56 protein-coding genes (2 of these 56 only partly in view) are annotated in these 54,766 nt (G+C 68.6%); 40 read left to right on the forward strand and 16 right to left on the reverse strand.

The genetic code is table 11. The features are described 5' to 3' along the window. A protein-coding gene (locus tag Q0581_RS12235) for a TRIC cation channel family protein (RefSeq protein ID WP_298700656.1) crosses the window boundary here: on the reverse strand, window positions 1-96 show its start. The gene continues 552 nt to the left of window position 1, outside the view; 96 of the gene's 648 nt are visible here — the first part of the coding sequence; its start codon is at window positions 94-96; the stop codon falls past the left edge of the window. Beyond that, window positions 93-743: a DNA-3-methyladenine glycosylase 2 family protein gene (locus Q0581_RS12240; RefSeq protein ID WP_298700657.1), complete on the reverse strand. Its 651-nt coding sequence runs from the start codon at window positions 741-743 to the stop codon at window positions 93-95. Before Q0581_RS12240 ends, Q0581_RS12235 begins: the two co-directional genes overlap by 4 nt. A 64-nt stretch (window positions 744-807) precedes the next feature. Here Q0581_RS12240 and Q0581_RS12245 point away from each other — a divergent pair, with 64 nt between their 5' ends. The 3 genes from Q0581_RS12245 to Q0581_RS12255 all read left to right on the forward strand — a co-directional run bounded on the left by Q0581_RS12245 (window position 808) and on the right by Q0581_RS12255 (window position 3,879). Next, window positions 808-1,950: a cupin domain-containing protein gene (locus tag Q0581_RS12245; RefSeq protein WP_298700659.1), complete on the forward strand. Its 1,143-nt coding sequence runs from the start codon at window positions 808-810 to the stop codon at window positions 1,948-1,950. Window positions 1,951-1,968: 18 nt separating this feature from the next. Continuing rightward, entirely contained in the window at window positions 1,969-2,811 is an 843-nt protein-coding gene (gluQRS, locus tag Q0581_RS12250) for a tRNA glutamyl-Q(34) synthetase GluQRS (RefSeq protein WP_298700661.1), read from the forward strand. Window positions 2,812-2,973: 162 nt separating this feature from the next. Further along, the gene (locus Q0581_RS12255; RefSeq protein WP_298700663.1) at window positions 2,974-3,879 is read left to right on the forward strand and encodes a DMT family transporter; all 906 of its coding nucleotides are present in this window, start codon (window positions 2,974-2,976) and stop codon (window positions 3,877-3,879) included. Window positions 3,880-3,990: 111 nt separating this feature from the next. Here the strand turns inward: Q0581_RS12255 and Q0581_RS12260 are convergent, their stop codons facing one another. Both Q0581_RS12260 and Q0581_RS12265 read right to left on the reverse strand, forming a co-directional pair. Further along, complete coding sequence (locus tag Q0581_RS12260; protein WP_292259930.1) at window positions 3,991-4,197, reverse strand: cold-shock protein; 207 nt, start codon at window positions 4,195-4,197, stop codon at window positions 3,991-3,993. A gap of 206 nt (window positions 4,198-4,403) precedes the next feature. Continuing rightward, complete coding sequence (locus Q0581_RS12265) at window positions 4,404-5,165, reverse strand: extensin family protein (RefSeq protein WP_298700666.1); 762 nt, start codon at window positions 5,163-5,165, stop codon at window positions 4,404-4,406. 80 nt (window positions 5,166-5,245) lie between these two features. Here Q0581_RS12265 and ppk2 point away from each other — a divergent pair, with 80 nt between their 5' ends. The 4 genes from ppk2 (at window position 5,246) to Q0581_RS12285 (ending at window position 8,521) form a co-directional block, all read left to right on the forward strand. After that, a complete protein-coding gene (gene ppk2 / locus Q0581_RS12270) occupies window positions 5,246-5,992 on the forward strand; it encodes a polyphosphate kinase 2 (RefSeq protein ID WP_298700668.1) in 747 nt (248 codons plus the stop codon). Further along, a complete protein-coding gene (ubiA, locus tag Q0581_RS12275; RefSeq protein WP_298700670.1) occupies window positions 5,989-6,987 on the forward strand; it encodes a 4-hydroxybenzoate octaprenyltransferase in 999 nt (332 codons plus the stop codon). The genes ppk2 and ubiA overlap by 4 nt, the downstream gene beginning before the upstream one ends. 26 nt (window positions 6,988-7,013) lie before the next feature. Further along, window positions 7,014-7,856, forward strand: coding sequence for a DUF3298 and DUF4163 domain-containing protein (locus Q0581_RS12280; RefSeq protein WP_298700671.1), 843 nt, complete (start codon window positions 7,014-7,016; stop codon window positions 7,854-7,856). Window positions 7,857-7,927: 71 nt separating this feature from the next. Continuing rightward, window positions 7,928-8,521, forward strand: a complete 594-nt coding sequence (locus Q0581_RS12285; RefSeq protein ID WP_298700672.1) for a type 1 glutamine amidotransferase domain-containing protein — start codon at window positions 7,928-7,930, stop codon at window positions 8,519-8,521. Here Q0581_RS12285 and Q0581_RS12290 read toward each other — a convergent pair. Together Q0581_RS12290 and Q0581_RS12295 are read right to left on the reverse strand one after the other, a co-directional pair. After that, window positions 8,518-9,165, reverse strand: a complete 648-nt coding sequence (locus tag Q0581_RS12290; RefSeq protein WP_298700673.1) for a methyltransferase — start codon at window positions 9,163-9,165, stop codon at window positions 8,518-8,520. The two genes, Q0581_RS12285 and Q0581_RS12290, sit on opposite strands and share 4 nt — an antisense overlap. Beyond that, window positions 9,162-10,145 carry a fatty acid desaturase gene (locus Q0581_RS12295; protein ID WP_324523760.1) on the reverse strand — a complete coding sequence of 328 codons (984 nt, stop codon included), beginning with the start codon at window positions 10,143-10,145 and terminating at the stop codon, window positions 9,162-9,164. The genes Q0581_RS12290 and Q0581_RS12295 overlap by 4 nt, the downstream gene beginning before the upstream one ends. Window positions 10,146-10,223: 78 nt before the next feature. On the opposite strand from Q0581_RS12295, the gene Q0581_RS12300 reads away from it, so the two are divergent. From Q0581_RS12300 to Q0581_RS12310, 3 genes are read left to right on the forward strand one after another with little or no spacing between them, the layout of a single operon-like run. Then, window positions 10,224-10,625, forward strand: coding sequence for a hypothetical protein (locus Q0581_RS12300; protein ID WP_298700674.1), 402 nt, complete (start codon window positions 10,224-10,226; stop codon window positions 10,623-10,625). Beyond that, window positions 10,625-10,822: a helix-turn-helix transcriptional regulator gene (locus Q0581_RS12305; RefSeq protein ID WP_298700676.1), complete on the forward strand. Its 198-nt coding sequence runs from the start codon at window positions 10,625-10,627 to the stop codon at window positions 10,820-10,822. The genes Q0581_RS12300 and Q0581_RS12305 overlap by 1 nt, the downstream gene beginning before the upstream one ends. Window positions 10,823-10,856: 34 nt before the next feature. Further along, window positions 10,857-11,792: an alpha/beta hydrolase gene (locus Q0581_RS12310; protein WP_298700678.1), complete on the forward strand. Its 936-nt coding sequence runs from the start codon at window positions 10,857-10,859 to the stop codon at window positions 11,790-11,792. Between the two features lie 49 nt (window positions 11,793-11,841). On the opposite strand, the gene Q0581_RS12315 is transcribed toward Q0581_RS12310, so the two are convergent. Then, window positions 11,842-12,414: an OmpA family protein gene (locus Q0581_RS12315; protein WP_298700680.1), complete on the reverse strand. Its 573-nt coding sequence runs from the start codon at window positions 12,412-12,414 to the stop codon at window positions 11,842-11,844. 200 nt (window positions 12,415-12,614) lie between these two features. Between Q0581_RS12315 and Q0581_RS12320 the strand changes: the two genes are divergently transcribed. Continuing rightward, a complete protein-coding gene (locus Q0581_RS12320) occupies window positions 12,615-13,412 on the forward strand; it encodes a hypothetical protein (RefSeq protein ID WP_298700682.1) in 798 nt (265 codons plus the stop codon). A 24-nt stretch (window positions 13,413-13,436) separates the two neighbouring features. On the opposite strand, the gene lepA is transcribed toward Q0581_RS12320, so the two are convergent. Continuing rightward, window positions 13,437-15,245, reverse strand: a complete 1,809-nt coding sequence (lepA, locus tag Q0581_RS12325) for a translation elongation factor 4 (RefSeq protein ID WP_298700684.1) — start codon at window positions 15,243-15,245, stop codon at window positions 13,437-13,439. Window positions 15,246-15,462: 217 nt separating this feature from the next. Between lepA and Q0581_RS12330 the strand changes: the two genes are divergently transcribed. Beyond that, entirely contained in the window at window positions 15,463-16,584 is a 1,122-nt protein-coding gene (locus Q0581_RS12330; RefSeq protein WP_298700685.1) for an efflux RND transporter periplasmic adaptor subunit, read from the forward strand. 9 nt (window positions 16,585-16,593) lie between these two features. Then, the gene (locus Q0581_RS12335) at window positions 16,594-19,788 is read left to right on the forward strand and encodes an efflux RND transporter permease subunit (protein ID WP_298700687.1); all 3,195 of its coding nucleotides are present in this window, start codon (window positions 16,594-16,596) and stop codon (window positions 19,786-19,788) included. A 370-nt stretch (window positions 19,789-20,158) separates the two neighbouring features. Here Q0581_RS12335 and Q0581_RS12340 read toward each other — a convergent pair whose 3' ends face one another. Together Q0581_RS12340 and nhaA are read right to left on the reverse strand one after the other, a co-directional pair. Next, the gene (locus tag Q0581_RS12340) at window positions 20,159-22,756 is read right to left on the reverse strand and encodes a TonB-dependent receptor (protein WP_298700689.1); all 2,598 of its coding nucleotides are present in this window, start codon (window positions 22,754-22,756) and stop codon (window positions 20,159-20,161) included. 239 nt (window positions 22,757-22,995) lie between these two features. Further along, on the reverse strand, window positions 22,996-24,201 hold the full coding sequence (nhaA, locus tag Q0581_RS12345) for a Na+/H+ antiporter NhaA (RefSeq protein ID WP_298700691.1): 1,206 nt from the start codon (window positions 24,199-24,201) through the stop codon (window positions 22,996-22,998). Window positions 24,202-24,398: 197 nt separating this feature from the next. On the opposite strand from nhaA, the gene Q0581_RS12350 reads away from it, so the two are divergent. The 12 genes from Q0581_RS12350 (at window position 24,399) to Q0581_RS12405 (ending at window position 34,690) form a co-directional block, all read left to right on the forward strand. Then, complete coding sequence (locus tag Q0581_RS12350; RefSeq protein ID WP_298700692.1) at window positions 24,399-25,802, forward strand: protein adenylyltransferase SelO family protein; 1,404 nt, start codon at window positions 24,399-24,401, stop codon at window positions 25,800-25,802. Between the two features lie 133 nt (window positions 25,803-25,935). Continuing rightward, window positions 25,936-26,367 carry a DoxX family protein gene (locus Q0581_RS12355; RefSeq protein WP_298700695.1) on the forward strand — a complete coding sequence of 144 codons (432 nt, stop codon included), beginning with the start codon at window positions 25,936-25,938 and terminating at the stop codon, window positions 26,365-26,367. Between the two features lie 58 nt (window positions 26,368-26,425). Next, window positions 26,426-26,908, forward strand: coding sequence for a MerR family DNA-binding transcriptional regulator (locus Q0581_RS12360; protein ID WP_298700697.1), 483 nt, complete (start codon window positions 26,426-26,428; stop codon window positions 26,906-26,908). A gap of 2 nt (window positions 26,909-26,910) precedes the next feature. Then, window positions 26,911-28,695, forward strand: coding sequence for an acyl-CoA dehydrogenase C-terminal domain-containing protein (locus Q0581_RS12365; RefSeq protein WP_298700699.1), 1,785 nt, complete (start codon window positions 26,911-26,913; stop codon window positions 28,693-28,695). 7 nt (window positions 28,696-28,702) lie between these two features. Further along, window positions 28,703-29,053: a hypothetical protein gene (locus Q0581_RS12370; protein WP_298700701.1), complete on the forward strand. Its 351-nt coding sequence runs from the start codon at window positions 28,703-28,705 to the stop codon at window positions 29,051-29,053. Beyond that, entirely contained in the window at window positions 29,050-30,213 is a 1,164-nt protein-coding gene (locus Q0581_RS12375; protein ID WP_298700702.1) for an acyl-CoA dehydrogenase family protein, read from the forward strand. The genes Q0581_RS12370 and Q0581_RS12375 overlap by 4 nt, the downstream gene beginning before the upstream one ends. A 47-nt stretch (window positions 30,214-30,260) precedes the next feature. Further along, entirely contained in the window at window positions 30,261-30,506 is a 246-nt protein-coding gene (locus tag Q0581_RS12380; protein ID WP_298700704.1) for a type II toxin-antitoxin system prevent-host-death family antitoxin, read from the forward strand. Further along, a complete protein-coding gene (locus Q0581_RS12385) occupies window positions 30,503-30,763 on the forward strand; it encodes a Txe/YoeB family addiction module toxin (RefSeq protein ID WP_298700706.1) in 261 nt (86 codons plus the stop codon). The genes Q0581_RS12380 and Q0581_RS12385 overlap by 4 nt, the downstream gene beginning before the upstream one ends. Then, a complete protein-coding gene (locus tag Q0581_RS12390) occupies window positions 30,760-31,605 on the forward strand; it encodes a 16S rRNA (uracil(1498)-N(3))-methyltransferase (protein ID WP_298700707.1) in 846 nt (281 codons plus the stop codon). Before Q0581_RS12385 ends, Q0581_RS12390 begins: the two co-directional genes overlap by 4 nt. A 50-nt stretch (window positions 31,606-31,655) precedes the next feature. After that, on the forward strand, window positions 31,656-33,014 hold the full coding sequence (locus Q0581_RS12395) for a glutamate--cysteine ligase (RefSeq protein WP_298700709.1): 1,359 nt from the start codon (window positions 31,656-31,658) through the stop codon (window positions 33,012-33,014). Between the two features lie 57 nt (window positions 33,015-33,071). Next, a complete protein-coding gene (locus Q0581_RS12400; RefSeq protein WP_298700711.1) occupies window positions 33,072-33,875 on the forward strand; it encodes a DUF1295 domain-containing protein in 804 nt (267 codons plus the stop codon). Window positions 33,876-33,937: 62 nt separating this feature from the next. After that, window positions 33,938-34,690, forward strand: a complete 753-nt coding sequence (locus tag Q0581_RS12405; protein ID WP_298700712.1) for a DUF72 domain-containing protein — start codon at window positions 33,938-33,940, stop codon at window positions 34,688-34,690. Here Q0581_RS12405 and Q0581_RS12410 read toward each other — a convergent pair. Further along, a complete protein-coding gene (locus Q0581_RS12410) occupies window positions 34,687-35,091 on the reverse strand; it encodes a cupin domain-containing protein (RefSeq protein WP_298700713.1) in 405 nt (134 codons plus the stop codon). The genes Q0581_RS12405 and Q0581_RS12410 overlap by 4 nt on opposite strands. 66 nt (window positions 35,092-35,157) lie before the next feature. On the opposite strand from Q0581_RS12410, the gene Q0581_RS12415 reads away from it, so the two are divergent. From Q0581_RS12415 to Q0581_RS12425, 3 genes are all read left to right on the forward strand, one after another. Beyond that, the gene (locus Q0581_RS12415) at window positions 35,158-36,216 is read left to right on the forward strand and encodes an NAD(P)-dependent alcohol dehydrogenase (RefSeq protein WP_298700715.1); all 1,059 of its coding nucleotides are present in this window, start codon (window positions 35,158-35,160) and stop codon (window positions 36,214-36,216) included. A gap of 86 nt (window positions 36,217-36,302) precedes the next feature. Then, complete coding sequence (gene phbB / locus Q0581_RS12420; RefSeq protein ID WP_298700716.1) at window positions 36,303-37,028, forward strand: acetoacetyl-CoA reductase; 726 nt, start codon at window positions 36,303-36,305, stop codon at window positions 37,026-37,028. Between the two features lie 48 nt (window positions 37,029-37,076). After that, window positions 37,077-37,859 carry a DUF4908 domain-containing protein gene (locus tag Q0581_RS12425; RefSeq protein ID WP_298700717.1) on the forward strand — a complete coding sequence of 261 codons (783 nt, stop codon included), beginning with the start codon at window positions 37,077-37,079 and terminating at the stop codon, window positions 37,857-37,859. Between the two features lie 4 nt (window positions 37,860-37,863). Here the strand turns inward: Q0581_RS12425 and Q0581_RS12430 are convergent, their stop codons facing one another. Then, the gene (locus Q0581_RS12430) at window positions 37,864-38,811 is read right to left on the reverse strand and encodes a 2-oxoglutarate and iron-dependent oxygenase domain-containing protein (RefSeq protein ID WP_298700719.1); all 948 of its coding nucleotides are present in this window, start codon (window positions 38,809-38,811) and stop codon (window positions 37,864-37,866) included. Between the two features lie 161 nt (window positions 38,812-38,972). On the opposite strand from Q0581_RS12430, the gene Q0581_RS12435 reads away from it, so the two are divergent. Both Q0581_RS12435 and Q0581_RS12440 read left to right on the forward strand, forming a co-directional pair. Continuing rightward, the gene (locus Q0581_RS12435; protein WP_298700720.1) at window positions 38,973-39,647 is read left to right on the forward strand and encodes an OmpA family protein; all 675 of its coding nucleotides are present in this window, start codon (window positions 38,973-38,975) and stop codon (window positions 39,645-39,647) included. A gap of 134 nt (window positions 39,648-39,781) precedes the next feature. Further along, window positions 39,782-39,949 (forward strand): hypothetical protein, encoded by a 168-nt coding sequence (locus Q0581_RS12440; protein ID WP_298700722.1) that lies wholly within the window; start codon window positions 39,782-39,784, stop codon window positions 39,947-39,949. A gap of 13 nt (window positions 39,950-39,962) precedes the next feature. On the opposite strand, the gene Q0581_RS12445 is transcribed toward Q0581_RS12440, so the two are convergent. Continuing rightward, entirely contained in the window at window positions 39,963-41,267 is a 1,305-nt protein-coding gene (locus Q0581_RS12445; protein ID WP_298700724.1) for a UDP-glucose/GDP-mannose dehydrogenase family protein, read from the reverse strand. 96 nt (window positions 41,268-41,363) lie between these two features. Here Q0581_RS12445 and cysD point away from each other — a divergent pair, with 96 nt between their 5' ends. Then, entirely contained in the window at window positions 41,364-42,287 is a 924-nt protein-coding gene (gene cysD, locus Q0581_RS12450; protein WP_298700726.1) for a sulfate adenylyltransferase subunit CysD, read from the forward strand. Continuing rightward, a complete protein-coding gene (cysC, locus tag Q0581_RS12455; protein WP_298700728.1) occupies window positions 42,287-44,119 on the forward strand; it encodes an adenylyl-sulfate kinase in 1,833 nt (610 codons plus the stop codon). Before cysD ends, cysC begins: the two co-directional genes overlap by 1 nt. Before the next feature lie 442 nt (window positions 44,120-44,561). Here the strand turns inward: cysC and Q0581_RS12460 are convergent, their stop codons facing one another. After that, window positions 44,562-45,716: an outer membrane beta-barrel protein gene (locus tag Q0581_RS12460; protein ID WP_298700730.1), complete on the reverse strand. Its 1,155-nt coding sequence runs from the start codon at window positions 45,714-45,716 to the stop codon at window positions 44,562-44,564. Window positions 45,717-45,950: 234 nt separating this feature from the next. On the opposite strand from Q0581_RS12460, the gene Q0581_RS12465 reads away from it, so the two are divergent. Both Q0581_RS12465 and neuC read left to right on the forward strand, forming a co-directional pair. Continuing rightward, window positions 45,951-47,045 carry an N-acetylneuraminate synthase family protein gene (locus tag Q0581_RS12465; RefSeq protein WP_298700731.1) on the forward strand — a complete coding sequence of 365 codons (1,095 nt, stop codon included), beginning with the start codon at window positions 45,951-45,953 and terminating at the stop codon, window positions 47,043-47,045. Beyond that, the gene (gene neuC / locus Q0581_RS12470) at window positions 47,042-48,202 is read left to right on the forward strand and encodes a UDP-N-acetylglucosamine 2-epimerase (protein WP_298700733.1); all 1,161 of its coding nucleotides are present in this window, start codon (window positions 47,042-47,044) and stop codon (window positions 48,200-48,202) included. The genes Q0581_RS12465 and neuC overlap by 4 nt, the downstream gene beginning before the upstream one ends. Window positions 48,203-48,218: 16 nt before the next feature. Here neuC and Q0581_RS12475 read toward each other — a convergent pair whose 3' ends face one another. Next, window positions 48,219-48,884 (reverse strand): acylneuraminate cytidylyltransferase family protein, encoded by a 666-nt coding sequence (locus Q0581_RS12475; RefSeq protein WP_298700734.1) that lies wholly within the window; start codon window positions 48,882-48,884, stop codon window positions 48,219-48,221. Between the two features lie 110 nt (window positions 48,885-48,994). Between Q0581_RS12475 and Q0581_RS12480 the strand changes: the two genes are divergently transcribed. The 6 genes from Q0581_RS12480 to Q0581_RS12505 all read left to right on the forward strand — a co-directional run bounded on the left by Q0581_RS12480 (window position 48,995) and on the right by Q0581_RS12505 (window position 54,724). Further along, window positions 48,995-49,957 carry a GDP-mannose 4,6-dehydratase gene (locus Q0581_RS12480; RefSeq protein ID WP_298700735.1) on the forward strand — a complete coding sequence of 321 codons (963 nt, stop codon included), beginning with the start codon at window positions 48,995-48,997 and terminating at the stop codon, window positions 49,955-49,957. Next, entirely contained in the window at window positions 49,954-51,009 is a 1,056-nt protein-coding gene (locus Q0581_RS12485; RefSeq protein ID WP_298700737.1) for a nucleotidyltransferase family protein, read from the forward strand. Before Q0581_RS12480 ends, Q0581_RS12485 begins: the two co-directional genes overlap by 4 nt. Window positions 51,010-51,156: 147 nt before the next feature. Next, complete coding sequence (locus Q0581_RS12490) at window positions 51,157-51,948, forward strand: ABC transporter permease (RefSeq protein WP_298700739.1); 792 nt, start codon at window positions 51,157-51,159, stop codon at window positions 51,946-51,948. 54 nt (window positions 51,949-52,002) lie between these two features. Then, a complete protein-coding gene (locus tag Q0581_RS12495) occupies window positions 52,003-53,166 on the forward strand; it encodes a chain-length determining protein (protein ID WP_298700740.1) in 1,164 nt (387 codons plus the stop codon). Next, the gene (locus Q0581_RS12500; protein ID WP_298700742.1) at window positions 53,166-53,843 is read left to right on the forward strand and encodes an ABC transporter ATP-binding protein; all 678 of its coding nucleotides are present in this window, start codon (window positions 53,166-53,168) and stop codon (window positions 53,841-53,843) included. The genes Q0581_RS12495 and Q0581_RS12500 overlap by 1 nt, the downstream gene beginning before the upstream one ends. Continuing rightward, a complete protein-coding gene (locus Q0581_RS12505; protein WP_298700744.1) occupies window positions 53,840-54,724 on the forward strand; it encodes a hypothetical protein in 885 nt (294 codons plus the stop codon). Before Q0581_RS12500 ends, Q0581_RS12505 begins: the two co-directional genes overlap by 4 nt. On the opposite strand, the gene rfbB is transcribed toward Q0581_RS12505, so the two are convergent. Next, window positions 54,721-54,766, reverse strand: partial view of a dTDP-glucose 4,6-dehydratase gene (gene rfbB / locus Q0581_RS12510; protein WP_298700746.1) — the 3' end only. It continues 1,013 nt past the right edge of the window; the window shows 46 of its 1,059 coding nt (coding positions 1,014-1,059); its start codon lies off the right edge, out of view — the gene reads right to left on this strand; the stop codon is at window positions 54,721-54,723. The two genes, Q0581_RS12505 and rfbB, sit on opposite strands and share 4 nt — an antisense overlap.

Raw genomic sequence — 54,766 nt, forward strand, 5'->3', positions numbered from 1 at the left:
GCCCGTGGCGGCGAACACCGCCACCCCGGCGAAGTCCAGGGCGCCCAGCACCGTCTGCGGATTGGCGATGGCCGGATCGACCAGGGGCGTCGTCATGCCGGGTTGTCTAGCACGATCTCGCCCCGCTTCACCCCGCCATACCAGCCCCAAAGCAGATGCGCCGCCACCCCGCGGTGCGGGCGCCACGGTTCGGCGCGGACATAGGCCTGTTTCTCATTGGGGCGCAGTTCGGCCCGGTCGGCCCAGCGCATCGCTTCCTGCAAGGCCACGTCGCCGCCGGGAAAGACGTCGGTGCGGCCTTCGCAGAACATCAGATAGGTCTCGGCCGTCCATTTGCCGACGCCCTTGATGGCCGTCAGGGCGGCGATGGCGGCCGCGTCGTCCAGGGTCTGCATATGCGCCAGATCGATGCGCCCCTCGACCTGGGCCAGGGCGATCTCGCGGCCGTATTTGGCCTTCTGTCCCGACAGGCCGAAGCTGCGCAGCGTCTCGCCATCGCGCGCCAGCAGCGCCTGGGGCGTCATTTCGCCCAGGCCGTCGCAGACCCGTTTCCAGATCGAGGCGGCGGCGGCGACCGACACCTGCTGTTCCACGATCATGCGGAACAAACCCTCGAACCCGCCTGGCCGCAGCCGCCACTCGAACACCGGCGTCTGTTCGTGCGCCCGCGCCAGGGCCGGATCGGCGGCGGCCAGAGCATCGCGCGCGGCGGCCAGGGTCGAAGCATCAGGGGCGACAGGCATGAACGGCCCGATTAGTTGCAGGTTTGAATCAATCCGCACGCAAAAATGGTCTAGCGTCACGCGCATGAGCACCCTGGACCAAATCCTGGCGCCGATCACCCCGGACCAGTTCTTCGCCGACTATCACGACCGGAAACCGCTGCATGTGCCCGCCGCCGCCGACGGATCACCCGCGCGGCGCGTGCTGGACTGGGCGCGGCTGAACGCCCTTCTGGATCAGACCTCGGTCTGGGACAGCCGCAATCTGCGCCTGTACAAGGATGTGACGGCCATCCCCGAGGCGGACTACTGCAACCGCACGCCCCGCCCGGACGGACGGATCGAGTGGCGTCCGGCGCCCGCCAAGGTGCAGATCTGCCTGGCCGACGGCGCCAGCCTAGTGGCCAACGACATCCAGGCGCTGAACCCCGCCATGGCGGGCGTGGCCGATGCGCTGTCCCGCCGGTTCGGGGCGCTGGTGGGGGCCAACGCCTATTGCTCGTTCAGCGGAGTGCGGGCCTTCGGAACCCATTTCGACAACCATGATGTCTGGGCCCTGCATCTGGAGGGCGAAAAGGTCTGGCGCCTGTATCAGAACCGGGCCGACAACCCCCACGTCTTCCCGCCGGACTCGCCCGAGACGCGCCGCTGGGTCGAGGCGACGCGCGGGCCGGTGATGGCCGAGATCCGCATGAAGCCCGGCGATCTGCTGTATCTGCCGCGCGGCTGGTATCACGACGCCCTGGCCGATGGCGGCGCCTCGCTGCACCTGACCTATTCGGTGGCGCCGCTGGACGGGCGGGCCATCGTGACGCAACTGGCCCAGACGGCGGTGCAGGATTCGGCCTTCCGCGCCTTCCTGCCGCCCGCGCATCAGGACGGGGGCCGCGCCCTGGCCGAGCATCTGGCCGATCTGGCCCGGCGCATCACCGACCATATGGCCAGCCCCGCCTTCGTCGAAGAGGTGGCCCTGGCCCAGTCCCGACTGTCGCCGCGCCTGTCGCCCTATGACCTGCCGCGCGCGGCCGAGCTGACCTTCTATCGCGTGACGGGGCTTCAGCCGGTGATCCCGGCCGGCCTGATGGCGGCCCCGTTGCGCTGGGTTTTCGCCCAGCCCGCCTTCGCCATCGAAGACCTGATCGCTGAGTTCGAGGGGCACGATCCCGAGGCCCTGCGCAAGGCGGTCGAGGCGGCGGTCAAGGCGGGCGCCCTGGCCCGGGTGGTCTGAACGTCTATCCTGGCCCGCGTGTTCGCCACTCGATTCGCCCCCTCGCCGACCGGCCGCCTGCATCTGGGCCACGCCTTTTCGGCCCTGACCGCCTGGACGGCCGCCCGAGAGGCCGACGGACGGTTCGTGCTGCGGATCGAGGACACCGACTTCACCCGCTGTCGGCCAGAGTATGAGGCGGGGGTGTTTCAGGATCTGGCCTGGCTGGGGATCGACTGGGAGACGCCGGTGCGGCGCCAGTCGGATCATCGCGCCGACTATGATGCGGCGCTGGAGCGTCTGCGCGACCAGGGGGTGCTGTACCGATGCTTTCGCACCCGCAAGGAGCTGATGGCCCTGGCCGGCGGCGCCCCGCACGCCGAGGATCCGGGCGACGCCCAGGCCTTCGCCGGCGGCCCCGTCGATGCGAATGAAGAGGCCGAACGCCTGGCGCGGGGCGAGGCCTTCGCCTGGCGGCTGTCGCTGAAGGCGGCCGAGGCGCGGCTGGGCGGCTTTCACCGCCTGACCTGGATCGAGGACGGCGTCGAACCCGGCGAACGCCATGCGGCGCCCCAGGCCCTGGGCGACATGGTGGTGGGGCGAAAGGACATCGGCGCGGGCTATGTCATCGCCTCGGTCGTCGATGATGCGGCGCAGGGCATGACCCATATCGTGCGCGGGGTGGACCTGGCGCCGATCACCAGCGTCCAGCGGGTTTTGCAGGCGCTGCTGGACCTGCCCACGCCGGTCTATCGCCATCACCGGCTGATCCTGGGGCCGGACGGGCGGCGCCTGGCCAAGCGCGACCGGGCCGCGACTCTGGCTGACATGCGCGAGCGGGGCGTGAGCGCGGATCAGGTGCGGGCGCAGCTGGGAGTCTAAATCCCTCTCCCGCATGCGGGAGAGGTGGCCCGACGACGGCGCGCAGCGCCGCGAGGGTCGGAGAGGGGAGTCTGCTTCCTTCGGCTTCCCCCATCGTCCCTGTTCGCCTTCGGCGAAGACGGGACACTTCCCCCGCAGGCGGGGGAAGGATAGGAGCGGCCCATGTCGCCGCGCGCCCTGGCCCTGTTCGTTCTCGTGCTCGCGGCCTGCGTGCTGGGGCTGGCGCCGATCTTGGTGCGGCTGACCGAGACGGGGCCGGCGGCGGCGGGATTCTGGCGCTTCGCCCTGGCGCTGCCGCTGCTGTTCGTGCTGACCGCGCGGCCGGGCGCAGAGGGGCTGGGGCGGCCGTCGAAATGGATGCTGCTGGCGGGCCTGTTCTTCGCCCTGGACCTCAGCTTCTGGCACTACGGCATCGTCATGACCTCGGTGGCCAACGCCACCGTGCTGTGCAACCTGACGCCGGTGGTGGTGACCCTGTTCGCCTGGATGGTGCTGAAGCAGCGGCCCGACGGCCTGTTCCTGGTGGCCCTGGCCCTGGCGTTGCTGGGGGCCTTCGCCATGGCGGCGGGGGCCAGCGGCCAGCAGGGTTCGAACCCCCTGCTGGGCGATCTGTTCAGCCTGTCGGTGGCGGTCTGGTATTCCGGCTATTTCCTGGCGGTGCAACGCGCGCGCACCACGGCCGGGGCGATGCGCGTCACCTTCTGGGCCACCCTGGTGGGGGTTCCGCTGATGGGGGGCGTGGCGCTGCTGCTGGGCGAAGACATGATGCCGGCCACGGCCGCCGGATGGGCCGCCTGTGTCGGTCTGGGGGTCATGCATGTGTTCGGCCAGGGCGGCGTGGCTTGGGCGCTGGGGCGTCTGCCGGCGTCGATCACCGCCGTGACCATTCTGGTCCAGCCGATCGTGGCGGCCCTGTTGGGCTGGTGGGTTTTCGGAGAGACCCTGACGCTGATCCAGGCGGCGGGCGGCGCCCTGGTGCTGGCGGCCATCGTCCTGGCCCAACGTTCCCGCGCCGTGGTCCCTGCCGCCCCGCCCTCAAACAGCGAGGCTCCGCGAGCCGAGCGATAGGGCCAACCCCGCCCTCAAGCAGCGAGCCGCCGCGCGGCGAGCGATAGGGCAAAAAAAGCAAAAGGCCCGAGATTGCTCTCGGGCCTTCAACTCGTTGAAATCCGAAAGGCCTTAGCCGATCAGCTTCAGATCGACAGCCGCCGTCTTGCCGCGCTGGGTTTCCAGCTCGTACTCGACCTTGGCGTTCTCATCCAGGCCAGCCAGGCCCGCCTTCTGAACGGCGGTGATGTGAACGAACACATCCGAGCCGCCGCCTTCGGGCTGGATGAAGCCGAAGCCCTTGGTGGGGTTGAACCACTTAACCGTGCCGGTCGCCATGTCTTGCGTCTCCGTAAACGCGCTTTCCAGGCAGGCGTCCCGCAGGATCGCCCGTCAGCCCATCTGGACAGCTCGTTCGGTAGAAAGAGCGAAAACGCGACTATGGACGCCGCGCCGTATCCGGACTGCGGCGGTGTTTTCTCCTGACTGTCGAGGTCGGTCAACGGAAAAGCGATTCGCGCCACGGGCGAACAGGGTTACCGGTATCAGGCGCACAGGCCCCGTGGCGCGCCGTCCAGATGCAGGTGGTCGGCGTGGGCGGCGTTGTAGTCGGGGCTGAGCACAGTCGAGAACACCCGACAGGCCCCGTTGCGGATGCGCTTCAGAAAGCCCGCGCCCTGCGCCCCTTCGGGTCCCTGGCCGTTCCAGTCCTTGGTCAGGCTGACGGTGCGCCCGTCCTCCAGCCGGATGGCGGCGACGTCCAGGGCGTTGGCGCGGGCGTGCTCGCTGGGCCGGTCGTTCTCCTGGGTCGAACCATAGATGCGCCGGCACGAATAGCTGCCGTAATTCTCGACCCGCGAAACCCCGACGCCGAACGCCGCCTGGGCCGCCGGTTGCAGCACCTGTCGGTCCCAGATGACATAGCGGACGGCCAGCGGACACTGCATCACCAGGCCGCCGGGGCTGAGCGGCGTCACCGCCCCGCCGGTGATGCGCACCGCGCCGCGCACGACGCAGAAGCCGCCGTCATCGCGATCGGGCGCGCGTTCGACCTGCACCCCCGCCTCGCGCAGCACCTGGATGCAGGCGTCGGTGGTGGCCGCCACCTCTTCCGCGGCGGCGCTGCGGGCCAGTTCAAAATCGCCGACTTTCGACGCCGTCGCCGCCCCGACCGGCCGGTTCAGATCCAGCGGCTTCCACGGCAGGTCCTGGTGCGGGGCGAACAGGTTCAGAAGGGCGAAGGCCGCGCACAGGCCCAGCCCCAGCTCCCACAACAGATTCCAGAAATCGGCGAAGTCGCGATCCATGGCGAAAAAGCCTTAACGGCCCGACGCGGTTCGGCAAAGGCCCGCTGGACCCGCAACCGGCGGCGCGGCAACATGGGGCCATGAGCAAGTCAGACGATTACGAAGCGGCGCTGGAGCGGCTGCAGATCCAGTTGGTCGAGACGCAGGGGTGGGCCATCGAGAAGGGCCTGCGGGTGCTGGTCCTGTTCGAGGGGCGCGACACCGCCGGCAAGGACGGGGCGATCAAGCGCATCGTCGAATATATGGCCCCGCGCCAGACGCGCGTGGTGGCCCTGCCCAAGCCGACCGAGCGCGAGACCAGCCAGTGGTATTTCCAGCGGTATGTCCCGCACCTGCCGGCGGCGGGCGAGATCGTGTTCCTGAACCGGTCCTGGTACAATCGCGGCGGGGTCGAGCCGGTGATGGGCTTCTGCACCCCGGCCCAGCATGAGCAGTTCCTGCATGACGCGCCCCGGTTCGAGCGGATGCTGACCAACGACGGGATCATCCTGATCAAGCTGTGGCTGGACATCACCAAGGACGAGCAGGCCGAACGGATGGCCGCGCGGGTCGCAGACCCCCTGAAACATTTCAAGGTCTCGGCCCTGGACGCCGAGGCCCAGAAACGCTGGGCCGCCTATTCGGACGCCCGCGATAGAATGCTGGCCCAGACCCACACGCCGCACGGGCCGTGGACCGTCATCGCCACCGACAAGAAGAAAAAGGCCCGGCTGAACATCATCCGCCACATCCTGCGGCGGCTGGACCGGCCGGGGCTGGAGTGCGAACGGCCCGACCCGGAGATCGTCTTTCCCGCCGACGCATCCGAGGGCCGGCTGGCGAAATGAGCGACGCCTCCCTGCCTGATGCGCCCCTGCCCGACGCGCCCCTGCCGGATGCGGGCCGCAACTGGGTCGATCGCCATGCGCCCGAGGGACTGAAGCCCTGGCTGAAGCTGGGCCGGTTCGACCGGCCGATCGGCGTCTGGCTGCTGCTGCTGCCGGGATGGCAGGGGGTCGCCCTGGCCCTGGCGCATTATCGCAAGACGCCCGGCGCCTATGAGATCTGGCTGTTCATCGGCTTCGCCCTGGGGGCCTGTCTGATGCGGGCGGCGGGTTGTGCGTTCAACGACATCGTGGATCGCGACATCGACCGCCAGGTGGCGCGCACGGCCGCCCGGCCGGTGGCCTCGGGCCGGATCAGCGTGAAGGCCGCATGGGCCTTCATCGTCGGGTGCAGCCTGGCGGCGCTGCTGATCCTGCTGACTCTGAATCTGACCGCCATCCTCTTGGGCGTCGCGTCGCTGGGGCTGGTGGCGGCCTATCCCTTCATGAAGCGGATCACCTGGTGGCCCCAGGCCTGGCTGGGCCTGACCTTCAACTGGGGCGCTCTGATGGGCTATGCGGCGGCGGGCGGTTTCGTGACCACGGCGGGGCTGTATCCAATCCTGGGCGCCTATACCCCCCTGATCTGGGCCGGGCTGTGGCTGTGGCTGGGCGGGGTGTTCTGGACCCTGGGCTACGACACGATCTATGCGCTTCAGGACATAGAGGACGACGCCATGGTCGGGGTGAAGTCCTCGGCCCGGCGCCTGGGCGGCCGGGTGCGGCTCGGGGTCGGGGTGTTCTATGGCCTGGCCGTGATCTTCGCGGCCGTGGCCGGCTGGTCGGCGAACCTGGGGGCGGGCTATTTCGGCGTGCTGATCGCCTACGCCGCCCATCTGGCCTGGCAGATCCGGTCCCTGAGGGCCGACGATCCGGCCCTGGCCCTGCGGTTGTTCAAGTCCAATCGCGAGGCCGGACTGGTTCTGCTGGTCGCCATCACCCTTGGCGCGTTAGTGTAACGAACGCCCTCTCGGAGCCTCCCTTCATGTCCGCCCTGCGCCTTGTTCTTGTCGCCTCGGTCGCCGCCCTGACGCTGGCCGCCTGCAATCGTGATCGGGAAAAGGCCGCCGATCCGGCCGCTCCGTCCGCCGCGGCCCCGGCAACCACGGCCGACGCCGGCGCGCCCCTGGCCTATGAGAGCAAGAACGCCTTCGCCTCGGTTAAGCTGACCCTGCCCCCGGCGCTGAAGACCCAGCCGGACCTGCATGCGGCCCTTTACGCCGGGGCGGTGCGCGACCTGCGCCAGTTCGTCGAGGGCGCCCAGGCCGACCGCACCGAGGCCGGCGGCGACGCGGGCATGCCCCCCTATGAGAAGATCATCGAGATCCAGCCCGGCGCCGAGACCGGCAAGCTGTTCAGCCTGAAACGCCAGGACTACGACTTCACCGGGGGGGCGCACGGCAACACCCTGTTCGCCGGGGTGCTGTGGGACAAGGCGATGAAGCGCCAGATCACGGTCGCCGACCTGTTCCGCAAGGGCGTGGACATGCGGGCGCTGGACCAGGCCCTGTGCGCCGCCGCCAACGCCGCCAAGCGCCAGCGCGTGCCCGACGCCGAGCCGGTGTCGCTGGATCCGGCGCGCGGGACAATGTGGTCGTGCCCCAAGGCGCTGGAGACGCCCTTCGTCCTGACCCCCGGCACGGTGGCGGGCAAGGCGGGCGGTCTGACCTTCCTGATCGGCGCCTATCAGCTGGGCCCCTATGTCGAGGGGCCGTATGAGGTGGTGGTGCCGCAGAGCGCCCTGCGCGCCCTGTTGGCCCCGGCCTATGCGGACGAGTTCGCCGGCGCCCCGGTCAAGACCGGCGACGCCCCGGCCCCGCGCGGCTGACGGTTCGGGGCAACCCGGACCGACTTCACGGGTTTCCTTGCGGACCTTCCCACCCGCAAAGGAGAACCCCCATGGGCCAGTCCCTGTCCGGAAAGACCATCGCCGTCCTGGCGACGGACGGCGTCGAGCTGATCGAACTGACCGACCCGGTCAAGGCGCTGAAAGACGCCGGGGCCACGGTTCAGATCGTCTCGCTGAAGACCCAGCCGATCCAGGGCTTCAACCATCTGACGCCGGGCGACACCGTGCCGGTCGACAAGGCCGTGGCGGATGTGGACGCCGGCTCCTATCACGGCCTGCTGCTGCCCGGCGGGGTGGCCAATCCCGATGCGCTCAGGGGCGATGACGATGCGCTTAAATTCGTCCGCGCCTTCTTCGATCAGGGCAAGCCGGTGGCCGCCATCTGTCATGCGCCCTGGGTTCTGATCGACGCCGGAGTGGCGGAAGGCCGCACCCTGACGGCGTTCAAGACCATCCGCACCGACCTCCGGAACGCCGGGGCCACTGTGGTCGACGAAGAGGTGGTGGTGGACGAAGGCCTGGTCACCAGCCGCTGCCCCGACGACATCCCGGCCTTCAACGCCAAGATGATCGAGGAATTCGCCGAAGGCCGCCATCGCGGCCAGGCGCAGGCCGCCGCCGACGCCCCGCGACCGACCGCCTAAAGCGCCCAGACCGCCGAACGCTTGATCTCCTGGTCCTCCAGCTCCCGCGTCGTCGGCACGCGGTACTCGGCCAGGAAGGTCAGGCCTTCGCGCGGGAAATAGGTGCGCCCCGGATCGCCGATCAGCACCCGCGTTCCGGCCGCCTTGGCCTGATGCAGCCAGTCCAACACCCGGTCGGCCATCGGCCGTTCGTAACAGACGTCGCCGGCGCAGATCACGTCCACCGCCGGGGGTGGCGCGTCCAGCAGGTTCCGGTCAGTGAAGTCGGCCACAACGCTGTTGGCCGCCGCGTTCAGCCCGACGGCCGCCCCGCAGAAGGGGTCGATGTCGGCGCACAGCACCCGCTCCGCCCCCGCCTTCATGGCCGCGATGCCGACCAGGCCGGACCCGGCGGCGAAATCCAGCACCGAGCGACCCGCGACCGCGTGCGGATGATCCAGCAGCCAGCGCGCCAGCGCCTGCCCCCCCGCCCAGGCGAAGGCCCAGAACGGCGGCGGCAGGCCCATCTGGCCCAGTTCCTCCTCCGTCAGCCGCCAGATCGGCGTGACCTCGTCCGCCAGCCACAGCGAAATCTCCGGCGCATGCGGCACGGGCTGAAGCCGGGTGTTGGCGACGATGAAGGCCGCCGGATCGAGGATGGTCATGCGCGAGATGTCGCCCTCTTCAGAACCTGGGCGTAACCGTCCGCCACCTCCATCCGCGCGCCCTCGGGCCGGGCGTGCAGGGCGTAGTGCAGGTCGGGCAGGCGCCAGCAGGGGACGTGCATGAACAGGTGATGCTCGGCGTGGAAATTGACCCAGTAGGGGGCGATCAAGGCCCGCGCCAGCCAGTTGGCCCGCGTGGTGCGGGCGGCGCGGAAGGCGTCATGGCTGGAGCCTTCGACACAGGCGTGCTCGGCGATGTTGCGCAGGCGCGTCACCATCGGGAACCAGGTCGCCATCGGCAGCAGCCACAGCACCAACCACGCCCACCAGGCCCCCGCCACGATGCAGACGGCCAGAAGCCCGGCATTGACCAGCAGGAAGGGCGCCACCGATTTGCCCGTGACGACGGCGCCCTCGGCCAGGTCTTCGTCGCGCGCGTCGCGGAAGGCCTTCAGCGCGAACAGCACCCTCTGCTTGAAGAAGGTCTGGCCCGTCAGGTCGCGCACCAGCTTGCGCCGCAGCGAGGCCCGCGTCACCGGAAACGGCGTCGACAGCGGCAGGTCCGGGTCTTCCGGCTGCTGGGCATATTTGTGATGCGACAGGTGATAGGGGCGATAGGCGCGCAGGCTGGCCCCCACCGGCACGGCGCACAGCCAGTGGCCGAGAAAGTCGTTCAGCCGCGGATTGGGCGACAGGCCCCCATGCGCCGCCTCGTGCATCAGTATGGCCAGGCCCAGCTGGCGCGTGCCGATGATCATGATCGACAGGGGGATCAGCCAGGGCCAGACCACCCCCACCACCACCGCCGCGACGATGGCCGCCCAGCAATGCAGCACCAGCAGCGGCCCGATCCAGGCCGACCGCTGCTGGAACGGCGCCCAGTCCTCAGGGCTGAACAGGCTGGCGGCGGCGATGCGGGGCGCGGCGGGCATGGCCTCAGAATAGGCGGCCCGCCTCATCCAGGCAAAGTCCGCAGCCATGTCAGGCTGCAATTACATTTTGTCAGGTTGACACGACATAAAGTCGGTGTCAGGTTGTCCTTACACAAGGAGAGCGACATGGACATGGCCAACACCCGCGGAACCCGCGCCCACAAGCAATATCTGTTCCGAACCTTCGCCTTCATGGCCGGCTATACGGCCGTGAACGTGGCGGCCATCTTCGGCGCCTTCGACGACATCGGTCGCGCGGGCGGCCTGGCTCTGGGCCTGGTCGTCGCCGCCCCCGTAGCGGGTCAGTTGTGGGCCACCCTGGCCCTGATGAACGACAGTGACGAGTTCGTGCGCGCGGTCACGGCCAAACGGTTCATCGTCGCCTCGGGCCTGGCCATGGCCCTGGCCACCGCCTGGGGCTTCATGGAGACCTATGGCGATGCGCCGCACATTCCAGCCTGGCTGATCTATCCACTGTTCTGGGCCATGTTCGGCCTGGTCACCCCCTTCATTCGGACCAGCCGCTGATGAAAAACCGCCTGAAGGTGCTGCGGGCCGAACACGGCTGGACCCAGCAGGAGCTGGGCGACCGTCTGGGCGTATCCCGCCAGGCCGTCATCGCCCTGGAGACCGAGAAACACGACCCGTCGCTGGACTTGGCCTATCGCATCGCCGCCCTGTTCGCCTGCCCGGTCGAAGACATCTTCCAGAACCCCCACGCCTGACCGTACGTCAGGATAACCTTACGCGAGAAAACCCATGCTTCACATCGTCTCTTCCACGAGCCGCCTGACCCTGCGCGCCCTGTTCCTGGCCTCGGCCGTCGCCCTGGGGGTCGGGTCCGCAGCGTCGGCCGTGCACGCCGAACCGGCCACCGCCCAGGCGCCCGCCTCCTTCGTCTCGGACCGGCTGTCGGTTCAGGTGGTGGGACAGGGGCCGGACGTCATCCTGATCCCCGGCATGGCCTCGTCGCGCGAGGTGTGGCAGGCCGAGGCCGAGCGGCTGAAAGCCACGCACCGGGTGCATCTGGTGCAGCTGGCCGGGTTCGCGGGCGAGCCGTGGGTCCACGGCGACGGCGCCTTCCTGCAGCCGATGATCGACGAGCTGGCCCGCTATGTGGCCCAGCATACGGACGGCCGCCCCGCCGTGATCGGCCATTCCATGGGCGCCCTGACCGGCCTGATGCTGGCCCAGCAGCACCCCGATCGCGTCGATCGGCTGATGAGCGTCGACAGCCTGCCCTTCTTCGGCGCCCTGATGGGACCGACCGCCACGGTCGAGACGGTGCGCCCCGCCGCCGAACGGATGAGCGCCATCGTGCTGGGATCGTCGGAACAGGACTTCCTGGCCGGCCAGCGGATGACGGCCAACGGCATGGCCCGCGACGAGACCGACCGCGAACGCATCGTGCAATGGTCGCTGGCCACCGACCGCCATGCTCTGGCGGCGGCCATGAGCGACGTCATGACCACCGACATGCGGCCCCTGCTGGCAGGGATTTCGACGCCGGTGACGGCGCTTTACGCCTCGGACGCCAACGGCGGCGCCCCGGCGGCCATGGCCGACGCCATGTGGTCGTCGCAATATGCGGACCTGCCGGGCGTTCGCCTGATCCGCATCGACGGCAGCCGCCACTTCATCATGATGGACCAGCCCGCCGCGTTCGCCGAGGCGGTGGACGACTTCCTGAAATGATCGAACCCGGCGGCCGCGCGCCCCGCAGCGCGGCCGCCGGTCCGCATCGTCAGCTCAGGACGATGATGGCCACGCGCCGGTTCTGGGCCCGGCCGTCGGCGGTGTCGTTCGGGGCCACCGGCGCTGCCTCGCCATAGGAGATGGTGGCCATGCGGTTCAGGGCGATGCCCTGCTGGCTCAGGCTGCGGCGCACGGCCTCGGCGCGCTGTTCGCCCAGCTGGCGGTTGTAGCGTTCGTCGCCGCGCGCGTCGGTGTGGCCTTGAATCTCCAGATAGACGTTGCGGTTCTCGGCCTTCAGCCGCTGGGCCAGTTCGGCCAGGCGCTGTTCCGCCTCGGGCGATAGCTGGTCGGCGTTGGTCGGGAATTTCACCGAGTCATCCGACAGCACCATCTCGAACAGGAATTTGCCTTCGGCCAGCTTGTGCGCGGCGTTGGCGCGGGTCAGCGCCTCGCCCGCCGTGCCGGCGACCTGGGTCACATTGGCGTCGGTCTGATCGACGCGAGCGTCCACCACGGCGACATTGTCGCGCACGAAGCGATGGCTGGCGCAGCCGCTGGCCGCCAGGCCCAGGATCAGGACGGAACCGGTCAGCAGGACCGAACGGGGAAGGGATCGGGTCAAGGTCGTGTCTCTTTTCGGGGCCGGGGCGCCACTCCCGTGCGTCGCGCCCGCGCACCTCACGGCCCGCTCGCGGCCATGTCATGACCCGCAGAAGGCGCGATGACGGCAGCTTGACCGTGTCGCGGCCACGATGCTGACGCGGACCGATGGGCAGGATCGCCGGGTCCGGCCCGCCGATGCGGGCGCCGTCGCCAGGCCGCATGTCTCCGATCGCCCGGGTTTCCAAGACGCAAAGCCGGCAGGCCGGCCGCCGCTGGGGGGCTGCGGCGCTCAGCATCCTGGCCCATGCCGCCATCCTGGGGCCGGTGATGAGCCTGAGGGCCGATTTCGCACCGCCGCCCGCCCTGCCCGATCCGGTGCTGGTCACTCTGGAGCCGCCGCGCCCGACGCCGCCGCCCGCCCCGCCCGCGGCGGCGACCGATCCGGGCCCCGCGCCCGGTCCGGTGACCGCACAGACGGCGACGCCGCAACCGACCCGCCCGCCGCCGTTGCGATTGCGCCCACTGCGCACGCCGCCGATGTCAGCGCCCCTGCCCGCCGCCGAACCCACGCCCGAACCGCCGGGCATCAGCCTGCTGGGCGCCGATCAGACGGCAGGCGCGGCCGTGGCCGGTCCGCCGGGCGGGGGTGGTGGAACGGGCGGGGGCGGTCAGGGGTCCGGCGCGGGCGGCGGCCGCTGCGACATGGTGCGACGGCTTCAGGACGCCCTGGCCGACGATGTCGAGGTGCGGGCCGCCGTGCGGATGGCCCATGACGCCCTGTCGGCCCAGGGCCGCGCCCTGCTGGTCTGGGACGGCGACTGGCTTCAGAGCCGGGGCGAGGCGGGCAAGGGCCTGGCGGGCCTGCGTCAGGCGGTGGCGGTCGAGGTCGCCTTCGCGCCCGCCGCCTGCAAGGACCAGCCGATGCGGGGCCTAGCCGTCATCGCCCTGCCCGACGGGCCGCGCATCGCCGTGGGCCGGGCCGCCTGGCGCTGGCGCGACCTGACGGGGGCGGGGTAGCGGGGCGCCGCCGGATAGGCCGGATCAGTCCTCGTCCATCTTGAGGGCGGCGATGAAGGCTTCCTGCGGGATTTCGACCTTGCCGAACTGCCGCATCCGCTTCTTGCCTTCCTTCTGCTTCTCCAGCAGCTTCTTCTTGCGGGTGGCGTCGCCGCCATAGCATTTGGACGTCACGTCCTTGCGCAGGGCGCGCACCGTCTCGCGGGCGATGATCTTGCCGCCGATCGCCGCCTGGATCGGGATCTGGAACAGGTGCGGCGGGATCAGCTCCTTCATCTTCTCGACCATGCCGCGCCCGCGCGTCTCGGCGCGGCTGCGGTGCACAAGCATCGACAGGGCGTCCACCGGCTCGGCGTTGACCAGGATGTTCATCTTGACCAGATCGCCGGCGCGATAATCGGCCAGTTCATAGTCGAAGCTGGCGTAGCCCTTCGAGATCGACTTCAGCCGGTCGTAGAAGTCGAACACCACCTCGTTCAGCGGCAGGTCATAGACGACCATGGCGCGCGTCCCGACCCAGGTCAGCTCCTTCTGCTCGCCCCGGCGGTCCTGGCACAGCTTGATGACCCCGCCCAGATATTCCTCCGGCGTCAGGATGGTGGCCTTGATCCAGGGTTCGCTGATCTCGATGATCTGCATCACGTCCGGCAGATCGGCCGGGTTGTGCAGGTCGATGTGGCTGCCGTCGCGCAGTTCCAGCTTATAGACCACTGAGGGCGCCGTCGCGATCAGGTCCAGATTGAACTCGCGGCTGAGACGCTCCTGGATGATCTCCAGGTGCAGCAGCCCCAGGAAGCCGCAGCGGAAGCCGAAGCCCAGGGCGGCCGAGCTTTCCATCTCATAGGTGAAGCTGGCGTCGTTCAGCCGCAGCCGGGCGATGGCGGCGCGCAGGTCTTCGAAATCGGCCGCGTCCACCGGAAACAGGCCGCAGAAGACCACCGACTGGACCTCCTTGAAGCCCTTCAGAGGCTCGGCGGTCGGCTTCTTCTCGTCGGTGATGGTGTCGCCGACGGCGGCGTGGGCGACCTCCTTGATCTGGGCGGTGATGAAGCCGACCTCGCCCGGCCCCAGGCTCTCGACCGGGGTGTTCTTGGGCAGGAAGACGCCGACCCGGTCGACCAGGTGGGTCGAACCGTTCTGCATGAATTTGACCCGCTGGCCGGCCCGCAGCGTCCCGTCGAACACTCGCACCAGCAGCACCACGCCCAGATACGGGTCGTACCAGGCGTCGACCAGCATGGCCTTCAGCGGCGCATCCACATCCCCCTTGGGCGCCGGCAGCCGGGTGACGATGGCCTCCAGCACATCCTCGATGCCGATGCCGGACTTGGCGCTGCATTCCACGGCGTCGGAGGCGTCCAGGCCGATGACCTCCTCGATCTGGGCCTTGACCCGTTCCGGCTCGGCGGCGGGCAGGTCGATCTTGTTCAGGACCGGCACGATCTCGTGGTTGTTGTCGATGGCCTGATAGACATTGGCCAGGGTCTGGGCCTCGACGCCCTGGGACGCATCCACCACCAGCAGCGAGCCTTCGCACGCCGCCAGCGACCGCGACACCTCATAGGCGAAGTCCACGTGCCCCGGCGTGTCCATCAGGTTCAGGACGTAATCCAGTCCGTCGCGCGCGCGATAGTTCAGGCGCACGGTCTGGGCCTTGATGGTGATGCCGCGCTCTTTCTCGATGTCCATATTGTCCAGGACCTGGGCGCTCATTTCGCGCGCACTCAGGCCGCCGGTGACCTGGATCAGCCGGTCGGACAGGGTGGACTTGCCGTGGTCGATATGGGCCACGACGCTGAAATTGCGGATACGTTCGATCGGAGGCGTAGGCATGGGCGGCGCCTAGCATGTCACGAAGAATTCGCCAATGCGGCGGCCCTGCGACTTGCACGCGACAACCCCGTCATTATCTCGCGCACAACCGCCCAGGACCGTTTGAGAACGGTCCAAGAACAGGCTAAAGGGCGACAGTGATATTTCGGGCGCCCGCGTGGGGCCGCCCCCGTCGCGGTCTCCTCCCCGCTGGCGGTTCTCCAGGGGATGACAGAACGTGGCGATTGCGACCCGGACGGCCCGCACGGGCCTGATGATGGCGGGCCTGTTGGCCCTGGCCGCCTGCGGCGGCGGCGACAAGAAGGATGAAAAGGCCACGGCGCCGTCTCGCCAGTCGGTGACGGCCGCGACCGTGGCCCTGGTCAATCTGCCGCGCACGGTCACCGCCTCGGGCAGCGTCTCGGCCTGGGAAGAGGTGCCGGTGGCCGCCGAGACCGGCGGGCTTCAGGCCGTGGCGGTCCATGTCGACGAAGGCGCCTACGTCCGGCAGGGCCAGATCCTGGTCAAGCTGAACGACGCCCTGCTGCGCGCCCAGCTGCGCCAACAGGACGCCAGCGTCACCGCCGCCGAGGCCAACGCCGCGCGCGAAGACGCCGACCTGGCCCGCGCCCGCGAGCTTAAGGAACGCGGCTTCCTGTCCCAGGCGTCGTTGGACATGGCCATCGCCGAGCAGCGCTCGGCCGAGGCCCAGCTGGCGTCGGCCCGCGCCGCCCGCGCCGAGACGGCCACGCGCCTGGACCAGACCAATCTGCGCGCGCCGGTTTCAGGCCGCATCATCAGCCGCAGCGTGACACGCGGCCAGATCGTCCAGCCGGGCGCCGAACTGTTCCGCATGGTCCGCGAGGGCCGTCTGGAGCTGGACGCCCAGGTGCCCGAGGCCGAGCTGCCGCTGGTGCGCGCCGGCCAGACGGCCGCCGTCGCCTCGGACCAGGCCGGAACCACCACCGGCAGCGTCCGCATCGTGACGCCCGAGGTCGATCCCCAGACCCGCCTGGGCGTGGCGCGCATCTCGTTGTCGCCGTCCAGCGGCCTGCGCTCGGGCATGTTCGCCAGGGCCACCATCGCCGTTGGCGACCAGCCGGCCCTGACCGTGCCGTCGGCCGCCATCGTCTTCCGCGAAGGCAAGGCCGGCGCCTATGTGATCGGCCAGAACGGCGCGGTGCGCTTCACCCCGGTTCAGACCGGCGCCCGCAGCGGCGACAATGTCGCGGTCACTCAGGGCCTGGAGGCCGGTCAGCAGGTGGTGGTGCGCGGCGCGGGCTTCCTGGGCGACGGCGATCTGGTCAGCATCAGCCGCCCCGGCGCCCCGGCGACGGCGCCCGCCCCGGCCGCCAAATAGGGCGCGGCCATGAACCACAACAATATCTCACGCTGGGCGATCAAGAACCCGATCCCGGTCGTCCTGATGTTCATCGTGCTGACGATCGCGGGGATCGGCAGCTACTTCAACCTGCGCACCAACAACTTCCCCGACGTGGATCTGCCCATCGTGGCGGTCACCGTGATTCAGGCGGGGGCCGCCCCGACCGAGCTGGAGACCCAGGTCACCCGTCTGGTCGAGGATTCCGTCGCCGGCCTGGGCCAGGTGCGGCACATCACCTCCACCGTCAACGAAGGCGCCTCGACCACCCTGGTCGAGTTCCAGCTGGGCGTGGACCTGGAGAAGGCCACCAACGACGTGCGCAACGCCGTCAGCCGCATCCGCCAGGACCTGCCGGCCGACGTGCTGGAGCCCATCGTCCAGCGGATCGAGTTCACCTCCATCCCCTTCGCCAACTATGTCGTCAGCGCGCCGGGCATGAGCCCGGAGGAACTGAGCTGGTTCATCGACAATACGGTCGCCAAACGCCTGCTGTCGGTGAAGGGCGTAGGCCAGGTCAGCCGCGACGGCGGCGTCAGCCGCGAGGTCCGCATCAAGCTGGACCCCGCCAAGCTGGAATCCTTCGGCGTCACCGCCGCCGCCGTGTCGAACCAGCTGCGGGCCCAGAACATCAACCTGCCCGGCGGTCGCGGTCAGATCGGCGGCGAGGAACAGGCCATCCGCACCGTCGGTTCGGCCCAGTCGGTCGATCAACTGCGCGAGACCCTGATCCCCGTCGGCGCCCGCTCGGTGCGCCTGGGCGACCTGGGCGAGGTGACCGACGAATGGTCCGAGCCGCGCGGCCGCGCCCGCTATGACGGCCAGGAAGTGGTCGGTTTCGCCGTGGCCCGCGCCATCGGCTCGTCGGAAGTCGATGTCTATCACGCCGTCGAAAAGGCGGTTCAGGCCCTGGACGCCGAACGCGACGACGTGACCATCGAGGAAGTCGCCAACACCACGGTCGACGTGGTCAACAATTTCCACGCCTCGGTCGAAGCCCTTCTGCTGGGCGCCCTGCTGGCCGTGGCGGTGGTGTTCGTCTTCCTGCGCGACTGGCGGGCCACCTTCATCGCGGCGGTGGCCATGCCGCTGTCGCTGATCCCTACCTTCTGGATCATGGACCTGACAGGTCAGTCGCTGAACGTGGTGACCCTGCTGGCGCTGTCGCTGACCATCGGCATCCTGGTCGACGACGCCATCGTCGAGATCGAGAACATCGTCCGGCACATCCGCGACGGCAAGGCGCCCTATCCGGCCGCCATGGAGGCCGCCGACGAGATCGGTCTGGCGGTCATGGCCACCACCGCGACCCTGGTGGCGGTGTTCGCCCCCACCGGCTTCATGCCCGGCATCGTGGGGCAGTTCTTCTCCAGCTTCGCCATCGCCACCTGCGTCAGCGTGCTGTTCTCGCTCTTGGTCGCGCGCACCCTAACGCCGCTGATGGGCGCCTATATGCTGAAGCGCGACCAGGGCAAGGAGCACGGCGATCCGCGCTGGATGAAGACCTATCTGGGGTGGCTGGACTGGTGCCTTGGCGATTCCGCTTCGGCCGATCTGAAGCGTGACCGGGCCGAACGGCGCGGCGGCTGGGTGCGGCGCCATCTGTATTTCCGCCTGTTCGACCACCGCATCTGGGTGGTGGGCTTCGGCACGCTGTTCTTCGTCGGCTCGCTGGGCCTGGCCGCCATGCTGCCGGGCGAGTTCATCCCGGCCGAGGACATTTCCCGCTCCAGCCTGAAGGTCCAGCTGCCGCCCGGCGCGACGCTGCAGGAGACGGACGAGACGGTCCAGCGGATCAACCGCGTGCTTCTGGCGCGGCCCGAGGTGAAGTCGGTCTATTCTTCGGTCGGTTCGGCCTCGGTCAGCTTCGGCCCCGGCGGCGGCTCCAGCGCCGGCGAGGTGCGCACGGCCAATCTGACCGTCAATCTGGTTCCCAAGGGCGACCGCCGCCTGGGCCAGCAGGCGTTCGAGCGCGACGTGGGTCGCGAGCTGTCGCGTGAACCGGGCGCCCGCATCCAGTTCGGGGACGCCTCGGGCGGCGGCTCGGGCCTGCTGAACATCGCCCTGGTCAGCGACGAGCCGGAGGCCCTGCAACACGCCTCGGCCCAGCTGGAGCGCGAAATGCGCGCCATCCCGGGCCTGAACAATGTGCAGTCCACCTCATCCCTGGTGCGGCCCGAGATCCTGATCACGCCCAAGGCCGATGTCGCGGCCCTGATGGGCGTCAGCTCGGCCGACATCAGCCAGGTGGCGCGCGTGGCCACCATCGGCGACGCCGATCAGCTGCTGCCCAAATTCAACCTGGGCGACCGCCAGGTGCCGATCCGGGTCATGCTGCGTGAAGACGCCCGCCAGGATCTGGGCGTGCTGGAGACGCTGAAGGTGCCGACCGCCTCGGGCGCCCTGGTGCCCCTGTCGGCGGTGGCCGACATCGGCTTCGGCGCCGGCCCGAACCAGATCGACCGTCTGGACCGGCGCCGCGTGGCCACCATCACCGGCGAGCTGGCCGGCGTGGCCCTCAGCGACGCCACCGCCGCGGTCAACGCCCTGCCGATCATGAAGGACCTGCCCGACGGCGTGGAGCAGCAACTGACCGGCGACGCCGAAAGCAACGCCGAGCTGGGCCAGGGCTTCGCCTTCGCCATCGTGACGGGCATCCTGTTAATGTACGTGGTGCTGGTGCTGCTGTTCGGCAGCTTCTTCCACCCGATCACCATTCTGGCGGCGCTGCCGGTGTCGTTCGGCGGGGCCTTCTTCGCCCTGCTGATCACCGGCAAGTCGCTGTCGATGCCGGCTTTCATCGGCATCATCATGCTGACGGGCATCGCGGCCAAGAACTCCATCCTGCTGGTCGACTACGCCATCATGGCGCTGCGCAACGGCATGAACCGGCATGACGCCCTGGTGGACGCCGCGCACAAGCGGGCGCGGCCGATCATCATGACCACCCTGGCCATGGGTCTGGGCATGTTGCCGATCGCCATGTCCTTCATGCCGGGCACCGAGTTCCGCAGCCCGATGGCCATCGCCGTGATCGGGGGGCTGATCACCTCGACCGCCCTGTCGCTGCTGTTCGTGCCGGTGGTGTTCAGCCTGATCGACGGGGTGAAGGTGCGGCTGGAACGCATCCTGGACCGCAAATTCCGCCACGCCCACGACGCCGGAGAACAAACGGCCGAATAGGGCGCCCGTCCCGCACCGTTGGGGCGACTGGCGTCGAAACCCACGCAGAAGAAGGCCCCGGTTCGCGCCGGGGCCTTTTCTTTTCTTCAGGGGGCGAACCGTTGGCGGAGCAGGAAGCTACGACTGACCGCACCCGCCGCCCTTCAGGCGACAGAGAAGGTTCGCCGTATGGCGCCGCCCGCCCGATGACGATGGGGCGACGTCGCCGAATCCTGTGATCGCAGCCTGTGACTGGCGCCCTGAACAGAGGCCGTCCAGGTCGCGCGAGCACGCGCGGCGCCGGACGCCCCGCAGGCGATGGGATCGCGCCAAAGAAAACCGGCCGGGGCGAACCCCGGCCGGTCTCTTCAGCCCCCGTATGAGGGGGTGATCAGTACTTCAGACGCATGGTCACGCCGAAGGTGCGCGGCTGACCCAGGAAGGCGTTGTAGGTCGTCGTGTCCGCAGCCGGGTTGTAGTAGGTCCCGGCGTACGGGCCCGAGGTCTGCAGGGTCGAGCCGAACGGCGTGCCTTGCAGCGGGCCGTTGAACACCACCTGATAGTATTCCTCGTCCGTCAGGTTCTGGCCCCACAGCTCGACGGTCCAGCGATCATCTTCGCTGCCGATCGAGATGCGACCGTTCAGCAGGGTGAAGGCGTCCTGCATCTTGGCCGGCAGCAGGTCCGAACCGGTGTTGTATTCCGAAGTGTATTTGCCCGACAGGCTGAAGCCCGCGCGCATGCCCTCGCCAATCGACCGGTCGAAATTGATGCCCAGGGTGGTGGTGATCTCCGGGGCGAACGACACCGTGTTGCCCGGCAGCAGGCTGAGCGCCGGGAAGCGCGACGGAACCTGCAGATCGGCGGCGGTGAACTCGCCGTAGGTGCTGTCCGTGTAGGTGAAGCCGCCTTGCAGCGACAGACCTTCAACCGGCGTGAACCACATGAAGTCCATGTCGACGCCGCGGGTGTCCAGCTCAGGAATGCTTTCGACGATGAAGGCGATGCCGGCGAAGGTGTTCAGCTGGAAGTTCTGGAAATTCTGCTGATAGGCGGTGACGTTCAGCAGCAGGGTGCGATCCAGCAGGGTGCTCTTGAAGCCCAGCTCGTAGCTGTCGACCGTTTCCGAGGCGAACGAGGTGTCGTCGACCGGACGCGGGCTGGAGTTGTTGGCCGCACGCGGTTCGGACGACCGCTCCAGGTTGAAGCCGCCCGACTTGAAGCCGCGCGCCGCCGAACCATAGACCATCAGGCTGGGGTTGAAGCGATACTGCAGCGAGACGCGGCCCGAGATGTCGTCGTCCTCGAACTCCTGCGTATAGGTGCGGCCGTCGAAGTCGGGGTTGGTCTGGTTGATGCACAGACCGCCGCCCAGCAGGGCGTTCAGCGGCTGGCCGGGCGCCATGACCGGGTTGGCGCGACCGGCCGCGCAGGGCAGGCCGTTGTTGCCGATGTTGTCCTGCATGGTCAGCAGGGTCTTCTCTTCACGCGTGTAGCGCAGGCCGACCGTCAGCTCCAGCTGCTCGGTCAGACGGAAGCTGTTGTTGGTGAAGACGGCGAACGAGTTCGAGTCCTGCGAATACTGGTCCAGGTAACCGTCGCCGGCGGCATAGAGCGGACCCGCCACGGCCGGAGCGCCGAAGCCGGTGGTGGCGCAGCCGACGTTGGCCGGGAACGGCGCGGTCAGGCAGCGCAGGAAGGTCGAGGCGGCGCCGGGGAAGCCGGCCTGGGACGCACCCAGGGTCGACAGATAGCCGTTCCAGGCCGCCCCGAAGAGGAAGGCGTCGTTCCGCGACAGGTCTTCGGCGCTGTACATGGCGCCGACCAGCCAATCCAGACGGTCGGTCGAACCGGCCAGGCGGACTTCCTGGCTGAACTGCTCCAGCTGGAAGTCGAAGCTGCCGTCCGGCAGGCGATAGAACAGGTCCGCGCCGGTGAAGTCGACGTCGCCGCCATTGACGGTGGACCATTCACGCGCGGCGGTGATCGAGGTCAGGGTGGCGCCGCCGAAGGCTTCCAGGTCGTGGTTGATCTCCAGCGAGATGCCGCGATCCTCGATCTTCTGGCTGGTGCTGCGGTTGGCGCGGGCTTCGCGGCTGAAGGGCTGCGGGCCATAGGGCGGTCCGGCGACGCCGGTCCCGCCGGTCAGGGCGTCGATGATGGCGGCCGTCGGGCCCAGCACCACCGGAACGGCGACGCAGCACCATTCGTCACGCCGCGAATAGTCGGCGATCAGGCGGAACGAGGTGGCGTCGTTGGGCAGCCATAGCAGTTGACCGCGGACGGTCGAGAAATTCTGGTTCTGGTCGTCACGTTCGGTGCGGGGACCAGCGCCGACGTTGACGTTGTAGAAGCCCTCACGCTCGCGGTGGGCGGCGTACAGGCGCATGGCCAGGGTGTCGGTCAGCGGACCGGTGATCGAACCGGCCAGGCCCCACGAACCGTAGTTGCCCCAGCCCAGTTCGCCCTCGAAGCCCGGGGTGAACGACGGCGCTTCGGTGATGACGTTGATGACGCCGGCCGAGGTGTTCTTGCCGAACAGGGTGCCTTGCGGGCCCTTCAGCACTTCGATGCGGCTCATTTCGCCCAGATCGCCGAAGCCGACGCCGTTGCGCGAACGATAGACGCCGTCGATGACCACGCCGACCGAGCTTTCGATGCCCGGGTTGTCGGCCACGGTGCCGACGCCGCGGATCCGGGCGGTGGTCACCGATTCATTGGTGGTCGAGGTGACGATCAGGCCGGGGGTCAGGATCTGCAGATCCTTGATGTCGCGCACGCCGGCGTTGTCCAGCGTCTCGGACGACAGCGACGTGACCACGATCGGCACGTCCTGCAGGTTCTGTTCGCGCTTCTGGGCGGTGACGATGATGTCGTCGACCGTTTGCGTCGGCCCTTCCTGGGCGGCGGCGACCCCGGCGAAGCCGAAGACGACCGCGCCGACGACGGCGGCGGACACGGTGGTGCGAAGGAGATTGGTGCGGCGCATGACGGCTCCCGGCCTCTCGATGGCCCGGCCGTGACGATGACGGCCGGGGCGTTCCTGATCCCTATCCCCCGCCCTGCTTTGGAGCGAGGATTCTGAGCCTTCATGGGTAACGCGAGGCCGAGACTCCGACAAGCAGCGGCAAAGGTCCGGGCGCCGATTTATCCTTGCCGTCGCCCCGACTGTGACACGAAAGCGACAAAATGCGCTGACGCAAGGTCAATATTCGACCCCTGAGCGCCTCAATCCTTCGCCGTTCGCGCGATTTTCTTGCGCGACGCCCGCGACGCAGCGCCCAGAACCAGGGCGCCCCACAGCGCCGACAGCACGGAACCGGCGATCACCCCCAGCTTGACCGCCACCTGCTGGGGCGAATCCACATCGCCGGGCAGGGCCAGGGCGCCGATGAACAGGCTCATGGTGAAACCGACGCCGCACAGGACCGCGACCCCATAGATCTGCATCCAGCTGGCCCCCGTTGGTCGACGGCCGATCTTCAGGGCGGCGGCCAGCCAGACCAGGACCATCACCCCCGCCTGCTTGCCCACGAACAGACCCGCCGCAATGCCGACGACCAGCGGGACCAGCGCCGGGTCCAGCGACAGGCCCGCGAACGACACCCCCGCCTTGGCGAAGGCGAAGATCGGCAGGACCAGATAGGCGACGTAAGGATGCAGGTCGTGCATCGCCTCTTTCAGCGGGCTCTGGCCGTCCTCGGTGCGGGCGCGAACCGGCACGATGGCGGCGAAGGCCACGGCCGTCAGGGAGGTCGACAGGCCCGCCTGCACCGTCAGCCACCACACCGCCGCAAAGCCCGCGACCCAGAAGGGCGCCGGAACCTTTCGCCGCGACGCCATCAGCGCGCCGGCGACCAGCAGGGCCGCAACGCCGGCCAGGGGCGGCCAGGCCACCCCCTCGCTGAACAGCACGGCGATCAGGGCGATGGCCCCCAGGTCGTCGACAATGGCCAGTGTCAGCAGAAACACCCGCAGCGACGCCGGCAAGCCGCGTCCGACCAAGGCGAAGACGGCCAGGGCGAAGGCGATGTCGGTGGCCAGGGGGATGGGCCACCCCTGGTGCGGCCCGCCCGTGGGCAGGACCACGGCCATATAGGCCAGGGCGGGCGCGACCATACCGCCGACGGCGGCCAGCACGGGTGTGGCCAGCTGCTTCGGATCGCTGAGTTCGCCGCGCAGGATTTCGTATTTGATCTCCAGCCCCACCACCAGAAAGAAGACCGCCATCAGGCCTTCCTTGATCCATTCGGCGGTGGTCAGGGTCAGGGCCAGGGGGCCGAACCGGAACGGCAGTTCGGCCTTCAGCCCGGCGAAATAGTCGGCCGCCCACGGCGAGTTGGCGACCAGCAGGGCCAGAAGGGCCGCAAGGCCCAGCACCACGCCGGACCCGGCCTCGGTCTTCAGGAAATCAAGCGTCAGTTTGCGCGCCACGGCGGCCTCCAAAGAGATCAGTTGGGACTGTCGTGACGCCCGGTTACCGACGGGCGTCGGGACCGGATTCGCCCCGTTCGCCAGGACGCCGGCCTGACCGCGCAAGGCGGCCCGATCTCTGCGGTCGATGATAAACCCGGACCGATCGGCGGTCAAAACGGCTTGCGGACAGGCGCATCAGGCCGCATCTGCCGCCCATGCCCGTATCGTCCGCCTATCGCCCCGAGCCGCGCTTCTTCGATCTGGGGGGCGAATATGGCGACGCCGTGCGGCCGGCCGATTTTCCCCAGACCATCCTGCGATACCGCAACGACCGGGCGGCCGCCCAGGTGGGGCTGGACACGCTGACGCCTGACGAATGGATCGCCCATTTCGGGCGGTTCGAGCCTCTGCCGGGCCAACCGGGGGCGGTCGCCATGCGCTATCACGGGCATCAGTTCCGCACCTACAACCCCGACCTGGGTGACGGGCGGGGCTTTCTGGCGGCGCAGATGCGCGACTCCTCTGATCGCCTCCTGGACCTGGGCACGAAGGGTTCCGGCCAGACGCCGTGGTCGCGCAAGGCGGACGGGCGGCTGACGCTGAAGGGCGGGGTGCGCGAAATCCTGGCGGCCGAGATGCTGGAGACGCTGAACGTCCCCACCTGCCGCATCCTGAGCCTGATCGAGACGGGCGAGGATCTGGAGCGGGGCGACGAGCCGTCGCCGACCCGATCCGTCGTCATGGTGCGGCTGTCGCACAGCCATGTGCGGTTCGGCACGTTTCAGCGCGCGGCCTATTTTCAGCGGGCGGACCAGATCGAGACCCTGATCGAACACGTCCGCAGCCTGTATCACCCCCAGGTGGCGCCCGGCGATGCGCCCGGCCTGCTGGGCGCCGTGGTCGCCGCCTCGGCCCGGCTGACGGCGCGCTGGATCGCCGCCGGCTTCGTGCACGGGGTGCTGAACACCGACAATCTGAACGTCACGGGCGAGAGCTTCGACTATGGCCCCTGGCGTTTCCTGCCCCATTACGAGCCGGGGTTCACCGCCGCCTATTTCGACCAGTTTGGCCTCTACGCCTTCGCGCGCCAGCCCGAGGCGGTGTTCTGGAACCTGACCCAGTTCGCCGGTTGCCTGAAGCTGGTTGCGGACGCCGGCGCCCTGACCCAGGCGCTGAACGGTTTCGGGGCGGCCTATATCGCCGAACTGCGCGCGGCCTTCCTGATGCGGCTGGGCGTGCGCAGCCTGGGCGAGGCGGCGGATCAGCGGCTGGTGGATGTCAGCCTGGCCCTGCTGCGCGAAGGCGGCGAGGCGATGCGGTGGGAGCCTCTGTTCTTCGACTGGTTCGGAGGCTTCGCCTCGTCCGAGCGCGCGCTGCGCGGCCCGCGCCGCGACCTGTATCAGGGCGAGGCCTTCGACGCCTTCCGCTTCGCCCTGTTCGAACATGAGCCGGACCGGCCCGAGCGGCTGGAACACCCCGTCTTCGCCGCCGCCGAACCCGAGGAGATGCGGATCGACGAGGTGGAAGCCATATGGGCCGCCATCGCCGCCGATGACGACTGGCGGCCGCTGCGCGCCAAGCTGGAGCGGCTGGCGGCCGTGCGCGACGCCCTGGCCTGAAGCCGGCGCCAGCGGCGGCGTCGTCAGGTTCCGACGCTGTCGATCAACTGATGTTACAGCCAAGCTGCGGGCCTTGCCGTAAACCGCAGCGGCCTTAAGTCAACGCTCGCTGACTTAAGGCCTCCTCACACCCATGATCTCTTCCGCCCCGACCCGCACCCACACCCCGGCCCAGCTTCGGCTGTGCGCCACCTATCGCAACCTGGGCCTGTGGACGATGCAGGGTTGGGTGGCGATGTTCTTCATCGCCGCCGGCTACGCCAAGCTGACCGAGCCGATGGCCAATCTGACGGCGCTGATGACCTGGCCCGGCATGGCGGCCGAGGGTCTGGTGCGCGGCCTGGGCGGGGTCGAGATCGCGCTGGCCCTGGGCCTGCTGGCGCCGCTGGCGTCGTGGCGGGTCGGGCGGCCGATTCTGCTGGCGTCGGCCGCGGGCCTGCTGGCGCTTCAGACCGCCATGGCCGGGGTTCATATCCTGGGCGCCGACTGGGGCCTGGCGGCGGTCAATCTGGTGCTGGCGGCCATGACCGGCGCGGTGATGCTGGGCCGACGCGGCGAAGGCTGAGGCTCGCGCCGAAACCTTCCCTTTACGTGCACGTCAAGTTTGGGCTATGCAGGCGGTCATGTCGACCGCCGACGATCATCGCACCTATTCGATCCGGCAGCTGTGCCGCGAATTCGACGCGACCGCCCGCGCCCTGCGTTTTTATGAGGACAAGGGCCTGCTGACGCCTGCGCGCAAGGGGCAGACGCGGGTCTATGACGCGCGCGACCGGGCGCGGCTGAAACTAATCCTGCGGGGCCGCCGCATCGGCTTCACCCTGCAGGAGATCCAGGAGATGCTGGATCTGTATGACCACAAGGACCACAACGCCCATCAGATGGCCGTGGCCCTGCGCCGTCATCGCGCCCAAATCGAGGCCCTGAAACAGCAGCGCCAGGATCTGGACGAGGCCATCACCACCGCCGAAGAAGCCTGTGCGGTGATGGAATCCAAACTGGGCGAACATCGCCCCGACCTGCTGCCGGGCGCCGACGAATACGCCAGCCTGCTGCGCGAACGCCTGAACCCCGACCACTCCCAGCCCTTCAAAGCGAGAGCCTGACCATGGCCTATAAGGCGCCTGTCCGCGACCTGACGTTCATCCTGAACGAGGTGCTGGAGATCGACCGTTTCACCAACCAGCCGGGCTTTCAGGACGTGTCGTCCGAACTGGCCCAGCAGATTCTGGAAGAGGCCGGCCGCTTCGCCGACGAGGTCATCGCCCCGATCAACAATCCGGGCGACAAGGAAGGCTGTCACATCGACGGCAACGTCGTGACCGGTCCGAAGGGCTGGAAGGAAGCCTATCATCAGATGGTCGAGGCCGGCTGGCCTTCGCTGATGATGGACCCGGAATACGGCGGTCAGGGCATGCCCTCGGTGATCGGCTCGGCGGTGGGCCAGTTCACGGCCGGCGCCTCGGCGGCTTTTTCGATGTATCCGGGTCTGACGGCGGGCGCCTGGGCCGGCATCCACGCCAACGCCTCGGATGAGCTGAAGGCGAAATACCTGCCCAAGATGACGACCGGCGAATGGACCGGCACCATGAACCTGACCGAGCCGCAGTGCGGCACCGATCTGGGCATGGTCCGCACCAAGGCGGTTCCGCAGGCCGACGGCAGCTACAGGATCACCGGCCAGAAGATCTGGATCTCGGCGGGCGAGCACGACTTCGCCGACAACATCATCCACACCGTCCTGGCCCGCGTCGAAGGCGCCCCGGCCGGGATCAAGGGTCTGTCGCTGTTCCTGGTGCCCAAATTCCTGGTCAATGAGGACGGGTCGCTGGGCGCGCGCAACGGCGTCGAATGCGCGGGCCTGGAGCACAAGATGGGCATCCACGGCAACGCCACCTGCGTCATGGCCTATGACGACGCCACCGGCTGGCTGATCGGCGAAGAAGGCCGGGGCATGAACAACATGTTCGTGGTCATGAACGAGGCGCGCCTGGGCACGGGTCTGCAAGGCCTGGCCATCGGCACGGCCGCCTATCAGGCCGCGGTCGAGTTCGCCAAGGACCGCCTGCAAGGGCGTTCGCTGACGGGTCCGAAGAACCCCGACGGCCCGGCCGATCCGATCATCGTCCATCCCGACGTGCGTCGCATGCTGCTGGAGGCCCGGGCCTTCGTCGAGGGCGGCCAGGCCTTCATCCTGTGGACCGCGCTTCAGGCCGACCTGGAGAAGTCGGAAGACGAGGCCGTGGCGCAAAAGGCCAAGGACTATATGGGTCTGCTGACCCCGGTGCTGAAAGCCTATCTGACCGACAAGGGCTTCCACGCCGCCAGCCTGGCGATGCAGGTGCACGGCGGCAGTGGCTACACCGAGCATTTCCCGGCGTCGCAGTATCTGCGCGATGCGCGGATCACCATGATCTATGAGGGCACCAACGGCATCCAGGCGCTGGACCTGGTGGGCCGCAAACTGCCCGCCAACGGCGGTCGCGCGATCATGAGCTGGTTCGCCGACATCGACGCCTATGTGGCCGAAAACGGCGCGGCGGACGAGACGATCAAACCCTTCATCGACGGCCTGGCCGACGCCAAGAAGAAGCTTCAGGACGGCACCATGTGGCTGATGCAGAACGGCATGGCCAACCCGGACAACGCCGGCGCCGCCTCGACCGACTATCTGAATATCTTCGGCCTGACCGCCCTGGCCTATTGCTGGGCCCAGATGGCGGCGGCGGCGCAAAAGCAGATCGCGGCCGGCTCGACCGACCCCTTCTACGCCGCCAAGCTGCAGACCGGCCGTTATTTCGTCGAGCGCATCCTGCCCGACGCCGACGCCCATCTGAAGAAGCTGAAGACCGGCGCCGACGTGCTGATGGCCATGCCGGCCGAGGCGTTCTGAGGTGGATTTGACCCGGCCGATGCTGTGGGCGGTCGGCGTTCTCGCCGCAGTCGTAATCGGCATCGTCGGCTGGCTTCGGACACGCTCCGTCAACAAGCATGATCCGCTACAGGATCGCTTGGCGGAGCATTTCAGGCGCTACCTTGAAACCGGTCGCTCAGATGACGAGAAGGCCGCACTCGTGGAAGCGCTTCGTAGCGAACTCAAGCAGCGTCAGACGCCGCGAGACGAATGGCGTTTCCGTCTTTCTTCAGCGCTCAATCTGATCGGACCCACTGACACCCGAACCCGTGCAGAAACCATCAGCAAGGCTCACGATCTGGTGGATGTCATCGAACGCCTCGGAACCTCCTCATGAACGTCCTCAACGTCCCCGAACCCGACTTCATGCGCGAAGAGGAGATCACCCTCTTCTCCGACAGCGTCGGCAAATGGATCGACGAGCACGCCCCGCCCGAAAAGTTCGCCCGGTGGATCGCCGACTCCTCGGTGCCGCGCCAGCTGTGGAACGACGCGGGCGATGCAGGGCTGCTGGGCATCTCCATGCCGGAAGAGGACGGCGGCTTCGGCGGCGACTATCGGCATGAGGTGATGCTGATGCGCCAGCTGGGCTGGAAGGGTGCGGACCATTTCGGCATCAGCCTGCACAACGCCATCGTCATGCCCTACATCTGGCACTACGGCACGGCCGAGCAGAAGGCGCGCTGGCTGCCGCGCCTGCAATCCGGCGAACTGGTCGGCGCCATCGCCATGACCGAGCCGGGCGCCGGGTCCGACCTTCAGGGCGTGCGCACCACCGCCCTGAAGCAGGGCAACCAGTATGTGGTCAACGGCTCCAAGACCTTCATCACCAACGGCCAACTGGCCAATTTCATCATCGTGGTGGCCAAGACCGACCCGGCCGAGGGCGCCAAGGGGGTGTCGCTGGTGGTGGTCGAGACCGATGGCGCCGAAGGCTTCGAACGCGGCCGCAACCTGCACAAGATCGGCATGGAGGCCAACGACACCTCCGAACTGTTCTTCAACGAGGTCAAGGTTCCCGGTGACAACATCATCGGCGGGACCGAGGGCCAGGGCTTCTATCAGCTGATGCAGCAACTGCCTCAGGAACGGCTGAACATCGCGGTTCAGGGCGTCGCCGCCGCCGAGCGCGGGCTGGAGGCCACCATCGCCTACGTCAAGGAGCGTAAGGCGTTCGGCAAGCGGGTCATCGACTTCCAGAACACCCAGTTCAAACTGGCCGAGGTCAAGACCAAACTGACGGTGGCCAAGGTTTTCGTCGACCACTGCATCGAGCGCCACCTGAAGGGCGAACTGGACGCCGCCACCGCCTCCATGGCCAAATACTGGGTCACCGACATCCAGGGCGAGACGATCGACGAGATGCTGCAGCTTTTCGGCGGCTATGGCTACATGAACGAATATCCGATCGCCCAACTGTACAAGGATGCGCGGGTCCAGCGCATCTATGGCGGCACCAACGAGATCATGAAGCTGCTGATCGCGCGGACGCTGTAGCCCTTGAACGAGCGTACGCAAATGCGTACATTTGCAGCATGAACGCCATGTCCGTCACCGAGCTTCGCAAGAATCTGGCCGCCGCCATCGACCGGGTGACGGCGGATCACGACTACACCATCATCACCCGCGAAGGCGGCAAGCCCGCCGCCGTGCTGATGTCGTTGGAAGACTTCGCCTCGTGGCAGGAGACCCAATATCTGCTGCGCAGCCCGGCGAACGCCGAACGGCTGCGCAAGGCGGTGGCGGAACTGGACGCCGGGGGCGGACAGTCGCGTGAGCTGATCGATTGAAGATCACCTTCCAGGACGAAGGCTGGGAGGACTATCTTCACTGGCAGCAGCATGACCGCCAACTGCTCAAGAAGCTGAACACCCTGATCCGGGAATGCCGCCGCACCCCGTTCGCCGGCACGGGCAAACCCGAACCGTTGAAAGGCGAATTCGCAGGCTGGTGGTCACGCCGGATCGACCAGGAACACCGCCTGGTCTATCGCATCACCGACGACGCCCTGCTGATCGCCCAGTGCCGCTATCACTACAGCCGATGATCCGTCTCCACGTCCCTCAGCCCCTGTCTTCCGGCGGCGCCGTCGCGCCGAGCTTGGATCAGTCGCGCTATCTGACCCAGGTCATGCGGTTGAAGGCGGGCGACGCCCTGCTGGTGTTCAACGGCGCGGACGGCGAATGGCGCGCGACCGTGGCCGAGGTGCTGAAGAAGGGCGTCATCCTGCGCGCGGACGAACAGGTTCGGCCTCAGACCGCCGCGCCCGAGGTCGAGCTGCTGATGGCCGTGGTCAAGAAGGCGCCGCTGGAGTTCGCGGTCGAGAAGGCGACGGAGCTGGGCGTGGCCCGCATCCGCCTGGTCCGCACCCGCCGCACCACGACCGAGCATCTGCGCCTGGACCGGCTGGACGCCATCGCCATCGAAAGCGCCGAACAGTGCGGGCGGCTGGACGTGCCGCCGGTGGATGATCCGGTCAAGCTGGACGCCTTGCTGGACCGCTGGGACGGGTCACGCCGTCTGATGTTCTGCGACGAGACGGGCGGCCCCGACGCCGCCGCGACGCTTGCGGCCTTCAATCCTCCCCCATCGGGGGAGGGGGACCCTGCGCAGCAGGGTGGAGGGGGCTCGGAGCCGGAGCGCGCTGCCGCCCCCTCCACCGCTTCGCGGTCCCCCTCCCCCGATGGGGGAGGATTGCCTCAACCCTGGTCCATCCTGATCGGTCCCGAAGGCGGTTTCGCGCCCGAGGAACGCGCGCGGCTGCTGGACCTGCCCCAGGCGGTTCCGGTGTCGCTGGGGCCGCGCATCCTGCGGGCGGACACGGCGGCGGCGGCGGCCCTGACCCTGTGGCAGTCGGCATTGGGCGACTGGACGCAAGGCGCCTCTTGAGCCGGGCCGCGTCCTGACCCATTTAGCGTTCGCAACAGGGGCAGGAACATATGGCCGAGGCGCCGCTTTCCCGGAACGATCTGGTCGAGGCCCTGTCCAGGGGGATCAAGCCCAAGGACCAGTGGCGCATCGGCGCCGAGCACGAGAAGTTCGGCTTTGATCGCCACACCCTGCGCCGCCCCGCCTATGAGGGCGACACCGGCATCAAGGCCATGCTGGCGGGCCTGACCCGCTTCGGCTGGGCCGAGGTGGAGGAAGGCGGCCATGTCATCGCCCTGGAGCGCAAGAACGCCGAGGGGTTCAGCGCCTCCATCAGCCTGGAGCCGGGCGGCCAGTTCGAACTGTCGGGCGCGCCGCTGAAGGACATTCACGACATCTGTTCGGAAACCGGCCAGCACCTGATGGAGGTCAAGCAGGTGGCCGACCAGATCGGCCTGGGCTTCCTGGGCCTGGGGTTCGATCCCATGTGGCGGCGCGACGACATCCCCGTCATGCCCAAGGGCCGCTATGACATCATGCGCGCCTATATGCCCAAGGTCGGGTCGCTGGGCCTGGACATGATGCTGCGCACCTGCACCATCCAGGCCAATCTCGACTTCGACTCCGAAGCCGACATGGTGCTGAAATTCCGCACCAGCCTGGCCCTGCAGCCGATCGCCACCGCCCTGTTCGCCAACAGTCCGTTCACCGAGGGGCGGCCCAACGGCTTCCTTTCGGCCCGCGCCAATGTCTGGACCGACACCGACCCGGACCGCACGGGCATGCTGGATTTCGTCTTCCAGGACGGCTTCGGCTTCGAACGCTATGTCGACTATGCGCTGGATACGCCGATGTATTTCGTCAAGCGCGACGGCCGCTACATCAATGCGGCGGGCCAGTCGTTCCGCGACTTCATGGCCGGCCGTCTTGAGGCCCGCCCTGGCGAGACGGCGCTGAACAAGGACTGGGCCGACCACCTGACCACCCTGTTCCCCGAGGTGCGGCTGAAGTCGTACCTTGAGATGCGCGGCGCCGATGGCGGGCCGTGGAGCCGCATCTGCGCCCTGCCCGCCCTGTGGGCCGGCATCTTCTATGACGCGCCGTCGCTGGCCGCCGCCTGGGATCTTTGCAAGGACTGGGACATCGCCGACCACGAGCGCCTGCGCCGCGACGTCACCCATCTGGGCCTGAAGGCGGAGGTGGCGGGGCGCAGCGTTCAGGACGTGGCCCGCGACATGGTCGCCATCGCCCGCCTGGGGCTTAAGAACCGCGCCCGTTTCAGCGGCGGCATGGTGGACGAGCGCGGCTATCTGTCGGAACTGGAAGACATCGCCGACAGCGGCGTCACCCCGGCCGAACGGCTGCTGGAGCTGTATCACGGCCCGTGGAACGGCGATGTGAAGCGCGCCTATGCGGACTTCGCCTACTGAAGCGGATAAGATGATCCGGCCCTGCATCCCGGACGGGGTCTGGCGCGTATCTGCGGCATGAGCATCACAGACATCGCTGGCCTGCTGGGCCTGAACCTGCTGCTGATCGTCGGGGTGATGACGGCGCTGTGGACCCTGGCAGTGCGGCTGAAGGACGTCAGCTTCATCGATGCGGTCTGGCCCATGGCCATGCTGCTGCTGGCGCTGGCGACCTGGCCGCGGACGGACGGCGACATGGCGCGCAAGGCCCTGTTGCTGACGCTGGTCGCGGTGTGGGCGCTGCGGCTGGGGTGGCATCTGTTGCGGCGCTGGCGGGCGCAAGGGGCGGACGGACGCTATGTCGTCCTGGTCGAACGGATCGAGCAGAAACGGGGCTGGTCCTTTCCGTGCACGGCCCTGGTCTTCGTCTTCCTGCCCCAGGCGGTTCTGGCCTGGCTGACCAGCCTGCCGGTGCAACTGGGTCAGGTGGCGGCCCAGCCGGCGCTGGGCTGGCTGGCCTGGGCCGGGGCGGGGCTGGCGGTCGTGGGCATCGTGTTTGAAAGCCTCGGCGACGCCCAGCTGGCGGCGTTCAAACGCGATCCGGCCAACAGGGGCAAGGTGCTGGATACCGGCCTGTGGCGCTACACCCGCCACCCCAACTATTTCGGCGACGCCTGTGTCTGGTGGGGGCTTTATCTGATCGCGGCCGAGACGGGGCCGGGCCTGTGGTCCATCGCCGGGCCGCTGTTCCTGACCTGGACCCTGACGCGCTGGTCCGGCATCGGCGTGACCGAAAAGGCGATCCACAAATCGAGGCCAGGCTATGCCGACTATGTGAACCGCACCAGCGCCTTCATCCCCTGGCCGCCGAAGCGGGCGTGACCTGATATATAGAGGACCGCCGATCGCCAGCCCGACACCGCGCCGCCGTCTATGAGGCCTTCATGACCCACCCCATCCACATCGGCGTCGGCGGCTGGACGTATGAGCCGTGGCGCGGCGCCTTCTATCCCGAGGGTCTGGCCCAGAAACGGGAACTGGAGTTCGCCAGCCGCGCCCTGACCAGCATCGAGATCAACGGCACCTATTATTCCACCTTCAAGCCCGACAGCTGGATGAAGTGGCGCGACGAGACGCCCGAGGATTTCGTCTTCGCCGTCAAGGCCAGCCGCTATTGCACCAACCGCAAGGTGCTGAGCGAAGGCGGCGACAGTTTCGCGCGGTTCCTGGATCAGGGGCTGACGGCCCTGGGGCCCAAGCTGGGGCCGATCAACTGGCAGTTCATGGCCACCAAGAAGTTCGATCCTGAGGATTTCGAGGGCTTTCTGAAACTGTTGCCGGCGGAAAAGGACGGCCTGCGGCTGCGCCATGCGCTGGAGGTGCGGCACGACAGTTTCGATACGCCCCAGTTCTATGATCTGGCGGCGAAATATGGCGCGGCCATCGTCTATGCCGTGGACGACGAGGCGCCCGAATGGCCGCGCATCGATCAGCCGACGGCCGATTTCACATACGCCCGGCTGATGTCCAGTCGCGAGGACGAAGCCACCGGCATGACCGGCGCCGAGCTGGACGCCGTGGCGGCCCAGACCCGCGCCTGGGCGAAACGCGGCGAGGTGTTCGCCTATTTCATCGCGGGGGCCAAGGTGCGAAACCCGGCCGCCGCCCAGGCCCTGATCGCCCGCCTGAAAACCTAACCGGGGTTGTTGGCGAACCAGTCGACGATGGCGGGCATGTCGCGCTCGAACCCGCCGGGGATGTACAGGTTCAACAGGCCCGCGCGCCGGTCGGTGCGGTTGGCGAAGTCGTGCCGCACGCCCGGCGCGGCCCGCACGAAACCGCCGGCCGGAACGTCGATCCAGTCGTCGCCGACCAGAAAGCTCATTACCCCTTCGATGACATAGAAGACGTCGTCGTTGTCGGCATGGCTGTGGGCGCCCGGGCCATCGGTGTGCGGCTCCAGCCACCATTCGGAAATCGAATAGGCGGCGCCGGTTTCGCCCTCGTCGGCCTTGAACACGGCGCGCATCCGGCCCATCGCATAGTCACGGCCTTCGCCCGGCCCCAGAATGATCGCCGCCCCGCGTTCCGCCGACATGCGCGTCTCCTTCGCTTTTCGCCGCCATGTTGAAGGAAACGGAACGGCCCGACCAGAGAGACCGCCATGCCCATCAACACCCGCGCCTTCGCCGCCACCGCTTCGGACAAGCCGCTGACGCCCTATGGCTTCGACCGGCGCGATCCGGGGCCGGACGATGTGGCGATCGAGATCCGTTACTGCGGCGTCTGTCATTCGGACCTGCATGTGGTCCAGAACGACTCGGGCCGGACGCGCTATCCCATCGTGCCGGGTCATGAGATCGCCGGCGTGGTGACGGCGGTGGGCGAAAACGTCAGCCGCTTCCAGATCGGCGACCGCGTCGGCGTCGGCTGCATGGTCGACAGCTGCCGCCAGTGCCGCCCCTGTCAGGAGGGCGAGGAGCAGTATTGCGCGACCGGCATGACCCAGACCTATGGCTCGGCCGATCCCAAGGGCGGGCCGGTGGGCCAGGCCATCACCCAGGGCGGCTATTCCAGCGCCATCGTGGTGGACCAGGATTTCGTGCTGCGCATACCCGACGCCCTGCCGCTGGACGCCGCCGCACCCCTGCTGTGCGCGGGCATCACCACCTGGTCGCCGCTGCGCCACTGGAAGGTGGGGCCGGGGTCGCGCGTCGCCGTGGTCGGCCTGGGCGGCCTGGGCCATATGGCGGTCAAGCTGGCCGCCGCTCTGGGCGCCGAGGTAACGGTTCTGTCCACCTCGGACCGCAAGAAGGCCGACGCCGAACGGATGGGCGCCCGCCATTTCCTGATCAACTCGGACACCACGGCCATGAAGGCGGCGGCCGAGGGCTTTGACCTGATCATCAACACCGTCTCGGCCACGCACGAGATCGCGGGTCATCTGAACCTGCTGGCGCGGGACGGGACCATGGTCATGCTGGGCCTGACGACCGAGGCCCTGCCGGTCTTCGCCGTGCCCCTGTTGTGGCGCCGCCGCAGCGTGGCCGGCAGCCTGATCGGCGGCATCCGCGAGACGCAGGAGATGCTGGATTTCTGCGCCGCCAACGGCATCGCTTGCGACATCGAGCTGATCGCCCCGGACCAGATCAACGACGCCTATGCACGCATGGAGCGGTCGGACGTGCGCTATCGCTTCGTCATCGACATGGCGCGGCTTTGACTTTGCGCTGAACCTTCGGCGGGTTAAGCCTGTTGGTGAAGACGGTCCGTCAGAGACCGTCGCACTAGGGACAAAAGGAAACGCAAATGGCTCGAGTGGCTCTGGTCACGGGTGGCACCCGCGGCATCGGCAAGGCGATCGTTCAGCGGTTGAAGGAAGACGGCCTGTCCGTCGCCGCCGGATACTCCGGCAACACCGAGGCGGCCGAAGCCACGGCCCGCGAACTGGGCGTCATGGTGGTCAAGGGCAATGTCGGCAGTTTCGAGGACTGCCAGCGCGCCGTGGCCGAGGTGGAGGCCGAACTGGGCCCCATCGACGTGCTGGTGAACAACGCCGGCATCACCCGCGACGGCTTCTTCCACAAGATGAGCCACGATCAGTGGTCCGACGTGATCCGCGTCAATATGGACAGCGTCTTCAACATGACGCGCCAGGTGATCGGCGGCATGCGCGACCGCAGCTTCGGCCGCATCGTCAACATCTCGTCGATCAACGGGCAAAAGGGCCAGATCGGCCAGACCAACTATTCCGCCGCCAAGGCCGGGATGATCGGCTTCACCAAGGCCCTGGCCCTGGAGAACGCGCGCAAGGGCGTGACCGTCAACTGCATCGCGCCGGGCTATATCGACACCGAAATGGTCGGCGCCATGGACCAGAAGGTGCTGGACGGCATCATCGCCCAGATCCCGGTCGGAAGGCTCGGAAAAGGCGAGGAAATCGCCGACATGGTGTCGTGGCTGTCGGGCGAACGTGCCGGATATGTCACAGGCTGCACCCTATCGCTGAACGGCGGTCAGTATCTGGTCGGCTGATCCGACCCCGCCGCAAATCCGCCGCCGCCGCATGGATTCTATGACGGCATGAAGCTGAGGTTCACGGCCTGCCGGGCGGTTTCGCCCCTTGCCGCCGCGATGGCGTTCGCCGTCGCGGGCGTGGCCGTCGCCCTGCCGGCCGCGGCCCAGAACCGCTCGAACGCCCAGGCTGAACAGAGCCAGTCCCTGCGCGACCGTCTGTTCAGCCGCAACCTGCCGGCCACGGGCCGCTATGTCGCCGAATCCGGCCAGGGCTTCGTGCTGGACCGCAGCGAATCCACGCCCCTGCTGCGGTTCGATCGCAGCGTCGAGACCTGGGTGCTGCGCCCCTCGCCCGCCCCGCGCGGCGACATCCTGTATCGCAACGACGCGGGCGAGACGGTGCTGCGGGTGACGGCCGACGGGGGCATGACCCTATACACCCGCCGCACACCGGCCGGGTCGCCGGTCACCCTGTCGGGACCGGGCGAAAGCCTGACGCCGCCGACGCTGGGGCCGGTGCAGCTGTTCAACCTGATGGCGCGACGCAGCGCCCTGGTGTCGGCCGCCCTGGGCCGGCTGGTCGAGATCAATCTGTCGGGCGAAGAGTCCGAGGCCCTGTCGGTCGACGCCCTGATCGTGACCACCGACGCAGTGGTGCGCATGGCGCGGTCCGCCTCGGCCCGAGGCTATCTGAGCCGGCTGCGCAGCATCACCATCGTCGAGGGCGAACGCGTCTCGGCCACCTATTCGCGCGGCGACCTGCGGATCGTGGTCGATCCCGGCCGGGGGCCCGCCGGCCGGCCGTCATCGGCGCGGATCATCAACGCCTTCGCCGACGCCCGCGACTGACCCGTCAGATCAGGCGGATTTCGCGCAGCCGTTCGGTCAGGAAATCCTCGGCCATGATCGCCTTGCCGGCATAGCGGTCGGGATTGTCCGGCGTCACAGTGGACGGCAGGCTCTCGATCACGAAATCCGGGTTGAAGTGCAGGAAGAAGGGCGTCGAATAGCGGGCGAAGCCGCGCCGTTCGGGCGCCGGATTGACCACCCGGTGCGTGGTGGACGGCAGGACGTGGTTGGTCAGCCGCTGCAGCATGTCGCCGATATTGATGACCAGGGCGCCCGGCGGCGGCGCGATGTCCAGCCACTGGCCATCGGCGTCCTTCAGTTGCAGCCCGGCCTCTTCGGCGCCCAGCAGCAGGGTGATGACGTTGATGTCTTCGTGCGCACCGGCGCGCACGCCCGGCGCATCGGCCGGCACCGGCGGATAGTGCAGCATGCGCAGCACCGAATTGCCCAGCTGGACCTTGTCCTCGAAATAGTCGTCGCCCAGCTCCAGATAGCGGGCGATGGCCTTCAGGATCTTGCGGCCCAGGTCGTCCAGGGCCGTGAACATGCCGTACAGATGCGACTGGAAGCCGGGGATTTCGGTCGGCCAGACATTGTCGCGCATATACTGGCGATAGGGGTGGCCTTCGGGCAGTTCGCGCCCGACGTGCCAGAACTCCTTCAGGTCCACCGTGGCGGCGCCCTTGGCCGCCTCGACCCCGAACGGCGTCAGGCCGCGCGCGCCGCCCGTGCCGGGCATGTGATACTGGCGCTTGGCGTCTTCCGGCAGGGCGAAGAAGGCCTTGGCGGCCGCCAGGGCGTTGTCCAGCGTCGCCTGGTCCAGCCCGTGATCGGCCACCACGGCGAAGCCATAGCGTTTGAACGAGGCGCCCAGGGCGTCGGCGAAGGCCTGGAAATCCTGGTCATGCAGTTGCATCGACACCGGGTCGATGGCGGATTTTACGGCGGTCATGCGTGAACTCGCGGGCGGGCCAGTATGGATTATCGGCTGTGTCCATACGCCCTGTGGCGCCCTGATGGCAAAGCGCATTCGTCGTTCAGCAACCGTACAGGCGGGAACCTTCACAGTAAGGGCCGCGTTTCAGCGCCGAATTCACCACGGAGACCCTCCCCATGCGCGCCAAACTGGCTCTCGTCAGCGTTTCGATCGCCGCCCTTGTGGGCGCGGCGGCCTGCACCACCACCGACCCCTACAGCTCGACCCCGGGCCGCAACAACACCGGCACCGGCATCCTGGCCGGGGCTGCGGCCGGCGCCATCCTGGGCTATCTGACCCACACCTCTGACGGCGAACAGGGCCGCAAGAACGCCCTGATCGGCGCGGGCGTCGGCGCCCTGGCCGGCGGCGCGGTGGGCAACTACATGGACCGCCAGCAGCGCGCCCTGGAGGCCGAACTGTCGGGCACCGGCGTGGGCGTGGCGCGTCAGGGCGACACCCTGGTGCTGCGCATGCCGGCCGACGTCACCTTCGCCACCAACCAGTCGTCGATCGAGCCGCGCTTCCTGGCCACCCTGGATGACGTGGCGCGGGTGCTGCAGGAATACGACCGGTCGGTGGTCGATGTGATCGGCCACACCGACTCTTCGGGCGGCGACGCCATCAACCAGCCCCTGTCGGAACGCCGCGCGTCCTCGGTCGCCAGCTATCTGATCCAGCGCGGCGTGATGCGCGAGCGTCTGTTCGTCCAGGGCGTCAGCAGCCGCGCCCCGGTGGCCGACAACGGCACCCCGGCCGGCCGCGCCCAGAACCGCCGCGTCGAGATCCTGATCCGCCCCTTCACGGGCTGATCGCCGACGATGCGAAGATCGGGACGGGCGGCCGCCATGGCCGCCCGTTTCGCGTTTCAGGACACACTGTTGCGTGACTTGCGCCCAACGCGCGAACATGATCCTTAACGCCCAGCGGATTCCGGGGGGACAGCTTGGGCGATCACGAACTGACGCAGGGTCTGAAGATGGCGGCCACGGCCGTCGTGTCGGCTGTGCTGGTCGCTGCCCTGGTCATCACGGTTGGCGATGCGCTGCTGGGCCGGGTCGATCCGGCCGAGGGCGCGCAACCAGCGCCGATGCTGATCCGCACCGGCGGCTGAGCGCAAACCGCCCCTATTTCCGGCCGATCGAGCTGTAGCGGAAGCCGCGCGCCCGCAGGTCGTCGGGCTTGTAGACATTCCTCAGATCCACCATCACCGGCTGGCGCAGCAGCGCCTTGACCCGATCCAGGTCCAGCGCCCGGAACTGGTCCCATTCGGTCAGGATGACCACCGCATCGGCCCCCTGGACCGCCTCATAGGGACCGTCCTTGAACACCACCCCGTCCAGCATCTTGGACGCCTCGTGCATGCCTTCAGGGTCGAAGGCCTGAACCGTCGCGCCCGCCGCGATCAGGGCCGGCGCCACGTCCAGCGACGGGGCGTCGCGCATGTCGTCGGTGTTGGGTTTGAACGTCAGGCCCAGCAGGGCGATCGTCTTGCCCGACAGATCGCCGTCCAGCGCCGTCTGGACGCGCCCGGCCATGGCCTTCTTGCGCGCATCGTTGACGGCCACGGTGGTTTCGACCAGCCGCACCGGGCTGCCGGCGTCGGTCGCCGTGCGCACCAGGGCCAGGGTGTCCTTGGGGAAGCACGATCCGCCATAGCCCGGCCCCGCATGCAGGAATTTGGAGCCGATCCGGTTGTCCAGCCCGATGCCCTTGGCCACCTGCTGCACATCGGCCCCGACCTTTTCGCACAGGTCGGCCATTTCGTTGATGAAGGTGATCTTCAGCGCCAGGAAGGCGTTGGCGGCGTATTTGATCAGTTCCGAGGTGCGCCGGCCGGTGAACAGGATCGGCGTCTCGTTCAGGTTCAGCGGCCGATAGATTTCGCCCATCACGCCGCGCGCGCGGTCGTTCTCGACCCCCACCACCACGCGGTCGGGCCGCTTGAAGTCGCCGATGGCCGCGCCTTCGCGCAGGAACTCGGGGTTGGACACCACGGCGAAGTCGGCGTCCGGGCGGCGTTCGCGGATGATGCGTTCGATCTCGTCGCCCGTTCCCACCGGCACGGTGGATTTGGTCACCACCACGGTGAAGCCGTCCATCAGGTCGGCGACCTCCTCGGCCACCGCATAAACAAAGCTCAGGTCCGCATGGCCGTCGCCCCGGCGCGAGGGCGTGCCCACGGCGATGAACACCGCATCGGCCGTGCGGATCGCTTCGGCCCCGTCCACCGCGAACGACAGGCGGCCGTCGCGCACATTGGCGGCCACCAGATCTTCCAGCCCCGGCTCATAGATCGGCATTTCGCCGCGGTTCAGCCGTTCGATCTTGCCGGCGTCCTTGTCGACGCAGACGACGGTGTGGCCGAAGTCGGCGAAACAGGCCCCCGACACCAGGCCGACATAGCCCGTGCCGATCATTGCGATGCGCATATGCGTTTCCCTGGGCGAACCCGTGCAGGCGGTGGCGGTCAGATAACCCCCGCCCGCCCTCTTGTGAAGCGAGGCCGGGTCTGCGACGGACGGGGAATGAGCCAGGGGGCCGATCCCGCCACCCGCCTCGGCCGCCTGGCGCGGCTGGAGGCCGACAGCATCCACATCCTGCGGGAAGTGGCGGCCCAGTGCGCGCGCCCGGTGCTGCTGTATTCCATCGGCAAGGATTCGGCCGTCCTGCTGCATCTGGCCCGAAAGGCCTTTGCGCCCCTGCCCCCGCCGTTTCCGTTGCTGCATGTCGATACGACGTGGAAATTCCGCGACATGTACGCCCTGCGCGACCGGATGGCGGCCGAAAGCGGCATGGAGCTGAAGGTCTATTCCAACCCTGAGGGGCTGGCGCGCGGGATCAACCCGTTCGACCACGGCTCGGCGGTTCACACCGACATCTGGAAGACGCAAGGGTTGAAACAGGCGCTGGACCTGCACGGTTTCGATGCGGCGATCGGCGGCGCCCGTCGCGATGAAGAGGCCAGCCGCGCCAAGGAGCGGGTGTTCAGCTTCCGCGGCCCCGGCCACCGCTGGGATCCGCGCCGCCAGCGGCCCGAGCTGTGGAGCCTGTTCAACGCCCGCATCCAGCCTGGCGAGAGCATGCGGGTCTTCCCCCTGTCCGACTGGACCGAGCTGGACGTGTGGGACTACATCGCCGCCGAGAATATTCCCGTCGTGCCGTTGTATTTCGCCGCCCCGCGCCCGGTCCTGCGACGCGACGGGGTGTGGATCATGGTCGATGACGACCGCATGCGACTGGCGCCCGGCGAAACGCCGGAAATCCGGTCCGTCCGCTTCCGCACCCTGGGCTGCTATCCCTTGTCGGGCGCCATCGACAGCGAGGCGACGACGCTGGAGGCCGTGATCGCCGAAATGCGCGCCTCGCGCAGTTCGGAACGCCAGGGGCGGCTGATCGACAGCGACCAGGCCGGGTCGATGGAGAAGAAGAAGGCGGAGGGTTATTTCTGATGGCCAGCGCCGCGCCCGACACCCTGCGCTTCATCACCTGCGGCTCGGTGGATGACGGCAAGTCCACCCTGATCGGCCGGCTGCTGTTCGAGGCCGGGGCCGTGCCCGACGACCAGCTGGCGGCGCTGGCGGTCGGGCCGCATGGGCCGGACTATTCGCTTCTGGTCGACGGCCTGCTGGCGGAACGCGAACAGGGCATCACCATCGACGTGGCCTATCGCTATTTCGCCACCGGACGGCGCAAATTCATCGTCGCCGACACGCCGGGGCATGAGCAGTACACCCGCAACATGGTCACCGCCGCATCCGGCGCCGATGCGGCCGTGGTGCTGGTGGACGCCGCCAAGGGGGTGCTGGTCCAGACGCGCCGTCACGCCTTCCTGTGCGCCCTTCTGGGCATTCGCACCGCCGTCCTGGCCGTAACCAAGATGGACAGCGTCGGCTGGGACCGCGCCGCCTTCGACGCCATCGTGGCCGAGTTTTCGAGTTTCGCGGAACGGATCGGCCTGACCGCCGTCCTGCCGATCCCCATCAGCGGGCGCGACGGCGACAATGTCGCCACGCCCAGCCCGCGCACGCCCTGGTTCGACGGCGCGCCCCTGTTGCAGACGCTGGAATCCCTGTCGCCGCCGCGCGAAGGCGCCGATGCGGCCTTCCGCCTGCCGGTGCAGCTGGTCCAGCGGACGGAAGGCGGCCGCGCCTATCTGGGCCGGATCGCTCAGGGCGCCGTGTCCGTGGGGGACCGATTGCGGGTCGAGCCGTCGGGTCGTCAGGCGTCGGTGCGGGCGCTGACCGTTTCGGGCCAGACGGTCCGGACGGCGACCGATCGCGCCTCGGTCGCCGTGATCCTGGACGCCGACGTCGATGTGGCGCGCGGCGATGTTCTGGCCGCCGCCGCCCGCCCGCTGGAAAGCGCCGACCAGTTCGAGGCGACCCTGGTCTGGATGGCCGAGGCGCCGATGCTGCCGGGCCGGGTCTATGACATCCAGATCGGAACCGCCTCATGCGGGGGCCAGGTCAGCGACATCCGCCACCGCATCGACGTCAACAGTCTGGAGCCACTGGCCGCGCGCACCCTGGGGCTGAACGAGATCGGCGTCTGCCACATCGCCCTGTCGCGTGACGTCGCCTTCGCCCCCTATGAGCAGAGCCGCGAACTGGGCGGCTTCATCGTCATCGACCGCGAGAGCAAGGCCACCGTGGGCGCCGGCATGATCCGGTTCGCCCTGCGCCGCGCGCACAACATCCATCGCCAGCCGGTGCTGGTGGACCGCGCCCACCGTGCCGCCGCCAAGGGTCAGAAGCCGGCCGTGGTGTGGATGACCGGCCTGTCGGGCGCGGGCAAATCGACCATCGCCAATCTGGTCGAGGCGCGGCTGACCGCCGAGGGGCGCCATGCCGTGCTGATCGACGGCGACAATCTGCGCCACGGGCTGAACCGCGACCTGGGCTTCACCGCCGCCGACCGGGTCGAGAATGTGCGCCGGGCCGCCGAGGTGGCGCGGATGATGGCCGACGCGGGCCTGATCGTGCTGGTGTCGCTGATCTCGCCTTTCGCGGCCGAACGGCGGATGGCGCGCGAGATGATGGGCGAGGGCGAGTTCTTCGAAGTCTTCGTCGATGCGCCGCTGGGCGTCGTGGAGGCGCGCGACGTCAAGGGCCTGTACGCCAAGGCGCGGGCGGGCGAGCTTAAGAATTTCACCGGCATCGACAGCCCCTATGAGGCGCCAGAAACGCCCGAGGCCCGGCTGGACGCCGCCGCGACGACGCCCGAGGCGGCCGCCGATCAGGTCATCGCCATGCTGCGCGCGGCGGGCCGCCTGGACGCCTGAGGCCGCCAGGGGTTTTCCGTCGAGAGACCATCAGGCCCGATGCACCACGGGTCGGCGGACCCTGGGCCGAACCGCTGTCCGTCTCTTTCTCTGCGGACCATCGCGCAAAGAAAATGGGCTGTGTCGCCATTGAGTGTTGGGGGTCTGTTCCCGCATTTCCGCTCATCCCCGCGAAAGCGGGGATCCAGGTCTTTGAGCGATGCGGCGCTGCCGGTGATCCGCCATCGTCAGCCCTGAAACGCCGGTATCTCGAGAGCAGGACTGGGTCCCCGCTTTCGCGGGGATGAGCGGTGATTGTTGAGCGGCGTGCACGCGCCCACACGCGACAGGAACACAGCAAAGAAAAACCGCCGCCCCGTGAGGAGCGGCGGTTTCAGAAGTCGTCATCGACGCTTCGAAGGTCCAGATCGGGAGCCGGCGGACCGGCTCCCTCTCGTGGATCTTAGAAGTTGATGTCGATGGTGGCGCGACGGTTCAGCGGCTCGCGCACGCCGTCGGCGGTGGCGCGGGCCAGCTGGGTTTCACCCTTGCCGTCCAGCGAGATCACGCCGCCGTTGACGCCCTGAGCGACCAGAGCGTCCGCAACGGTGCGGGCGCGGCGGTTGGACAGGCCGATGTTGTAGGCGGCCGAACCCGAGGTGTCGGCGTGGCCGACGACCAGCACGCGGGTCGGACGGCCGTTCTTGGCGTAGTTGGCGGCCTGGGTGATGACCGAGCGGGCTTCAGCCGTCAGGTCAGAGCGATCCCAGTCGAAATACACCACGAACTGACGCGCCTGCTGCACCGGCGGAGGCGGCGGCGGCGGGGGCGGCGGAGGCGGCGGCGGCGGCGGGGGAGGCGGCGGCGGCGGCGGCGGCGGCGGCGGCGGCGGAGCGTCGGCGCCGAACGCATAGCGCAGGCCCAGGGTCACGGTGTGGCCCGTGTATTCGCCTTCAACGGTGCCCTGACCGCCCGAGGTGGAGGTGTCCAGCTCGACGTCGCTCATCATGTAGCGATAGGTCAGGTCGATGTTGGTGCGGTCGCCGATGGCCCAGGCCAGACCCGCGATCGCCTGAGCGGCGAACTTGGTCGAGTGGTCATCGATGGCGAAGCCGGTGGTGCGGGCGCCGCGCAGGGTGCCGACGGCGTCGCCGTTGACGCGGTTCACGCCCATGCCCAGGCCGACGAACGGACGCAGGGCCCAGGAGTCGTCGCCGAAGTCATAGATGACGTTGGCCATCAGGGTGGCCGAGTCCAGAGCGCCGTCCGGCGAGTGGCAGGGGCCGGTCGCCGGTTGGATGCGGCACAGGCCCGACGGGGTCACGTTGCTGTCGCGACGCACGCGGCCGATGTCGCCCGAACGGAAGCCGCCTTCCAGTTCAACGCGCCAGTTGGGGTTGAAACGGTAGCCCAGGCGAGCAAAAGCCGCCCAGCCGTCGTTGACTTCCCAGTTCCACGCCACACCCGTGGTCGCAGACTCCAGCTCGACGTCGTCGGCGAACTGATAACCGGCATCGATAGCGCCGTACCAGCCGTCCGGCTCAGCCGAAGCGGCGCCAGCCGACAGGGCCAGAGCCGCCGCCGCGCTGGAAGCCAGGATCAAACTTTTAACTCGCATGGGTATGAGCCCTCCGCAGCCATAATTATTCTATGCGGCGGTTTCGCCGCCTGCAGAGGTCAATAACAGCGTTGCCACGGCAGGTCGAGCAGCAAACTTGGCCACAATGGGCCGATAAGTTGGAAGCGTGGCGTTGAAGCTACACGATAAAAGCCCGTCACGGCGGCTTCGGCGGCCAAATCGTGTCCTCAACGGGGCGTTGAGCCGGATGGGCGGGACAGATAGGGTTCGGACATGAACGCCCCCCCGGCCGGTTTGCCCGAAGCCTGTGAAGTCATCGCCGAGGCCGGCGTCAACCACAACGGCCGCGAGGATCTGGCGCTGGCGCTGATCCGGGCGGCGGCCCACGCTGGCGCGGATTGCGTTAAATTCCAGACCTTTGACCCCGACGATCTGGTCACGACGTCGGCCCCGACCGCGGCGTACCAGGCCCGTGCGGGCGCCGGATCGGCCCAGAAGACCATGCTGGAGGCCCTGGTCCTGCCGTCGCCGGCGCTGAAGCGCGCGGCGCGCGCGGCCGAGGACGCCGCGATCACCTTTTTGTCAACGCCGTTCGACATCGGCTCCGCCCGGCTTCTGGTCGACGATCTGGGGATGAAGCGGATCAAGGTGGGGTCGGGCGAGCTGACCAACCTGCCCTTCCTGCTGGATCTGGCCCGCCTGGGGCGGCCGATTCTGCTGTCCACGGGCATGGCGACGCTGGAGGAGGTGCGCCGGGCGCTGGGGGTCGTGGTCTTCGCCCGGCTGGCGGGTGCGCAGGAGACGCCGTCGCTGGCGGCGTTCGAGGCGGCCCTGACGGCGCCCGAGGCGAAGGCGGTGCTGGACGAAACCGTGGTCATGCAGTGCACGACGCAATATCCGGCGCCGCACGATCAGGCGAACCTGCGGGTGCTGGACGCCTATGCGGCCCTTGGGGTCCGGCCGGGTTACTCCGATCACACCCTGGGCCTGGATGTCGCCCTGGCCGCCGTGGCGCGCGGGGCGGTGGTGATCGAGAAACACCTGACCCTGTCGCGCGCGATGCAGGGGCCGGATCACGCGGCGTCTCTGGAGCCGGACGAGATGGCCGAACTGGTGCGCGGCGTGCGGCGGGTGACCCAGGCCCTGGGTTCGGCGCACAAGACGCCCCAGCCGGCCGAGATCGCCAATATGGCCGTGGCGCGCCGGGTTCTGGTGGCCGCCCGGCCGATCCAGGCCGGAGAGGCCTTCACGCCCGACAATCTGACGGCGCGGCGGGCGGGCGAAGGGCTGGCGCCGGGGCTGTACTGGTCGCTGCTGGGCCAGGCGGCGGCGCACGACTTCGCGGCGGACGAGGTGATCCAGCCATGAGGCGGATCGGCGTCTTCACCGCCACCCGGGCCGAGTTCGGCCTGCTGCGCCCGGTGATCGCGGCGCTGGAGGCCTCGGCGACATTGACGCCCCGCGTGATCGTTTCGGGCGCGCACCTGTCGGACCGGCACGGCCTGACGGTGCGCGAGATCGAGGCCGAGGGGGTGGCCGTGGCGGCCCGGGTTCCCGTTCCCCTGGCCGGGGATGCGCCGGTTCAGATCGCCGCCGACATGGCCGCGACCCTGGACGGCTGTGCGCGGGCATACGCCGAACTGGAACTGGACGCCGTGCTGATGCTGGGCGACCGGACCGAACTGCTGGCGGCGGCGGCGGCGGCGGTCCCCCTGGCCCTGCCGATCCTGCACCTGGAAGGCGGGCATCTGACCCACGGCGCGGTCGATGATTCCATAAGGCATGCGGTCAGCAAGCTGGCGGCCCTGCATTTCACCGCCGCCAAGCCGTATCGCGCCCGGCTGATCCAGATGGGCGAGGCGCCTGAGCGGGTGTTCACCGTCGGATCGACGGCGGCGGACAATCTGCGCACCTTCGGACGGTGGACACGGACCGAGGTGGAGGCCGAGACGGGCCTGGACCTGTCGCCGGGCTTTATCCTGGCCACCTTCCACCCCGAAACCTTGGGGGCGATGACGCCCGCCGAACAGATCGACGCCTTTCTGAACGGCCTGGAGGCGGGGCGCGCGGGGCGCAAGGTGCTGATCACCCTGCCCAACACCGATGCGGGATCGCAGGCTATCCGTGAACGGATCGAGGTTTGGGCGGCGGCGAACGCCGGCTGGGCCGTGGCGCGCGCCTCGCTGGGCGCGCGGCTGTATCTGGGGGCGCTGACGGCCTGTGATGCGGTGGCGGGAAATTCGTCCAGCGGGGTGATCGAGGCGCCGATCGCGGGCGCTCCCGCCGTCAATGTGGGCCAGCGCCAGGCCGGACGGCTGCGGCCGCTCGGCGTGATTGATGCCCCCCTGGACGCCCCGACCATAGCGGCGGCGCTGAGACAGGCTCTGGACCCCGCTTTCCGCGCCCCGGCGGCCAAGGCCCCGCCCCCGTTCGGAGACGGCCACGCCGCCCAGCGGATCGTGCAGGTGCTGGAGACGACGGATTTCGCCGGACTGGCGCGCAAGCCGTTCGTGGATCGAGTCTGAAAGAACCGCGCGCGGATCAGCCGCGCATCACGGCCTCGGCCGCCGCGAACTCGGCCGCCGTGTCGATGTCCCAGCCGCGTTCGGCCGGCATGATCCAGGCCAGGGCGCCGGGGACATCGAACCGGCGATCCGCCAACAGACGATCCGGCCGCCCGACATAGATGGCGCCGTTGATGACCCTCAGATCGTCCAGATCGCCGGCCGGGCCGATGACGCCGTCCGTCACGCGGCGATGGAAGGCGGCGGGCTTTGGCGGCGGCGAGACCCCGACCACGGCGGGCGCCGACCGGGCGTGGCACAGGGCGACCGCCCCCTGGACATCCGCCGCCGTCCGTAGCGGCGAGGTGGGCTGAAGCAGGACCAGATAGTCCCAGTGGCCGCCCACAATCCCCAGGGCCAGAACTTCCAGGGCATGGGCGATGGCGTCAAACACGCTGGCGTCCGCGCCCGCCAGATCGGCCGGTCGGTCGATCACCGTCGCCCCGCGCGCGGCGGCCAGGGCGGCGACGGCCGGATCGTCGGTGGTCACGGCCACAGCGTCGATCGCAGGCGCGCCCAGGGCGGCGTCCAGCGTCCAGTCGATCAGCGGACGCCCGTTGAAGGGGCGCAGGTTCTTGCCCGGCAGCCGCTGCGACCCGGCCCGCGCCGGGATCAGGGCCAGAACGCGCGCGCCGTCGATCATGCCGTCTTCCTTATCCCCGCGCGCGGCGGCTGATAGACTCGATTCGGTTCAGAGAATCAGGGGACGGCCCGCAGATGGCAAGGAACGGCGCGGAGCTGAGGGGGCGCAAGGTGCTGGTCACCGGCGCCGGCGGCTTCATCGGCAGCCGGGTCTGCGAACGCCTGATTGAGGCCGGGGCCGATGTGCGGGCCCTGGTGCGCTACACCTCCGACGGCGAGGCGGGCTGGCTGGACCGGTCGCCGATCCGGGCCGAGATCGAGGTGGCGCGCGGCGACCTGGCCGACCGCGACAGCGTGGCCGACGCCATGAAGGGGCGCCAGATCGTGCTGCACCTGGGGGCGCTGATCGCCATCCCCTATTCCTATCTGGCGCCCGAAAGCTATGTGCGGACCAACATCCTGGGCACGCTGAACGTGCTGCAATGCGCGCGCGAACAGGGGATCGACCGCCTGGTCCACACCTCGACCAGCGAGGTTTACGGCAGCGCCCAGACCGTTCCGATGACCGAGGATCACCCCCTGGTGGGCCAGTCGCCCTATTCGGCGTCCAAGATCGCGGCGGACAAGCTGGCCGAAAGCTATCACCGGTCGTTCGGCACGCCCGTGGTGACCCTGCGTCCCTTCAACACCTTCGGCCCCCGCCAGAGCGCGCGGGCGGTGATCCCGGCCCTGGCGGTGCAGGCCCTGGCCGGTCAGGTGGTGCGGATGGGCGACCCGCGGCCGACGCGGGACTTCGTCTTCGTGGACGACACGGCCGACGCCTTCGTGCGGGCGGCGACGGCGCCGGGGATCGAGGGAATGACCCTGCATTTCGGCGGCGGCCGCGAGATCGCGGTCGGCGACCTGCCGCGCATGATCGGCGAGGCGGCGGGGATCGACGTCACGGTCGAGCATGACCCCCAGCGCATGCGCCCGGCCGCCAGCGAGGTGGAGCGGCTGATCGCCGACGCGTCGAGGGCGCGCGATCTGCTGGGCTGGACCCCGCGCGTCTCGGTCGAGGCGGGGCTGGCCCAGGTGGTCGACTTCATCCGCGAGAACCCGCACCTGTACCGCCCCCGGGAATACGCCGTGTGACCCGGCCGGGCGACATCGCCGGCAATCTGGTCGGACCCGAAACGCCGTTGCTGGAGGCCATCGGGCGGATGGATGCGGCGCGGCGCAAGATCCTACTGGTGGTCGATGCGGATCGGCGGCTGCTGGGCGCGGTGACCGATGGCGACATCCGCCGCGGCCTGATGCGGCGCCTGGCCATGGAGGCGCCGGTCCGCGAGGTGATGAACCCCGATCCGGTGTCGCTGAAGACCGGGGCGTCCGACCGCACGGCGCTGCGGCGGCTGCAGGAACGGGGCGTGACCCTGGCGCCGGTCGTGGACGCCAAGGGGCGGGTGACGGGGCTGTATCCCGACGCCATCGCCCCGGCCCAGGCGCGCGACAATCTGGTGGTCATCATGGCCGGCGGGCGCGGGGCGCGGCTGGCCCCCCTGACCCAGACCTGTCCCAAGCCGATGCTGAAGGTGGCCGGGCGGCCGCTGCTGCAGACCATCATCGAACGGTTGCAGGCCCAGGGGTTCGGGCGGTTCCGCCTGGCCGTCAACTATCTGGCCGAGATGATCGAGGACCATTTCGGCGACGGATCGGCCATGGGCGCCGAGATCCGTTACCTGCGCGAGGATCATCCGCGCGGCACGGCCGGGGCGCTGTCGCTGCTGGACGAGCCGGTCGATGGGCCGATGCTGGTGATGAATGGCGACGTGCTGACCCGCGTCGGGTTTGGCGATCTGATCGACTTCCATACCGACCTTCAGGCCCAGGCCAGCCTGTGCGTGCGCGAGCATTCGTTCCAGTCACCGCACGGAGTGGCCGAGACGGACGGGCCGCGCCTGGTCTCCTTGCGCGAAAAGCCCACCTTCCGCTGGCAGGCCAATGCCGGGATCTATTGCCTGGACCCCGGCGTGCTGGGGCGGATACCGGCCGAGGGGGTCTATGACATGCCCGATCTTCTGGGCGCCCTGGCGGCCGAGGGGCGCACGGTCGGGGCCTTTCCCATCCACGAATACTGGCTGGACATCGGGCGGCCGCCGGACTTCGAGACGGCCCAGGCGGATTTCCGCGCCCTGTTCGACTGACCCAGCCGCCGTCAGGCCGCTTGCAACTGTGCGGCGGGCGGCTATGGTCGCGCCGACGGCCGGTCCTGGCTGCCGGGGTCCGTCGCGGCCCCCTGACGGGCCGGGCCGGTTTGTCTTCACGCCGTGCTGGGGCGCCGGTCCAACCCTATGAACGCCATCCGATCCAGCGCCTCCTATTTCGCCCGCCAGCTGCGGGTGATCGGCGCCCTGATGATGCGCGAGCTGACCACGCGCTTCGGGCGCGAGGGTCTGGGCTTCGCCTGGCTGGTGGGCGAGCCGCTGATCTTCTGTTTCGGCGTCATCATCCTGTGGAGCTTCTCCAAGCCCGCCTATGAGCACGGGGTGCGCATCGCGCCGTTCGTGATGACCGGCTACATGGCCCTGCTGCTGCTGCGCCACCAGATCGGGCTGAGCCAGGGCGCGCTTCAGGCCAATGTCGGCCTGTTGCACCACAAGCAGATCGCCATCCTGCACCTGTATCTGGCGCGCAATCTGCTGGAGGTGGCGGGCACCACGGTGGCCTTCATGGTCGTCTATGCGGCGCTGATCGCCCTGGGCCAGGTCGGCCTGCCGCACGATCCGCTGCTGCTGTATTCCGGCTGGTTCATCCTGGCGTGGATGGGGATGGGGTTCGCCCTGATCATGGCCGGCCTGGCCATGCGGTTCGAGTTCATGGAACGGGTGGTGGGGCTGCTGTCCTATCTGCTGATCCCGATCTCGGGCGCCTTCTTCATGGTCAGCTGGCTGCCACCGGCCTATCGCGAGACCTTCCTGCTGGTGCCCTTCCCCCACGCCATCGAGATGATCCGCGCCGGGGTGTTCGGCGAGTTCACCGCCACCTATTACGACCCCCCTTACGCTCTGGTCTGGGCCGCGATATTCAACATTGTCGGCATGGCCCTGATTTATGGCGCGCGGGACCGCATCAATGTGGAATAAGCCTGTTCGCTCTCATCCCTTCGCGCCGGCCCCCGCGCTGACGACGGAACCGAAATGACCGATTCAAAGCTGAAATACCTGGGGCCGATTCCGAAGGCGCTGACGTTCGACCGGCCGCGCCAGGGCTGGGCCTCGCGCCTGCCGCTGGCCTTCCTGATCGTGGTCGCCCTGCCGACCCTGATCGCCATGGTCTATTTCCTGCTGATCGCCAGCCCGCGCTATGTGTCCGAGGCCCGGTTCATCGTGCGCGCCCAGAACAGCAGCCAGCCGTCCGGCGTGGGGCTGGCGCTGCAGGGGTTCGGCCTACCGGTCAGCCAGACCGACGCCTTCGCCGTGCATGAATATATTCGCTCGCGCAACGCGGTCACCGACCTGCGCGGCCGGTTCGATCTGAACACGGTGCTGGGGCCCCAAGGCGCCGACATCCTGTCGCGCTATCCGCGCATGGGCGAAAAGCGCACGATCGAGGGGACGCAGAAGGCCCTGCGCCGCTTCGTCACCGTGGGCTATGACGCCACCACCGGCATCTCCACCCTGCGGGTCGAGGCCTATCGCCCCGCCGACGCCAAGGCGATGGCCGACACCCTGCTGGCCGGGGGCGAGCGGCTGATCAACGGCATGAACGACCGGTCGGCCGCCGACACGGTGCGCGAGGCCAGCCGCGCCCGCGACGAGGCCCAGGCCCGCCTGTCCCAGGCCCAGCAGCAGCTGACCGCCTTCCGCAACCGCGAACGCATCATCGACCCCGCGCGCCAGGCTAACGAGGGCCTCCAGATGATCAGCGAGCTGATGACCACGGTCGCCCGCCTGCGGGCCGAGCGGGCGCAGTTGGCGTCCGAGGCGCCCAACAGCCCGCAGTTGCCGCTGCTGGACGCGCGCATCAACGCCTTCCAGCGCCAGATCAACATCGAGCGCGCCAATATGGCCGGCGCCCAAGGGTCGCTGGCGCCGATGATCAGCACCTATGAGGATCTGGTCCTGAACCGCGAGTTCGCCGACAAGCAGCTGGCTGCCGCCACCGCCGCCCTGACCAGCGCCGAGCAGGAGGCCCGCCGCCAGAAGCTGTATCTGGAGCGGATCGTCCAGCCGACCCTGGCCGAACAACCGCTGGAGCCGAAGCGCTGGCTGGCGATCCTGACGATCTTCGCCACCTGCCTGCTGATCTATGGCGTCGGCTGGCTGATGTGGGCCGGCATGCGCGAGCACAGGCAGCATTGATGGAGCCGGCGGCCGACGACACCCCGGGGCTGCGCGTCGAGAATCTGGGCCTGACCTTTCACGGGGTCAGCCGCCCCCTGTTCTCGGGCCTGAGCTTCGATCTGGCGAAGAGCGGACGGCTGGCGGTGCTGGGCCGCAACGGCCAGGGCAAGTCGACCCTGATCAAGATGCTGGGCGGCGTTCTGCCGGCGACCCAGGGCACGGTCGACTGGCGCATGACGGCGTCGTGGCCCATCGGCTTCGGCGGCGGGTTTCAGGGCAGTCTGTCGGGCCTGGACAATGTGCGGTTCCTGGCGCGGCTGTACCGCAAGAATTTCGACAATGTCCTGGCGCGGGTCGATGACTTCGCCGAACTGGGACCGGCGCTGAAATTGCCGGTGAAGCACTATTCGTCGGGCATGCGCGCGCGGCTGGCCTTCGGCCTGTCGCTGGCTATCGAGTTCGACTGCTATCTGATCGACGAACTGGTGGCGGTGGGCGACGCCCGCTTCCAGCAGAAATGCCAGCAGGAGCTGTTCGGCGCCCGCGCGGGCCGGGCCTTCATCATGGCCTCGCACGACACCCATCTGATCGCCAGCTATTGCGAGCGCGCCCTGATCATCGAAAGCGGCAAGGCCAAGCTGTTCGATGACATCCACGAGGCGGTCGACGTCTACACCTGGCTGCGCGCCGCATGAGCGAACGGCCGCTGCATATCCTGTTCGCGCCGTCCCTGCGCGAGGGGCCGTGGCGTCAGGCGATCACGGCGGCGGCCCAGGCCAAGGGCCTGAGCGTCGGCGTGTGGGGCGGCGAACCGGCCGATGTGGTCCTGGTCGACCACCTGGAGCCGGATCAGCTGGACGGCCTGACGCCGTCCGAATGGGTGGTGCTGGGCGATGCGCCCGAGGCGGGGCTGACCGCCTATGGCGACGCCTATCAGGAGTTTCCGCCCGCCGCCCACGCCTGGATGGCCGCCAGCAAGCGGCTGGCCATGGCCGCCACCCTGGTGGAGCGCGGCGCGCCGGTGCTGGGCATGCCGGCCATGGCGCTGGGCCTGCCGCGCCTGGGTCTGGTCAGCCAGACCATCACCGGCATCCCCGAGGACAACGCCGGCCCGACCGCGCCGGTCCTGGCCATGTACCAGCGCCTGCCGCCGTTGATGGGCGCGCGCGCGGCCTGGTCGGCCGACCGCTTCAACTATCCGCTGCGGGACGATCCGCTGGGCGGGACGCCGCGGATGGACCTGACGGGCCGGGCGCGGACGCTGATGTTCGGTCCCTATGTCTGGCTGCCGCCCGGCGCCTGGCGCGCGACGCTGAAGATCATGGTCGATCCCGAAGGCGGCGAGGTTCCGCTGTGGTTCGACTGGGGCTGTGGCGAAGACGTGGCCACGGTGCGCGAGATGATCGACCAGGCGGGCTTCTACAGCCTGACGCTGGATCACGTCTGGACCCGCCCCGGCGCGGCCCAATTGCGTATCGTCCTGAGCCAGGCGGTGTTCCAGGGGCGGATGGAGGTGCTGGACTGCCAGATCGAGCGGATCGAACCGCCCGCGCCGGCCGGGGCGGACAGCCTCTAAACCGACAGGCCCTGGCGCCGGGTCGCCTGGCCGTTCGCCAGG

Source organism: uncultured Brevundimonas sp. (genome assembly GCF_937863155.1).
In the GTDB taxonomy this organism is placed as follows: Bacteria; Pseudomonadota; Alphaproteobacteria; order Caulobacterales; family Caulobacteraceae; genus Brevundimonas.

Excerpts from the sequence above, each read along its gene's own strand:
- Q0581_RS12240 (WP_298700657.1), bottom strand. The coding sequence starts at position 743 with ATGCCTGTCGCCCCTGATGCTTCGACCCTGGCCGCCGCGCGCGATGCT.
- Q0581_RS12245 (WP_298700659.1), top strand. The coding sequence starts at position 808 with ATGAGCACCCTGGACCAAATCCTGGCGCCGATCACCCCGGACCAGTTC.
- Q0581_RS12255 (WP_298700663.1), top strand. The coding sequence starts at position 2,974 with ATGTCGCCGCGCGCCCTGGCCCTGTTCGTTCTCGTGCTCGCGGCCTGC.
- Q0581_RS12260 (WP_292259930.1), bottom strand. The coding sequence starts at position 4,197 with ATGGCGACCGGCACGGTTAAGTGGTTCAACCCCACCAAGGGCTTCGGC.
- Q0581_RS12265 (WP_298700666.1), bottom strand. The coding sequence starts at position 5,165 with ATGGATCGCGACTTCGCCGATTTCTGGAATCTGTTGTGGGAGCTGGGG.
- ppk2 (WP_298700668.1), top strand. The coding sequence starts at position 5,246 with ATGAGCAAGTCAGACGATTACGAAGCGGCGCTGGAGCGGCTGCAGATC.
- ubiA (WP_298700670.1), top strand. The coding sequence starts at position 5,989 with ATGAGCGACGCCTCCCTGCCTGATGCGCCCCTGCCCGACGCGCCCCTG.
- Q0581_RS12280 (WP_298700671.1), top strand. The coding sequence starts at position 7,014 with ATGTCCGCCCTGCGCCTTGTTCTTGTCGCCTCGGTCGCCGCCCTGACG.
- Q0581_RS12285 (WP_298700672.1), top strand. The coding sequence starts at position 7,928 with ATGGGCCAGTCCCTGTCCGGAAAGACCATCGCCGTCCTGGCGACGGAC.
- Q0581_RS12290 (WP_298700673.1), bottom strand. The coding sequence starts at position 9,165 with ATGACCATCCTCGATCCGGCGGCCTTCATCGTCGCCAACACCCGGCTT.
- Q0581_RS12295 (WP_324523760.1), bottom strand. The coding sequence starts at position 10,145 with ATGGCTGCGGACTTTGCCTGGATGAGGCGGGCCGCCTATTCTGAGGCC.
- Q0581_RS12300 (WP_298700674.1), top strand. The coding sequence starts at position 10,224 with ATGGACATGGCCAACACCCGCGGAACCCGCGCCCACAAGCAATATCTG.
- Q0581_RS12305 (WP_298700676.1), top strand. The coding sequence starts at position 10,625 with ATGAAAAACCGCCTGAAGGTGCTGCGGGCCGAACACGGCTGGACCCAG.
- Q0581_RS12310 (WP_298700678.1), top strand. The coding sequence starts at position 10,857 with ATGCTTCACATCGTCTCTTCCACGAGCCGCCTGACCCTGCGCGCCCTG.
- Q0581_RS12320 (WP_298700682.1), top strand. The coding sequence starts at position 12,615 with ATGTCTCCGATCGCCCGGGTTTCCAAGACGCAAAGCCGGCAGGCCGGC.
- lepA (WP_298700684.1), bottom strand. The coding sequence starts at position 15,245 with ATGCCTACGCCTCCGATCGAACGTATCCGCAATTTCAGCGTCGTGGCC.
- Q0581_RS12335 (WP_298700687.1), top strand. The coding sequence starts at position 16,594 with ATGAACCACAACAATATCTCACGCTGGGCGATCAAGAACCCGATCCCG.
- Q0581_RS12340 (WP_298700689.1), bottom strand. The coding sequence starts at position 22,756 with ATGCGCCGCACCAATCTCCTTCGCACCACCGTGTCCGCCGCCGTCGTC.
- Q0581_RS12350 (WP_298700692.1), top strand. The coding sequence starts at position 24,399 with ATGCCCGTATCGTCCGCCTATCGCCCCGAGCCGCGCTTCTTCGATCTG.
- Q0581_RS12355 (WP_298700695.1), top strand. The coding sequence starts at position 25,936 with ATGATCTCTTCCGCCCCGACCCGCACCCACACCCCGGCCCAGCTTCGG.
- Q0581_RS12360 (WP_298700697.1), top strand. The coding sequence starts at position 26,426 with ATGTCGACCGCCGACGATCATCGCACCTATTCGATCCGGCAGCTGTGC.
- Q0581_RS12365 (WP_298700699.1), top strand. The coding sequence starts at position 26,911 with ATGGCCTATAAGGCGCCTGTCCGCGACCTGACGTTCATCCTGAACGAG.
- Q0581_RS12375 (WP_298700702.1), top strand. The coding sequence starts at position 29,050 with ATGAACGTCCTCAACGTCCCCGAACCCGACTTCATGCGCGAAGAGGAG.
- Q0581_RS12380 (WP_298700704.1), top strand. The coding sequence starts at position 30,261 with ATGTCCGTCACCGAGCTTCGCAAGAATCTGGCCGCCGCCATCGACCGG.
- Q0581_RS12390 (WP_298700707.1), top strand. The coding sequence starts at position 30,760 with ATGATCCGTCTCCACGTCCCTCAGCCCCTGTCTTCCGGCGGCGCCGTC.
- Q0581_RS12395 (WP_298700709.1), top strand. The coding sequence starts at position 31,656 with ATGGCCGAGGCGCCGCTTTCCCGGAACGATCTGGTCGAGGCCCTGTCC.
- Q0581_RS12400 (WP_298700711.1), top strand. The coding sequence starts at position 33,072 with ATGAGCATCACAGACATCGCTGGCCTGCTGGGCCTGAACCTGCTGCTG.
- Q0581_RS12405 (WP_298700712.1), top strand. The coding sequence starts at position 33,938 with ATGACCCACCCCATCCACATCGGCGTCGGCGGCTGGACGTATGAGCCG.
- Q0581_RS12410 (WP_298700713.1), bottom strand. The coding sequence starts at position 35,091 with ATGTCGGCGGAACGCGGGGCGGCGATCATTCTGGGGCCGGGCGAAGGC.
- Q0581_RS12415 (WP_298700715.1), top strand. The coding sequence starts at position 35,158 with ATGCCCATCAACACCCGCGCCTTCGCCGCCACCGCTTCGGACAAGCCG.
- phbB (WP_298700716.1), top strand. The coding sequence starts at position 36,303 with ATGGCTCGAGTGGCTCTGGTCACGGGTGGCACCCGCGGCATCGGCAAG.
- Q0581_RS12425 (WP_298700717.1), top strand. The coding sequence starts at position 37,077 with ATGAAGCTGAGGTTCACGGCCTGCCGGGCGGTTTCGCCCCTTGCCGCC.
- Q0581_RS12430 (WP_298700719.1), bottom strand. The coding sequence starts at position 38,811 with ATGACCGCCGTAAAATCCGCCATCGACCCGGTGTCGATGCAACTGCAT.
- Q0581_RS12435 (WP_298700720.1), top strand. The coding sequence starts at position 38,973 with ATGCGCGCCAAACTGGCTCTCGTCAGCGTTTCGATCGCCGCCCTTGTG.
- Q0581_RS12445 (WP_298700724.1), bottom strand. The coding sequence starts at position 41,267 with ATGCGCATCGCAATGATCGGCACGGGCTATGTCGGCCTGGTGTCGGGG.
- cysD (WP_298700726.1), top strand. The coding sequence starts at position 41,364 with ATGAGCCAGGGGGCCGATCCCGCCACCCGCCTCGGCCGCCTGGCGCGG.
- cysC (WP_298700728.1), top strand. The coding sequence starts at position 42,287 with ATGGCCAGCGCCGCGCCCGACACCCTGCGCTTCATCACCTGCGGCTCG.
- Q0581_RS12460 (WP_298700730.1), bottom strand. The coding sequence starts at position 45,716 with ATGCGAGTTAAAAGTTTGATCCTGGCTTCCAGCGCGGCGGCGGCTCTG.
- Q0581_RS12465 (WP_298700731.1), top strand. The coding sequence starts at position 45,951 with ATGAACGCCCCCCCGGCCGGTTTGCCCGAAGCCTGTGAAGTCATCGCC.
- neuC (WP_298700733.1), top strand. The coding sequence starts at position 47,042 with ATGAGGCGGATCGGCGTCTTCACCGCCACCCGGGCCGAGTTCGGCCTG.
- Q0581_RS12475 (WP_298700734.1), bottom strand. The coding sequence starts at position 48,884 with ATGATCGACGGCGCGCGCGTTCTGGCCCTGATCCCGGCGCGGGCCGGG.
- Q0581_RS12490 (WP_298700739.1), top strand. The coding sequence starts at position 51,157 with ATGAACGCCATCCGATCCAGCGCCTCCTATTTCGCCCGCCAGCTGCGG.
- Q0581_RS12495 (WP_298700740.1), top strand. The coding sequence starts at position 52,003 with ATGACCGATTCAAAGCTGAAATACCTGGGGCCGATTCCGAAGGCGCTG.
- Q0581_RS12500 (WP_298700742.1), top strand. The coding sequence starts at position 53,166 with ATGGAGCCGGCGGCCGACGACACCCCGGGGCTGCGCGTCGAGAATCTG.
- Q0581_RS12505 (WP_298700744.1), top strand. The coding sequence starts at position 53,840 with ATGAGCGAACGGCCGCTGCATATCCTGTTCGCGCCGTCCCTGCGCGAG.